Below are 57,671 nucleotides of genomic sequence, written 5' to 3' on the forward strand. Positions count from 1 at the left end.
AGGGGATCCACCCGTTCCCATCCCGAACACGGAAGTTAAGCCCTCCAGCGCCGATGGTACTTGGGGTTCACCCCTGGGAGAGTAGGTCGTTGCCAGGCATAAGAAAAACCCATCTCAATTGAGATGGGTTTTTTGTGTTTTTGAGCGGAAAATGCCAAGATCAGGCGTTGTCCGGGTCAAGCGAGAATCTTATTGCATTGGCACACGGTTCGCAATTGGAGCCAGAATTGAGATATATGGGGAATGTTCATGATCCACTGGAACAAGTTCATTTTACTTGATTCAATGTCTTTTTGATTCCTATGATAAGCGAACACTACCATTAATTTTTAATTTCAATGTTCGCTTTTTTGTTGCGTTGTTCCCGTTTTGTTGTTACACTGGAACTGAACAAAATAATTTGCTTTCTCATATATGCTCAGGAATATGGCTTGAGCGTTTCTACCAGGAAACCGTAAATTTCCCGGCTATGAGAAAAGTTGAACGGTTAGGCGGAAAACAAGCCTAATAAGTAGACTTTCTCTGGCTTTTATTGGGAAAATCTGCTAATTAGGCTTGTTTTTTATTTGTTGATAAAGGAGGAGCATCCATTGAATGATATAAAAGTCGGTGTCATTATGGGAAGCACTTCCGATTGGCCTACGATGCAAAAAGCGTGTGAAGTACTCCGGGAATTGGAAATTCCTTATGAAGCCAAAGTGGTTTCTGCCCACCGGACACCTGATGAGATGTTTCATTATGCTGAAACGGCTGAGAAACGCGGAATTCAGGTAATTATCGCCGGAGCCGGAGGGGCCGCTCACCTTCCCGGAATGGTTGCAGCGAAAACAGTGCTCCCGGTGATTGGCGTTCCGATCAAAACGTCCTCTTTAAACGGGCTCGATTCTTTGCTGTCCATTGTGCAAATGCCTGGCGGGGTGCCCGTCGCGACTGTGGCGATCGGCAATGCCGGCGCAGTCAATGCCGGGATTTTGGCTGCGGAAATGCTGGGAATGGCGGATTTGAAGATACGCTCGCGCCTGAAGGAGCGCCGTGAACAAATTCGCGCACGTGTCATTGAAGAAAGGGATCTGGAATGATCGAAACAAAAGGACAGATGAAAGTGGTCGCTCCAGGACAAACGATCGGGATTTTGGGAGGCGGTCAGCTCGGACGTATGACGATTCTTGAGGGGCAGAAGATGGGCTTGCAGTTTGTCACCATGGACCCCGCAACTGATTGCCCCGGAGGACAAGCGGCCCAGTGGCATATAGCCGCTCCCTATGACGATCTTCATGCGGCGAACCGGCTGGCTGAAAAGGCCGATCTGGTTTTGTACGAATTTGAAAATATTGACCCGGCTGTCGTCAAATTTCTGGAAACGAAAACACATGTGCCGCAAGGAAGCCGGCTATTACAAACGGCGCAGCATCGCATATTGGAGAAAACAACACTGCAAAGAGCCGGGATTCCCGTTACCGACTTTGTTCCTGTAAAGAGCCGGGATGATTTGATCCGGGCACTCAGGCAGATCGGCCTTCCTGCCGTGCTGAAAACGGCCACAGGCGGTTATGATGGCAAAGGTCAATGGATGTTGCGCACAAAACCGGATCTCGATTTGTTGCCGGGGGATTTGTTGGACGGGGGCAGGGAATTGATCTTGGAAGCTTTTATCCCCTTTGTCAAAGAGCTCTCCGTCATTGTCGCCCGCAATCCGCAAGGGGATTTGGCCTCATTTCCGCCGGCGGTCAATCTGCATCGAAACCATATCCTCCATATGACGGTTGTTCCCGCGCCGCTGGCTGAGCCGGTCAAAGCGCAGGCGATCGCAGTGGCTGAACGGGTTGCGGAGACGCTGCAGGTGGTGGGTTTGATTGCGGTTGAGATGTTTATGCTGAAAGACGGACGGCTTGTTGTCAACGAATTGGCACCACGCCCCCACAACTCGGGACACTACACCTATGATGCCTGTGCCACCTCGCAATTTGAGCAGTTTGTGCGCGCCTCCCTCGGGCTGCCACTGGGGCCGACGGATCTTTGCAAGCCGGCGGTGATGGTGAATATTTTGGGTGAACATGCAGATGCTTTCAGACAAGCATTTCCATCTCTTCCCGGTCACGTGAAATTTCATTGGTACGGAAAAAAAGAAGCGAAAAAAGGTAGAAAAATGGGTCATGTCACGGTATTGGCAGAGAGCGTCAATCAGGCGCTGGAGTGGATCGAGTCTTCGTCGATTTGGCCGCCTTTGACGAGCGAAGAGAAAAAGGTTATTTATGATAGAGATTATTTTTAATCAAATATAATCATGCATTGCAGTCCTGAACCCGAGGGGAGCGGGGATCATAAGGAACGCCGAGAAGGAAGGCGCCCCGCGATCTGACCTGCGATGCATCTTCACAGAAAAGGTGGGACCTGATTGTGATTCAACGTTATACGCGCCCCGAGATGGGATCGATTTGGACAGAAGAAAACAAATACCGCGCCTGGCTGGAAGTGGAGATCCTGGCTTGCGAAGCATGGGCGGAACTGGGGATCATCCCGAAGAAGGATGTGGCCCTGATCCGGGAAAATGCCAAGATCAACGTGGAGCGGATCTATGAAATCGAACTGGATACTCGTCACGATGTCGTGGCATTTACCAGGGCGGTGGCGGAGACACTGGGACCGGAATCCAAATGGGTTCATTACGGTTTAACCTCGACGGATGTGGTGGATACCGCGCTTTCCTATCTGTTGAAACAGGCAAACGAAATTTTGTTGCAGGATCTGGACCGTTTGATCGCCGCTCTCAAAGAGAAGGCTAAAGAACACAAATATACGGTGATGATGGGACGCACCCACGGCGTGCATGCCGAACCGACAACATTCGGTTTGAAAATGGCATTGTGGTATGCCGAAATGCAGCGGAACCGCGAGCGGTTTGTCAGGGCAATGGAGACCGTCGCCGTCGGCAAAATCTCCGGAGCAGTGGGGACGTATGCCAACATTGACCCGTTTGTCGAAAAATATGTGTGTGAAAAATTGGGACTGAAAGCGTCGCCCATTTCAACGCAAACCCTGCAACGCGACCGTCATGCGGAGTATATGGCCACCTTGGCCTTGATTGCCACCTCTCTTGACAAATTTGCGACGGAAATCCGCGGATTGCAAAAGAGTGAGACGCGTGAAGTGGAAGAGCCCTTCAAAAAAGGGCAAAAGGGCTCATCAGCCATGCCGCATAAACGCAACCCGATCGGGTGCGAAAATATCAGCGGGCTGGCCCGCGTCATCCGCGGTCACATGGTCTCGGCGTATGAAAATGTTCCGCTCTGGCATGAACGGGATATTTCCCATTCATCCGTGGAACGGGTGATTCTGCCGGATGCCACGATCCTGCTTAACTATCTGCTGAATCGCTTCACCGGCATTATCCGTGACCTGACCGTATTCCCCGAGAACATGAAACGAAATATGGAGCGCACGTTTGGATTGATCTATTCCCAGCGGGTTCTGTTGAGCTTGATCGACAAAGGCTGGACACGGGAAAAAGCGTATGACCGTGTCCAACGTTTGGCCATGCAGGCTTGGGAAGAACAGCGCCCGTTCAGACCGCTGGTGGAAGCGGATGAGCAAATCACCCAAACGCTTTCGCCCCGGGAGATTGAGGATTGTTTTGATTACCACTACCACTTGAAACATGTGGACACCATTTTTGCCCGCCTCGACTTGGATGAATAGAGAGTCAGCGGGAAGAAGGCGGAGCGGAAGGCAGAGTGGATTTCCACTGCCTCCGCTTTCTCCCAAAACTCCGCAGAAAGGGGCTTTTGCAGGATGAAACCGGAAACTCTCCTCTATGAGGGAAAAGCGAAACAATTGTTTTTAACGGAAGACCCGGCGATTGTCCGCGTTCGCTACAAAGATGCGGCAACGGCCTTCAACGGTGAAAAAAAGGCAACGCTCGCCGGAAAAGGAGTCCTTAATAACCGAATTAGTGCATTCTTCTTTCAATTATTAAGGGAACAAGGAATCGCAAATCATTTTATAAAAGAAATTTCGCCAATTGAACAATGGGTGAAAAAAGTTGCCATCATCCCGTTGGAAGTGGTGGTCCGCAATGTGGCTGCCGGTTCGCTTTCCAAACGGCTCGGATTGACGGAAGGAAGCCCCTTGCGCCATCCGGTGATCGAGCTCTACCTCAAAGACGATGCCTTGGGTGATCCATTAATCAATGAGGATCACATTTCCGTATTGGAAATCGCCACGGTTGCACAGCTGACAGAGATGAAAGGGACGGCGCTGAAAGTGAATGAGGTGCTGCGAAACTTCTTGGCGCAAAAAAATATTTTGCTCGTTGATTTCAAGTTGGAATTTGGTGTGGATGATTCGGGAGATGTGATGCTGGCCGATGAAATCTCCCCGGATACGTGCCGTTTTTGGGATATGGCGACGGGGAACCGGATGGATAAGGACCGCTTTCGTCGCGATTTGGGGAATGTCATCGAGGCTTATGAAGAAATCTGGAACCGCCTGGGAGGAAGAGAAGATGTATAAAGCAACCATCTTTGTCACCTTGAAAGAGAGTGTATTGGACCCGCAGGGAGTCGCTGTGAAAGGATCGCTTCATTCCCTGGGTTATGCCGAAGTGAAGGATGTGCGGATCGGCAAGCGGATTGAAGTGTTGATTGAGAGCGATAATCGCCGGAAGGCGGAACAACAGGTGCATGAAATTTGCGAAAAGGTATTGTCCAACCCGGTGATTGAACAATTTCGCTTTGAGCTGGAGGAGGTGGCGTAAGTGAGGTTTGCCGTTCCCGTTTTTCCCGGTTCGAACTGCGATCTGGATTGCGTTCATGCGATCGAAGATGTATTGCAGGAACCGGTTGAACCCGTTTGGCATCAGGAAGAGGATGTGTCCCGGTTTGATGCCATCATCCTTCCCGGCGGTTTTTCGTATGGAGACTATCTTCGCACCGGTGCGCTGGCCCGGTTTTCTCCGGTTATGAAGGGCGTGAAACAGGCGGCCGAATCGGGCAAATTGGTCATCGGCATTTGCAACGGATTCCAGATTCTTTTGGAAATGGGATTGTTGCCGGGGGCGATGCTGACCAATGATCATTTGCAGTTCCGTTGTGAAATGCAAACACTGACCGTCGAAAATGCAGAAACACCGTTTACCTGCAAGTATGCTCCGGGAGAGGCGATTCGCATTCCGATCGCCCACATGTCCGGCAACTATTTTTGCGACCCGTCGACTCTTGCCGAATTGAAGCAAAACGGGCAAATCGTTTTTCGCTATGCCGGTGACAACCCCAACGGCTCGATTGAGAAGATTGCCGGAATTTGCAACCGGAAGCGTAATGTTCTCGGCATGATGCCACATCCAGAACGGGCGATCGCGGATTGGATGGGATCGGAAGATGGGAAAAAACTGTTTCAATCCATGTTCGCTTATTGGAAGGAGAATTGCGGTGCAGCGTGAACAAACAGTGATGAAGAGCAAAAGCGCCATTTCCGAACCGGCGCCGGAAATCATTCGCGAGCAGAAGTTGTTTAAAGAGATGGGTTTGACCGAAGCAGAATATGAACAGATCATCGGGCACCTCGGCCGCTTGCCCAACTGGACGGAAGTGGGGATTTACAGCGTGATGTGGTCGGAGCATTGCAGCTACAAAAACTCCAAACCGCTGCTCAAACGCTTTCCGACAGAAGGACCCCGCGTTTTGCAAGGGCCGGGTGAAGGGGCCGGAGTGATCGACATCGGGGACGGTCAGGCGGTTGTGTTTAAAATCGAGAGCCATAATCATCCTTCCGCGATTGAGCCGTTTCAGGGAGCGGCCACCGGGGTTGGCGGCATCATCCGCGACGTCTTTTCGATGGGGGCCCGCCCGGTTGCGCTGCTCAACTCGCTTCGCTTCGGGAATCTCTCCTCCCCGCGTGTTCGTTATCTGTTTGACCAAGTGGTTGCGGGAATCGCTCATTACGGAAACTGCATCGGCATTCCCACCGTGGGCGGTGAAGTGATGTTTGATGACTGTTATGAGGGAAATCCGCTGGTCAATGCCATGTGCGTCGGTATTTTAAACCACGAGGATTTGCAAAAAGGAATCGCCAGCGGAACCGGCAATCCCGTCATTTATGTTGGTGCAAGCACCGGACGGGACGGCATTCACGGAGCCACCTTTGCCAGTGAAGAACTGAATGAAGGGTCGGAGGAGAAGCGCCCGGCCGTGCAAGTGGGCGATCCGTTTATGGAAAAATTGCTGCTGGAAGCATGTCTGGAAATGGTGAAAAAAGGAATTCTCCTCGGGATTCAGGATATGGGGGCCGCAGGGCTCACTTGCTCCAGCGCGGAAATGGCGGCAAAAGGCGGTCAGGGTCTCGATTTGAACCTCGATTTGGTTCCGCAGCGGGAAGAAGGAATGACCCCGTATGAAATTATGTTGTCTGAATCGCAAGAGCGGATGCTCCTGGTGGTTGAACAGGGACGGGAACAGGAAATCAAGGAGATCTGCGATAAATGGGGTTTGCAATCCGCTGTCGTCGGACGGGTGACGGAAGGCAACCGCTATCGCATTTTCCATGGCGGGAAAATCGTAGCCGACATCCCGGTCAATACGCTGGTGGATGACGCACCCGTTTATGTCCGGGAAGGGCGTGTGCCGGATTATTACCAGGCATACCAAAATATCCGGGCCGAGGAAGCGTTTTTGGATGTCTCGCCGCAGGAGGCGCTGGACAAAGTGATTTCGTCGATTAACACCGGCAGCAAACGCTATGTTTACCGTCAATATGATCATATGGTGCGCACCAGCACGGCGGTTTGCCCCGGATCTGATGCGGCCGTGATCGTGGTTCGCGGAACGGAGAAAGCACTGGCGATGTCCACGGATGGGAACGGGCGCTATGTTTATCTCGATCCGGTGCAAGGAGGAAGAATTGCCGTGGCGGAAGCGGCGAGAAATGTGGTATGTGCCGGGGCGGTCCCGCTTGGCATTACGGATTGCCTCAATTTTGGAAATCCGGAAAAACCCGAAGTGTACTGGCAGCTGTCGCAGTCGATCGACGGAATGGCTGAAGCGTGCCGCATTCTGGAAACCCCCGTCGTCGGCGGCAATGTAAGTCTGTACAACGAAACCAAGGGAGAGCCGATTTACCCGACTCCGGTGGTGGGAATGGTCGGATTGGTCGAAAAACGGGAGCATATAACCACTTCTGCCTTTAAGCGTGCGGGAGATGCGATTTTGCTGTTGGGAGAAACGTTTGCCGAATTGGGAGGAAGCGAATTGCAGCATGCTCTTACCGGCGAGGTGCGCGGACGGGCTCCGGTTTGTGATCTGGAGAAGGAGAAAGCCCTGTACAAAGTAGTGCTGGCTGCAATTCAAAAAGGATGGGTATCCTCTGCGCACGATGTCTCCGAAGGGGGATTGGCCGTAGCCTTGGCGGAATCCTGCATTGACGGGCAAAAAGGAGCAGAGGTAACGATTCAGACCAGCCTGGCTCCGATCGTTCATTTGTTTAGCGAAAGTCAGTCGCGCGTGATTTTGAGCGTACCGGATGAATATGTGGAAGAAGTTCATCAGCTTGCGGAAAAAAACGGGGTTGCCTGCAGCCGGATCGGCCGTGTGACCCAGGAAGCACACCTGTCGATTGCGGTAAATGGAACCCGGGTGATTGGGAGTGACGTTGCGGAACTCACAAAACGTTGGGAGGAAGCCATTCCATGCGCGATGAATCCATCTTCGACCTTGACGAACTGAATGAAGAGTGCGGTGTCTTCGGCATCATCGGTCACCCTGAAGCTGCCCGCCTTACGTATTACGGGCTGCATGCCTTGCAACATCGCGGGCAGGAGAGCGCGGGAATCGTCAGTACGAACCATGACCGCTTTTTTGTGCACCGGGGTACGGGATTGGTGACCGAGGTATTCGACCAGGAGATCATTCGTTCCTTCCAGGGTGAGACAGCGATCGGACATGTTCGTTATTCGACAACCGGGGGAACAGGACTGAGAAATGCCCAGCCGCTCGTATTTAACTATGTAAAAGGCGAACTGGCTTTGGCCACAAACGGCAATCTGGTAAACGCCGGACGCCTGCGTCAGGAACTGGAAGCCGAGGGATCCATTTTTCAGACGACGACGGACACGGAAGTGATCGCCCACCTGATCGCCCGCTCGCGTGCCGGCAGTCTGGAGGAAGCGGTTAAAGAGGCCTTAAACAAAGTGACCGGGGCCTATGCCCTCTTAATCCTGACCAATGACAAGCTGATTGCGGCACAGGACCCTCACGGATTAAGACCGCTGTCACTGGGCAAAATTGGAGACGCATTGGTTTTTGCCTCGGAGACGTGTGCATTTGATGTGATCGGGGCTGAGTTCGTCCGTGAAGTGGAACCGGGTGAAATGCTGGTGTTCGACCGTGAGGGAGTCCGATCGCTTTCGTTTGCCCCTGAGCGGGAACGGGCCGGCTGTGTGTTTGAATATGTCTATTTCGCACGACCGGACAGCATTATTGGCGGGGTGAACGTGCATGCCGCCCGCAAGCGAATGGGCAGCCGTCTGGCAAAAGAAGCTCCCGTTGAAGCTGATGTGGTGACCGGGGTGCCCGATTCCAGTACATCAGCGGCGATCGGTTATGCGGAAGCTGCGGGAATTCCGTACGAGATCGGTCTGATCAAAAGCCGCTATGCCGGCCGTACCTTTATTCAGCCGAATCAGGAGTTGCGGGAACAAGGCGTAAAAATGAAATTGAGTGCAGTGCGCGGCGTGCTGGAAGGAAAGCGGGTCGTGATGGTGGATGATTCCATTGTCAGGGGGACAACCAGCCGCCGGATCGTGCAAATGCTGCGGGACGCGGGAGCGACCGAGGTGCATGTGCGCATCAGTTCACCGCCGGTGAAACATCCCTGTTTTTACGGCATCGATACCCCGGATCGGGACCAATTGATCGCGGCTTACAAGTCGGTGGAAGAGATCCGCAAGGAGATTGGCGCCGACACCCTCGCTTTTCTGAGCACCGACGGGCTGATTGATGCGGTTGAATCAAACGGAGGGGGCCAAAAGCGCGGGCACTGCCTGGCTTGCTTTACGGGCCGGTATCCGACGGAAATCGAAGAACTGGTTTTGGAGGGCAAACGATGAGCAAAGCATACAAAGCGGCCGGTGTGGATATTGATGCCGGAAATGAAACAGTGGATCGCATCAAAAAACATGTAAACCGAACCAGGCGTCCTGAAGTGATCGGCGGAATCGGCGGATTTGGCGGCTTGTTCGCCTTAGATCCATCCTATCGTCAGCCGGTGCTCGTGTCTGCAACCGACGGGGTCGGCACCAAATTGAAAATCGCCTTTGCCCTGAACCGCCATGACACCATCGGGATCGACTGTGTGGCCATGTGCGTGAATGATGTGGTTGTTCAAGGTGCCGAACCGCTGTTTTTCCTCGATTATCTGGCAACCGGAAAATTGTCTCCCGCAGTGGCTGAAGAAATTGTCAAAGGGATTGCCGACGGATGTGAACAGGCGGGCTGCGCGTTGGTCGGCGGTGAAACGGCTGAACTGCCGGGCCTGTATAACGGGGGAGAATACGATATCGCCGGTTTTTGCGTCGGAGTGGCCGAACGGGACCGACTCCTGCCCAGCAAGGATATCGAGGCGGGGGATGTGCTGATCGGATTGGCTTCCAGCGGTCTGCACAGCAATGGTTTTTCGCTGGCGCGCAAAGTTTTGCTACAGGATCGGGCATTCTCCTGGGATGAAAAAGTTCCCGGAAGCGGACAAACACTGGCGGAGGCGTTGCTGATCCCGACGAAAATCTATGTCAAAACCCTATTGACGCTCTTTCAAAAGCACAGAGTGAAAGGAGCCGCTCATATCACCGGAGGCGGATTGGTGGAAAATGTCCCCCGCATGTTGCCGGATGGCCTTGAAGCGCAAATCGATCGCCGTACCTGGGATGTTCCGCCCATCTTCAACTGGATTCAGGAATGTGGCGATCTGGCAGAAGAAGATATGTTTCGCACCTTTAATATGGGCATTGGCATGGTGATCGCCGTTCCGGCCGAAGAAGAGGAGGCAGTTTTGCAAACGGCGGCCGGTTGCGGTGAAAAAGCGATGGTGATCGGGAAAGTGGCGCAGGGGAAAAATGGAGTAACTTGGACGGAGGAGGCTTAACATGGCGATTGCTGTCTTTGCCTCGGGAAATGGCAGCAACTTTCAGGCACTGGTGGAAAGTTCACGGCGGGAGAACTGGCCTTTGCCCATCTCCCTGTTGATTTGTGACCGTCCGGGAGCAAAAGTGTTGGATCGGGCGCGTGCCTGCGAGGTGGAAGCGATTTGTGTGAACCCCAAAGCATTTCCCGATAAAAAAGCATATGAAGAGTCGGTGTTGGCGCACCTTCGCCAAAGGAAGATCGAATGGATTGTGCTGGCGGGCTACATGCGCTTGATCGGCCCTACTTTGCTTCAGGCGTTTCCGAAGCGGATTGTGAATATCCATCCCTCTTTACTGCCTGCGTTTCCGGGATTAAATGCCATCGAAAAAGCTTTTTCCTATCCGGTGAAAGTGTCGGGTGTCACGGTTCACTATGTCGATGAAGGAATCGATACCGGCCCGATTCTTGCCCAGCAACCGGTGGCCATTGAGGAGGGGGATACGCTGGAAAGTTTTGAGAGGAAAATCCACCTCGCCGAACACCAGCTGTATCCCCGGGTGATTCAGGCGTTAATAGACGGTGGCAAGAAATCGTAAGGCAGGTTGCACTCATAGCCTAAGAATCAAACGAAGGAGGAGATCCAGTGGCAACGATACGTCGGGCATTGATCAGTGTTTCAGATAAAACGGGTATTATCGATTTCGCGCGGGAATTAGTGCAATTGGGCGTGGAAATCATTTCGACCGGAGGAACCCACAGAACCCTTGCTGGAGCCGGGCTTCCGGTGACAGGAATCTCAGATGTTACGGGCTTTCCGGAAATCCTCGACGGGCGGGTCAAAACGCTTCATCCCAAAATTCACGGTGGTTTGCTCGCCGTTCGCGGTCTTGCTTCCCATCTCAAACAGATGGAGGAGAACGGAATTTCACCGATCGATCTCGTCGTGGTAAACCTGTACCCGTTTGCACAAACCATTTCCAAACCCGGTGTAAGCGTGGAAGAAGCGATTGAGAATATTGATATCGGGGGTCCGTCGATGGTGCGGTCCGCCGCCAAAAACCATCAGTATGTGACGGTTGTCGTCGATCCGGCGGATTATGGCCTTGTCCTGGAAGAATTGAGGGAAAGTGGCCGGACTACGGCGGAGACCAGACGGAAATTGGCAGCCAAGGCGTTTGGCCATACCGCACACTACGATGCACTGATCGCCGGTTATTTCAATCAATTGACAGGGGTCTCGTTCCCGGAGCAGTTAACCATCCCGTTGACCAAACAACAGGCGCTTCGCTACGGGGAAAACCCTCACCAACAAGCCGCATTTTACCGTGAACCGCTGCCGGGGGCAGGCACGTTGGCCAGCAGCACTCAACTTCACGGAAAGGAACTCTCCTATAACAATATCAACGACGCCAACGCAGCGCTCGCTCTGCTCCGCGAATTTACGGAACCGACCGTCGTGGCGGTGAAGCACATGAACCCTTGCGGCGTCGGGGTAGGAAAAACGCTGTCTGAGGCTTGGCAAAAGGCATATGAAGCCGATCCCGTCTCCATATTTGGCGGAATCATTGCGGTTAACCGGCCTGTCGATCGTGATACGGCTGAAAAGATGAAGGAGATCTTCCTGGAGATCATTTTGGCCCCATCTTTTACCGAAGAGGCACTGACCATCCTGAAAACCAAGAAAAATCTTCGTTTGCTTGCCCTGGGCGAAGAGGTACCGGCAGAAGGGGCGTCACTCAAATTGCAATCGGTCAGCGGAGGAGTTTTGGTTCAGGAAGAGGATATACGGGCGGTCCGCAAAGAGGAATGCCGGGTGGTGACAGAGCGCGCACCGAGTGAAGAGGAGTGGGAGCAGCTCCTGTTTGCCTGGAAAGTGGTGAAACATGTGAAATCCAATGCCATTGTCTTGGCAAAGGATTTTCGCACCACCGGCGTAGGGGCAGGACAGATGAACCGTGTCGGCGCTGCCGTCATCGCCGCCAACCAGGCAAAGGAAGACGCGAAAGGCTCCGTTCTGGCTTCTGACGCCTTTTTTCCGATGAAGGATACTGTTGAAGCGGCAGCCAAGGCAGGAGTAACCGCCATCATTCAGCCAGGTGGATCCATTCGCGACGAAGAGTCGATCGCAGAGGCCAACAAACACGGTATCGCAATGGTCTTTACCAGTGTTCGACACTTTAAACACTAACAAGTATCAGGCCCCTATCCTTTGGCGTATACTAGGGCAAAGGATGGAGGGGGTTCTATGCGAGTTCTCGCTTGGTCACTTCTGTGGTTTTTTGTTTCTCTGACAGTGACGGGCATCGTCTCCTACGAGCTCGGCGGCGCTGATCTGCTGACGTGGAGAAGCGGGCTGCGCACGGCAGGAGGCGTCTTTTTCCTGGCGGCTCTGGTGGTCGGAGGTGTGCTTACGACCAAGTCGGCTTACCGGAGCCGTACAAAATTTTTTTATCGCGAAGATTGGTCGTTTATCTGCATTTTGGTTACGATCGGTCTGTTCGGACTCAGCCTGTTGATCCGATAACATCGTCCGTGTGGGGCGATGTTTTTGCCGGAAAAAGACGAATGGGTTTTAGGAGGGGACAAGCCGTGAAAATTCTGGTGATCGGCAGCGGAGGGAGAGAGCATGCGCTGGTGTGGAAATTGGCACAAAGTGCAAAAGTGAGCAAAATTTATTGTGCGCCCGGAAACGGTGGAATTGCTGCCCAGGCGGAATGTGTGCCGATTGAGGCGACTGATGTGGATCGGCTTGTACAGTTCGCCAAAGAAAAGAACGTCAATCTGACTGTGGTCGGACCGGAGGCGCCGCTTTTGCAGGGGATTGTCGATCGTTTTCAGGCAGAGGGGCTCGCGATTTTCGGCCCGAAGCGGGAAGCGGCCAATTTGGAAGGAAGCAAGCGGTTTGCCAAGGAAATCATGGAAAAATACCGGATTCCGACCGCTTCCTTCCGTTCGTTTACTGATCCGCATGAGGCGAAACGCTACGTTCGGCAGCAAGGAGCCCCGATTGTTGTAAAAGCGGACGGTTTGGCCGCTGGAAAAGGGGTTGTGGTTGCCCGTACCGTGGAAGAAGCAGAGCAGGCGATTGAAGACGCCATGGAGAAAAAAGTGTTTGGCGATGCCGGGAATGAAGTGGTCATCGAAGAATACTTAAGCGGACCTGAATTTTCCCTGATGGCGTTTATGGATGGCACTGTGGTTAAACCGATGGTCGTGGCCCAAGACCACAAACCGGTGTACAACGGCAACCAAGGGCCGAATACCGGGGGAATGGGGGCTTATTCGCCCGTTCCGCAAATTCCGCCCCGTATGGTGGAGCAAGCTGTGGAAACGATTTTGGAGCCGATGGCTCAAGCTCTTCGCAAGGAAGGAATCGAATATAAAGGAGTTTTGTACGCCGGATTAATGCTGACCGACGAAGGCCCGAAAGTGATTGAGTTTAACGCCCGCTTCGGCGACCCTGAGACACAGGCGGTTCTGCCCCGGCTTCAGACCGACCTCGTTGATGTTCTGATGGCGGTCATCGACGGTCACTTGGCGGATATAAGCCTTCAATGGAGTGATCAGGCGTCCGTTTGCGTCATTCTGGCCGCAGGGGGATATCCGGGGACATATGAAAAGGGAAATCCGATTGCCGGAATCAGCGGACAGGAAAGCGGGGAGACGATCGTCTTTCATTCCGGAACCAAACGCGAAAACGGACAGATTGTGACAAACGGAGGGCGCGTTCTCGGTGTGGCGGCTCTGGGTGAGAGCATTGACGAAGCGCGGGAAAAAGTGTATCGGAGAATCGAAGAAGTTTCTTTTAAGGAGATGCATTACCGGACGGATATCGCGGACAAGGCTACCGTCTGAAGAGTGAAAACGGGGAAACTGCCGGCTGAACAGGTCGGCGGTTTTTTGATGCGAAATAAAAAACGAGCCGTGGCAATGGCTCGTCGTTTTTGGTTATCGATTTAACAGGGGGGATCCGGTTCAGCCGATTTTGGTCGTCTCTTTTTCCCCTTGAATGCTGATTCCGTCAACCGGGATTTTAAACCACCAACCACCTTGCGTTTTTTTCACTGGTTGGTATCCTGCTTTTTTCAGGGAACGGGCGACAGTCCAGCTAGCGGTGTAGACGGTGGCGAGATTGGTTGACTCATCAAACTGGATCACAGTTTCTTTTTCCATATCGCTAAGGGACATTGCACTCACTCTCCTAAACGGTTTTAATCTTCAAAAAAACCGATCGTATGTTCGCTTGTCTGTATTCATATTCTACCATGTTGTGCTTTAATTGCCACCCACTAATTGATAAAATGTTTATAACTCTTTTTCGACGCCAGGTTACAAATTGTCCTTCTTTTTTTGATAAAAAATGACGAAATTTGTATGCAACTTTGGTAAAATTCGTTTTTTGTCGAATCAACCTGCTTGGTCAAAGTTGAACAACCTTCATATTTTTTGTGTCAAATTCTGCCGGATCATGTGATTTACGGTTGTGTGCAGCGACGAATGTTCGATTTATCTGATTAAGTAAATTTCTAAGCATGATTCTAAGCGATCATCGGCATTTAATCAACCGTTAATGAGAAACGATTTCAAAAATCGTGCATAACTGATTTGTCAGGAGCATCAAATCGGTCAGGTACGACAGGTTTGAAAGCGCTGCCACAACCAGAGAGGTCACTCGCTTACTATATACCCAATATATTGATCTTGGAAACTATTATACAAAAAAGTCTGAATATAGGCAAGGGATTTGTTTTTGCATTTTTATATTTCTATTTGCAATTCATAGCATGGTTCTCCCCTTCCCCTTTGTGTGTAAAATGAAGGGGGAGGGGTGACGTATCCATCGCCGCTGTCAAGAACTTTGATTGCTGTGCCTGATGTCGTTTTACCGGTTACATATTGCCTTTGTTGCCCAGTGTGTTTTTGCCAAACAGCGCCAGCACCGGGCAATAACGGGTCAACCCTTCGGCGACTTTCATGGCGGAGGCCAGGGCGATCAGGAATGGAAAATTGCGCCGGCCTTTGGAAGTACACCAAGCCAAACCGACAAGGCCGCAAGTGATGCGCAGGAGCGCATCCAATGTTCCGATGTTTTTCTGCATTTTTTTCACTCCTTTCCCTCTGCCGGAACAGGTATGCATTTCACGATGGTGGAAGTTCCGATGAAAACAACATCTCTGCTGTCGGACTTATTATTTGCTGCAATGGGAAAGCGTTATACGGGAGTAATTAATGGTGAAGGAGGAAGTAATATTGGGCGTGCATATGACTAGAGAAGAGCATGATTTGCTGATTGAGGTGGCGATGGGGAGAAAAGCGCCGACGTTGCTAATTCGCGGCGGTGAAGTGTTGAATGTGTATACCGGGCAGCTTTTGCGCCAGGATGTGGCGCTGGCCGGCCGCCGCATCGCCTATGTGGGTGAGCTGAAGCAAAGCGGTTTGCGCCTGGAGGATGATGTTCCGGTGCTCGATGCAAGCGGACAAGTGTTGGTGCCAGGCTATATCGAACCGCATGCCCATCCGTTTCAGCTCCATAATCCAGTCACATTGGCGGAAAAAGTGGGAGCGCTCGGTACGACGACGCTGATCTCGGATAATCTGGACTTTTTTGTCTCATGCACTCCTCAGCAGGTTATCCGTTGGATGGACGACTTGGCGCGGTTAAAAGTGCGTCTCTTTTGGTGGGCGCGGCTGGACGGGCAGACCTATTTGCCGCAGGATGATCTTTTTTCTGTCCCGCGTGTCAGAGAGGTGCTGGAGCATCCGCGGGTGCTGCAAGCGGGCGAACTGACGGATTGGATACCATTGCTCGCCGGGGACCCGTCGATGAAGCAATTGGTCCGCCAGACCAAAAATTTGGGGAAACGGGTGGAAGCACACGCACCGGGGGCATCCTACCGGACTTTGGCGCGGCTGGCGGCGGCGGGAGTGAGCGGTGACCATGAAAGCATCAGTTTTGATGAGGTTTGGCGCAGATTGCAACTCGGGTATTTTGTCACGCTGAGACACAGTTCGATCCGGCCGGATCTCCCTGTATTGCTGGAAGGATTGCTGAAGGAAAAGGATGTGCCGTGGCACCGTTTAACGATGACGACGGATGGAGCGACCCCTCTTTACTTCAAAAACGGCTTTACCGATTATTTGATCCGGACGGCCCTTGATTGCGGATGTTCCCCTGTTCACGCGTACCAGATGGTTACCATCAACCCGGCCGTTTATTACCGGTTGGATGATCACCTGGGTGGAATTGCTCCCGGACGGCTGGCCAATATAAACGTCCTTTCCTCGCTGACCGAGCCGTGCCCCGTACTTGTGCTGGCCGACGGGGAGATTTTGGCGCGCGAGGGAAAATGTTTGCATCCGTTTTCAGGAGAGGAAGATTTTTCCACCATCATTACGCCTCCGTCGGATGTCCGTTATGCGGAGACTGATTTTCGTCTTCCCGTGAAAGACGGAGATTCTTTTCCGGTGATGCATCTGATCAATTCCGTGATCACGAAAAGTTTACAGGAGGAGGTTCAGTTTTCGGACGGCGGGATGCTTTCCCCAGATGATGACCTCCTGTATGCTTTTTTGGCCGACCGCGCGGGGAAATGGATCACACCCGGATTGGTGCGCGGCTTTGGGCGTGGAATAGACGGGTTGGCATCCAGCTATACGGGCTCCGCACAGGGAATCGTGGTGCTGGGGCGTTCTCCGGAGGCGATGGCCCGGGCTGTAAACCGGGTGCTTCAGTCCGGGGGAGGGATTTATTGGATCCAGGCGGATGAGGAAGTTTTCTCCTTGCCTCTGCCTCTCCTGGGCACGATGAATCACGATTCGCTCGATCAGTTAATCGCAAAGCTGGAGCCGTTTGCGCGGCGTCTGAGCTATCATGGCTTTACCCATCTCGATCCGCTCTACTCCCTGTTATTCCTGTCTGCGACCCATCTGCCGCAGCTCCGGTTGACGAATGAAGGGCTGATGTCGGTAAAGGACAAGCATATTCTCGTTCCGGCACAGAAGCGATAGGGTGGAGATCATTGCGATGGAGGTTCGGGAGGATTGCGGTCATGGAACCCTCTGAACCGGTTTGGGGTGGATTTCCCGGCCTTTGGTGTAAGGGATCAGGAGGGGTGTGCCGTAGACCGGATCGGTCGCGATGGTCGCTTTCAGCCTGAACACATCTTCCACCATCTGCTCAGTGATGATTTGTTCCGGCGGGCCCTGGTCATAAATTTGCCCGTCCTTGATGGCGATGATCTGGTGGGCATAACGGCAGGCCAGATTCAGATCATGTAAAATCATCACAATCGTTCGCCCTTGATTCGCATTTAATTCATACAACAGATCGAGAATCTCGATTTGATGCGTCAAATCCAAATAGGTTGTCGGTTCGTCCAGCAGAATGACTTCCGTATCTTGGGCCAGCGTCATTGCGATCCAGGCCCGTTGTCTCTGTCCGCCGGACAATGCATCAACAGGATGGTGTTCCCACTTTTCCATCTTCGTTGTTTGCAAGGCCCAGCGGACTTTTCTTTCGTCTTCCTCGGACCACTGGCTGGTCCACGTTTGGTACGGATAGCGCCCCTGTTTGACTAGCTGAAATACGGTCAATCCTTCGGGAGATTCCGGCCCCTGAGGGAGGATGGCCAACTGCTTGGCAACTTCCCGGGTGGGGAGCTTGTTAATTTTTTTACCATTTAACAAAATTTGGCCGGCCCGGGGCTTTAACAGCCGGGCTAATGACCGCAGCAGGGTCGATTTTCCACAGCCGTTGCTCCCGGCGAGAACAGTGATTTTTCCTTTGGGGATCTGCAACTGCAGTTCTTCGATAATCATCTGGCTGCCGTAGGATAACGTGAGATCCTCGGCTTTCAGCACCGTTGACAAAAGAATCCCTCCATTGGTCTGGAAACAGTTTTCATCTGGTTGATCGTCTATCATTTTATGTGAATATGTGATTATCGTCAATGAGAATGATAGTTATTATCACCTGTTGTTGACCAGAATGGGTCCATTCGGTATATTAGGAGAAGCGAGTCAGGATCTCCACGTTTTTAATTGACGGAGAGACAGAAGCGTTGCCCTGAACGGAGAGCAATCGCATCATTAACGATCTTTTGAACGGCAAACGTTTGAAGATAATATTCTCAGGCATGAAAGCATTTTGTTTACAACTGACGGTAAGGTGGGGAATGGATTGGTTCCATCCAAGCATGCCCTGCCTTTTCTTTTGTGAGCCTTAGTGGTTTTGGTTGGTTAAAAAAAGGAAATAAAGAGTGTGCAAATAGAATGTTAATAGAAATTTTGCTGAATAAAGGGGATTTGCCCTTTTACCGGGAATAAGTAGAGGGTTTTTGTTTACAATAATGGCAAGTTTTTTTCCTGATTTCGGTGAAGTTTATTTCATCTTGAAGAAGGGGTCCTTTTTCCTGGCTCTATTGGCATTTTATGTGAAAAATGGTGCAGGTTTACCTGTATATGGAAACTGCAAAAAAGGAGTTTATTCTTTTGAAGGAACTTAACCGTTTAGCGATAAAGCGGCTCACTCAGCTATTATATTTGTCTATTCTTCTCTCTCCGTTTCTGCCGCCGGTCGCCCTTCTCATGACGGCATTGGCGACGTTATTTACTGTCAGGGAAAAGTGGATGTTCAACCGATGGCCGGAAAAGATTTTTTTAAGCTTTATTATTTTATCTTTAGTCAGCTGGCTGGTCGATCCTTCCTGGATTTACGGGATTCCGATCGGCGTGATTCCCATGGCGATGTTCGCGCTTTATTATTTGCTCAGCATCTGGATCCGGCATAAGGTGAAATGGTCCTGGCAGGAAGTGCAGACCATGTATTTGCAGTTTTGGCTTGGCGGTTTGTTTGTGGCCCTGATTGTGTTCATCCAGCAGCTGGATTGGCCGGTGCTCAATCATTCTCCGCTCGGTCCGATTTTGCATTTTTACAATGAATTTCGCTGGCAATCGGAGTGGTCGGTCCGAAGTGTGGGAACGACGGGAAACTCCAACTTGACCGCAGCTTTATTAATTTGTTTTGCCTTGATGAGCATTTATGCCTCGTCCGTTTTACAGAAAGCCTGGCAAAAAGTCGCCGCTTTTTGCGTGTTTATGCTTTATTGTGTCGCCATTTGGTGTACGGGATCGCGCGGTGCCTGGGTCGGTCTGGTCATCGGCTTGATCGTGCAATTGTGGATGACGGGGCATCGGAAGCGAACTGTCACCATCACACTGGCCATTATTTTGCTGGCATATTGTTTTCCGGAGATCATTCCCCGCCAGGATACATTGGGGAGCACGATCCGCGTACGTTTGGAAGTATGGACGGTAGCCTTGCAGATTTTCAGGGAACACTGGCTGCTGGGGGTTTTGCCGCTCCATTTTGGCCAGATTTTTGCCAAGAAGGCAGGCTTTTATATCTATCATGCTCATAACATTTTTCTCGGGATTGCCAGTGAATACGGTATTATCGGGCTGGCTTTGTTCCTGGCGCTCATCTATATGACCATTCGCCGGGCGCGCCGCTGGAGGAAAGCTGCCAACCGGAAGGAGGAAAAGCGCCTGGCCGGGATGTTGATCTCACAGACGATTGCCCTGTTGGGTCACGGAATGTATGATTACCCCATCATCGCACCTCAGGTCGGACTTATGTTTATGTTAAGTGTGATCATGATCCATGCCCAATATGAGCGGAGATGCACGAGCAAGCCCGAGTGGAGTGAGCAACAAAAAGAAGGGCAAAAAGGATCGAAGCCGGTCATCCTCCATAAAAATTCGATTTCCGCCATTTTGTTTAATGTGAAAAACTATATTCACCAGCGAGTGGAGTTGTACCGGAAAAGGGCCTAGTCGCGCAAATGATCCTTTCCGGGATGCGAATCTATTTTTTTCGACTGGTATAAACTGGCCTTTTTCGGACAAAGCTGTTACCAACTCTAGTAATTTGGAAATAGAGGTGGTAACTTGCATCGCATGCTATGGAAACGATGTTGGATCGGCGTCTTCCTGTTCTGTATGCTCCTTTCCTGCTGTTCCGGCACGGCTTTGGCCGCAGACGGGCAGGCAGATATGATTTATGTTACTGTCAAAAAAGGGGATACCGTTTACGAACTGGCACGCAAGTACGGCACCACGGTTGAAAAAATAAGCGATATAAATCATCTTACCAACCCATCTTTGATTCGGGTTGGACAGATTTTGAAGATTTTACAAAAATCGATTCCGGCGATGGAAGCGGAGGAGAGCAGTCCGTCCGCTGTTCTGGTTTCGTCCTTTCCTGATCTGCCCCGCGGCCAGGCTCTCGGTGAATTTACCTTAACCGCTTATACGGCCGGCCCGGAATCGACGGGCAAAAAGCCGGGAGATCCCGGTTTTGGAATCACTTCGAGCGGCGAGCGGGCCGAGGAAGGTGTGACGATTGCGGTTGATCCCCGTTTCATCCCGATCGGTTCGCGGGTCTACATCGAGGGGATCGGTTACCGGGTTGCCCAGGATACCGGATCAGCGATCAAAGGGAAGCGGATCGATGTTTTTATGAATGATGTGCACGTGGCAAGGCAATTCGGGGTCAAAAAACATGTCAAAGTAGAGATCATTCAATAGGAGCCAAAAAGGATTGGCTCTGACCCTGATAAAATCCAATAGGAGGGGATGGGTGTTTTTCTGCAGCGACCTTTGTGACGAAAGGAACCGGGAGTCAAGAAAAACGCCAAGACCGACGGACTCCTGTTTCGGGTCTCGCACGCTGGGAGCCAAAAAAGTTGGCTCTCTTTTTTCTGTAAACTTTTGTTGCAGGCCGGGGTGCGAAAGCATCTTTTTTCTTCCTGTGCAGCGAACGGCTGAAAGGGCCGGCTCATTCCTCGCTGATTTTGATGAGACTTTCTCCCCGGATTTTGCGCCGGCTGGTCAAGATCGTTTTTCAATAAGGAGAGAAACTGGAGGGAAAGAGGATGAGAATACATCTCCCATTGCGTTATCCTTATTCATTTGCCCATACGACAAAGCGGCTGAAATCTTTTGAGAAGAGCATCTATGTTTATCGTGAAGGCGCTTTTTGGCGAACGATCCGAGGCAGGAAAGGCCCCTTGCTGCTTTCTGTGGCTGAAGATTCGGAACGCCCCGGACTGATTGCCGAGATTTTCGGAGAAGCCGATCCGGAAGAGGAAGAGGAGTTGAAAGGACGAATTGCCCATATGTTTGGTACTGATGTCGATTTAACTCCATTTTATGAGCAGATGAGGCAAGATCCTGTTTTGTGGCCGGTGATTGAGCAAAGAATCGGAATGCATCTGGTTTTGGATGCCAGTTTGTACGAGTGTCTGGTTAAAACGATCATCAGTCAGCAACTGAATCTTTCCTTTGCCGGCACTTTAATTGAGCGATTCATTCAGCTGGCCGGAGATACGGGCCAATTTGCCGGAGAAACATGGAAGGTATTTCCGGCTGCGGAACAGGTGGCGTGCCTCCGTTATGAAGATCTCCGGCATCTCCAGTTCAACCAGCGGAAAGCGGAGTATATCATCGATCTCTCCCGTCTCATCGCCGAAGGGAAGCTGGATCTTGAGACATTGACCGGACTTCCCGACGATGAAGTGATGAAAAAACTGACCGCACTCAGGGGAATCGGGCGCTGGACCGCAGAATGCCTGCTGATGTTTGGTTTGCGCCGTCCCGATTTGCTTCCGGCAGCGGATATTGGCTTGCGCAATGCAGTCGGCCGACTTTACGGATTGCCGGCCAGACCCGATGAGAGCGAAGTGAGAAGAATCGGGGAAAAATGGGCCCCTTATCGCAGCTATGCGACTTTTTATCTCTGGGACACCCTTGGATGAGCAAAAAAGAGCATATATTTGTGTCTTTTCACCGACCCGCAATTCGTATTCTGAGACGGCTTGGGGGGGACAGAAAAAACCCGAAATCGCATGATCTGCGCCAAATGTGGTATGATCATAGGCAGAGCAGCAATTTTTTGCAAACGAAGGAGAGAACGCGCAGTGGCACGGAAAAAAGCGAAGGCAAAAAGAGTAGCCAGCGTCGATGCACAAGGCATTCTCGTTCGCGATCTGAAAGGAACGTTGTTGTGGATTATTGTTGCCGCAGCAGTGACCGCCGTACTGGCAACCGCATGGCAAACGATGATGTAATAAAAAACTGGGCAGCACTGCCCGGCGTGGAGACTGTGGCATGTCCCGCGGACTCCAGACAGACCATTGGAAACGCAGGGGGAACTGCGACCTGACAGCGATGCATCTTCACAGAAAAAAGCAGGAGGGGATCACCCTGCCTGCTTTTTTATCTTTGTGAGCGAGAGAACCAACCCCGGCTTCAGCGATGGGGGTAAGAGTGAGCGTCAGGCGGGGGAGGGGATGTTTTCCCACTCCCGCAAGCCCGAACCCGGGCTGAAAAACTTTGCCGGGATTGTTTGGGAGACTTGCGTTCAAGAACATGGTGAAGGACCATAAGCCGGCAAAATCGATCACGTCATCGTCCCTGCGGACGACCCGGAAATCCCCTGCCTTTGCTCATGGGAGTGGGCAACTATTGCTGCTTTACCATGTCTTTGACCAGATCGGGGAAGTTTTCCGCATGATAGACAATACTGCGCGGATAAGCGATCTGAACGCCGTTTTTATGCAGAAGCAAAACAGCCTCTTTGCGCATTTCCCGCTCCAGTCCCCAATATTCCTCCGGATCGCACAAGGCGGTGATGGTAAATTCCGCACCATTTTGATCAATCCGGGTAATACCCATAATTTTTGGTTCTTCGATTAAATAAGGGGCATATTTTTTTCCAATGCTTTTACATACTTCTTCCAGCGCATGGTTCACCATCGTGAGATCGGATTCGTATGGAACGGTGACCCTTACGATCGCCCGCATCTTTTCGCGATTGTAGTTGGTTACCTGTTTGATATTGCCATTGGCGATATAATGAAGGCGCTGATTGAACTCGCGGATTTTCGTGATTCGCAGTCCGACTTCTTCCACGGTTCCTTCAATTTGCCCGTTGATCTGCACGATGTCGCCGACTTCCAATTGGCTCTCGAAAATCAAAAAAAAGCCGGTGATGATGTCCCGAACGAGATTTTGCGCCCCAAATCCGATGGCCAGGCCTAAAATACCGGCACCGGCTAGCACAGGAAGGGGATCAAAACCCAGATTGACCATGATGGTCAGTACGGCAATGAAATAGATCGTATAGTGGGCAATCGACTTGATCAGTTTGCGCAGAGTATGTGCTTTTTTGGTTCCGATCCGGCTGAATTCAAAAATTTTATCGATAACCCGGTCAAAAAAACGAACCCCGGTGATCGCGATCAGCACGATTAAGGCGATTTGTGCTACCGGGAGGATGATGTAAGAGAAAGGGTCTTCAATGATTCTGGTTATGAGGGTTTTTGTTTCGGTTGCTACTTGTCCGACTTGCTCCCATTTCGTATTCAGCGCATCCGGTTGCGACAAATTCACCGTTCAATCACCTCCACCATGACGAAGCGTTGAAACTTTTCAGGACAAATGCTTTACTTTTTTCTCCAATTGCTCCTCGTTCATCCACCCCACAAAAGAGTAAAAAATATTGTAGTGTTGGTCAAGTAAGGCGACCGCCACAAAGGGAAAATGTTTTTTGTAGTGATAGCGAACGTCCAGCCATCTCACTTCATAGCCGTAAGGGCGCTTCATCACCTGGGGATATCCGTAAGAAGTGAAGGACAGAAACGCCTCAATGGAGTCCGCCTTTTTCGATTGCAGGGCGGCCGGGTGGTTCAGGTCTTCCGTTTTCATTTCTCCTGTCCAGGCAAGGCAGCCATTGCGGATTTCTCCCACCTTGACCTTTTCCTTGGTTTCAACGATCACATTCCACACGTTCCAGCGGACGGTGGGGGTAACGGTATACCGCCCGGGCAGGCTCACTTCCCGTTTGACCCTTTCCGTCAGTCGGAAATGAACAATGCTGCGCCAAGCGATGTAGGCGATGAGGATAAGATAAAGCATTGTATAAATGGGCACCGGCCGGTCAGGCATGATCCGCCAGAGACCGAAACTGATCAGATGGAGGGTGAAAATAAAAGGATCAAAAATGTTCAAGGTATTCCACGACAGCCACTTATGAGAGAACGGTCTCAGCGCCTGCGTTCCATATGTATTAAAGATATCAATAAAAATATGGATAAAAACGGCCAAAAAGGACCACAGCAGACAATGTGCAATGGCTCCGGGGAATAAAAGCGAAATGCCGGCTGTCAGAAGGAGCGGCCATATGATCAACATGGGAAGGGAATGGCTGAAACCACGGTGTTTCCGTATATAGAGCGCGTTTCCCCGAAAGCGGTAAAGCGTATCGATATCGGGGATTTCCGAACCGATTACTGTACTTAACAGCACGGCTTGCGCCGTTTCCGTGTCTGATGCGACGGCCGGGTCAAGATGCGCCAAGCCAAAAAGTCCGATTCCCATAACCAAATGAGTGGCCGTATCCATATGCCATCCCCCTTTTCACCATTTTACCTTAAAAAATCTAACAAAATTATATTACAAAAGCGGTTCCCTTTACCGTGAAAAAACAGATCAAGAAGTGAACATTCCATGGTAACCGTCTTCCTTATGTTCACTCTTACAGGAACTGCATTAGTAAGTTTACCGGATTTAGCTATTTGAGGCGGAATGTTAAAAATCGTACACTTTCATGAACATGAAGGTTGTGTATGATGGTTATAAGGATCTGTATACTGTTGCGCACTTCCTCTCATCACGGTTTTGAAAGAAGGAGGCTTCATCATTGTCAAAAGCGAAAATGGAAGAAGAAATGGATTGCCTGCTCAGCGAGGAAGTGGTGGCGGAAATTCGACGGTCGCTTCTTGACTGGTATCGGCGCAACCGGCGTGATCTGCCGTGGAGAAAAGAGAAAAACCCTTACAAGACTTGGGTTTCGGAAATCATGCTGCAACAGACGCGCGTAGATACCGTCGTTCCTTATTTTGAGCGGTTTATGGAGCAATTTCCCACCCTTGAGGCGTTGGCCGAGGCACCGGAAGAACAGGTGCTGAAAGCGTGGGAAGGGCTCGGTTATTACTCCCGGGCCAGAAATTTGCATGCTGCCGTTAAGGAAGTTGTCGCAAATTACGGGGGAAAGGTTCCGGATGATCTTGAGCGCATCTCCAAACTGAAAGGAATCGGTCCCTATACAGCCGGAGCGATTTTAAGCATCGCATACGACAAGAAAGCCCCGGCGGTCGATGGAAACGTAATGCGGGTTTTTTCACGCCTTTTTGCGCTTACGGACGATATTGCAAAGGTGTCCACACGGAAAAAGATGGAACGATTGGCGGAAACATTGATTCCGGATGAGGCTCCGGGGGATTTCAACCAGGCTCTGATGGAATTGGGAGCATTAATCTGTTCTCCGACTTCGCCACAATGTTTATTCTGCCCTGTTCTCTCGGTATGTGATGCATACCGTCTCGGAATGGAAGAAGAATTGCCGCGGAAAAAGAAGGCCAAACCGCCGACAGAGGAAGAGGTGGCCATTCTCTTGATCACCTGCGGGATGCACTTTCTTGTCGAAAAAAGGCCGGATCAGGGGCTGTTGGCCGGTCTTTGGGGATTGCCAACCATCGGATGGTCAGATCAAAAAGAAATGGAGTCCATTTTGGAATTTTGTGACCAAAAACAAATCCCTGCGACGAAATTTATGATAAAGGGGCAATTTGAACACATCTTCAGCCATCGCCACTGGAAAGTCACCGTGATGACAGTGGAGACGCCCGATACCGGTTGGGAGGTTCCGGAGAACTGGAAATGGGTGACAAAGGAAACGATTGGGGAAATAACGTTAGCCAATGTTTACCATAAAGCCTTGCAATTATGACGCAGATCAGGCAAGAGCTTGAGACGCAAAAAACTTCATCCAACGAAGGAGATCAGGAATGTGGTTGGTTCACATGAACATGCAGACAACATGCCTGAAGACGAATAAATGGTTTTCTGTTTGAATCGAAACATTTTCTTTATGCTGTTGGTCTAAATACGTGAGGAAACGAATCAGTCCGGAGCCCCAGGCCGTTTAGGTTGCCAGAATCCGTTTAATTTTTGTTTGGTCCTTTGATTCAGTTGATTTCCTTAAAAAGAGAATACTTGCAGAGGAGAGAGAGCGGGTGGAAGACAAAAAAAAGCGCGAACCCGAACAGCCTTTGTCCGAGGAAAGGGACGAACGGAAAGAAATAAAGGGGGCGGGGGAGTCACCAGCTTCACCGGAACCGGGCACGGAAGTGAGGCATGAAGAAGAGCGGAGTGAAAAGACATCAACAGAACCGGAACAGGCGCATCCTGATAAACCGGCGGATTTTCCGCTTTCGTCCCGATGGGATTTCGGTTCAAGCGAAAAAGACGGCCCCCTGTCGAAGAATGAAAACGCCAACAGCAGCGATGTCGACGTACCCGCCAGCGCGGATCATCATCCTGAGCCGGTGCAGGTGGAAGTGCAGAAACCGGCAAATCCCCGGCCAGAGTCCGCCAAGGAGGATACGGGAATCTTTTCCGCAATCAAAAGAGAGGTTCACAGCACTCCAAAACCAAAGAAAATCCTCATTGCCACTCTGGTCGCCTCGATGACCGTGGCCGGTTTGTTCGGTTTTGGCGCATATGCGTTTGATTCCAGCAAAGTCAAGGCGGACGTCCCGGCTGCTGTGAAAGAACAGCCGAAACCGGCTAAGTTGCAATTATATTTGGATGATAAAAAATTTGAGCTAGATCTGCTCAGTATCGGTTATGACGGGAAAGATTTATCGACGATCAATCAGGAAAAGCTGGCAAAATGGCTGGACAGTGTCAGGGATCAAGTGAAAATCGAACCGAAAAACGCCAGATTTAAGCACAATAAATGGGGAAATCCGATCATTCGCGGGGAAGAAGGCCGAGTGATGGATGTGAAGACCGTGAAAACGTGGTTGAAAGACCTTCGCCCCTATATCAACAAGCCGACGCAAATTCCCACCATTTCGGTTGCGCCGAAAGTTTCCTCGGCAGACCTGCGTGAAGTGAACAAAAAGATGATCGGCAGTTACACCACCAAGTTTGATCCGGGGAACGTAAACCGTACCACCAACATCAAACTGGCTTCGGCCCGAATCAATAATCTTGTACTTTTGCCAGGAGAGCGTTTTTCCTTCAATAAAGTCGTCGGAGAGCGGACGGCTGCCCGGGGGTATAAACCGGCGCACGTGATCGTCAAAGGGGAGTTTACGGAAGGGATTGGCGGCGGCATCTGCCAGGTTTCCTCCACGCTCTACAACAGTGTCGATGAAGCGGGACTAAAGGTCACGGCGATTCAACACCACAGCGCCGAGGTGACTTATGTGCCGAAAGGACGGGATGCCACCGTCTCCTGGGGAGGACCTGATTTCCGCTTTAAAAACAATTTGAACAAACCGGTTCTGCTGAAAATTAAAATTTCCGGTTCCCATCTTACGGTCAATGTATATACCAGCCCGGGAGCCAAGGTTCAGTCGCGCAAAGTTGAGAAAGCACCTGAATCGTTCAGCACGATCACGGTTGATCCGACAAAACCAAATGCGCAATTGCCCAAAACGACAACCAGTCAGTAAAAGCAAATCCCCCTTGGTTGTCCCGGTGTTCAATGAAACACCCGGATCACCGGAGGGGGATTTTTTGCGCAGGCGATGACCGGAAAACCGCGTTCCTCATGCATTCAGCTTGCCATCCCTTTAAAAATGGTCATAAATATTCGGCGTTTGGCTGTTCCATGTCTGATTGCCCCTGTTTTCGATCTCTTTTATGACCTGACGGTGCAAGCTGGCGCCTTGCTGGTTTAAGTAAGGAGACATTTGCGCCATAATAAAGTGGTGGTACGAAAGTTCATCCAGATTCCAGTCTGTTAAGGGTGTCATGCTCAATTCTTCAAGGTTTCGGCCAGTATACACAATCCATCACCTCAAAAAAAGTATTGGATAAAAAGAAAAAGATCATGCATTTTTGCAAAAGAAGGACGTTGTTGCAATGAAATGGATCATACGTGAAATTCCTTTCAAGGTTCGCCCGGAACACGTCTTTGCCCATCTCTACCGGGATGAACCCTATGCATTTTGGCTCGACGGAAATCGTCTGGCACCGGGACTGAGCCGGTACTCCTTTATGGGGGCCAATCCCTCTTTTTTGGTTCGGGTGCAGTCAGGGAAAATCGAATGGATTCACCAAAACACCGTGCAAGCTGACACAGGGGACCCTTTTCAAGCGATTCAAAAGTTGCTGGATGAGCATCAAACGCCCGCAGGAACCGGCAAGCCTTTTCCGTTCATCGGGGGGTTGGTCGGCTATTTTGGTTATGAAATGAACCGGTTTATTGAGAAACTTCCCGATCTCCCGGAGGATCCCACCCAGGCTCCGGTGTCATGGTGGATGTTTGCCGACCAGGTTCTCATTTACGATCAGCTGGAAGGAAAATCATATTTGAGCAAACGGGTCAACGACAGTGACGGGGAAAAAGATCTGGAGCAGTGGCTGTCCGCCGTAAAACGGGCATCTGATACACCGCTTCCCGAACCCGACATTTCTCCTGCGGAGGGGAGTACGCCGTTTGCCCAAGTGGAATCGTATGATTCCTACTGCCGCAAAATCAGGAGAATCCTCGGGGAAATCGCTGCGGGCAATATCTATCAGGCGTGTTTCACCCACCAGCTTTCCGCTGATTTTTCCGGTCATCCCTTTGATCTGTACCGGATATTGCGCCGGATCAATCCCGCTCCTTTTTCCGCCTATCTGCGGTTTGGCGATCTCTTTGTCCTCTCTACTTCCCCTGAACGGTTTTTGAAGCTGGAAGGGCGGAGGCTGGAGAGCAGACCGATCAAGGGAACGAGGCCGCGGGGAAGGAGTGCGGAAGAAGATGATGCGCTCGTCTTGGACTTGAAATCAAATGAGAAGGACCGTGCGGAAAATGTCATGATTGTTGATTTGGTGCGCAATGATCTGGGAAAGGTATGCGAAACTGGCAGTGTCCGCGTATCGGAACTGTTGAAAGTGGAATCTTATGCTACCGTCCATCAGTTGGTGACGGTCGTTGAGGGGAGGCTGAAGCCGGACGTTCCGGCGCTTGAGGCAATTCGGGCAGCTTTTCCCGGAGGTTCCATGACCGGAGCCCCGAAAATTCGGGCGATGGAGATTTTGCATGATTTGGAGCCGGTGGCCCGCGGCATCTATTCCGGCGGTTTGGGTTATTTGGATGTTCGCGGCGGCTTTGATCTCAGCATGGTCATCCGCACGATCATTGTCCGGGAGGGAAAGGCCTTTTTTCATGTCGGCGGGGGCATAGTGGCCGATTCTGATGAACAGCTGGAATATCAGGAATCGATGGACAAGGCATTGGCGCTGAAGAAGGCGATCCTTCTGGCCGGAGATCGCTGTCCGAGCCCCATCGTGTAAAAGGCGGTTTCCTGCCCCGTTTTCCCTGAGTCCGATTGTTCGTCCTTCCGTGTGGCAGATTTTGTTGGATTCAGGGTTCTCCGGTTCTCTTCACGTTCCGTTTTTGTTCATGCGGGCGGTCATAAATGGGTTAAATTGGTGTGGTTTAGGATAAAATGGGAATAGGGAGAAAATTTTATCTGTAATCTTTAATCTTTGCATCGTTTTGCCAGTGGAATGTCGGGCAGGATCGAAACGGAAGGAGACCGACAGATGAAAACAGCGCCGCCACACGGTGTCAGAAAGCCATGGTTTTCTTGGGTGTTCAAAGGTTCAGCTTGCCTGCATTTCGTGTCCGTTCTGCTGATTTTATTTGTTTTACTGCAGATGGCGAAACAGCCTTGGTTGTCGAGATCCGTTTATTTTCTGGAACATGAAAAATGGGTCATGCTCGCCTGGGTGAGTTCGTTTCTGGCCGTGCTCTCATTTTTGGCCATCTATACGATTTTGTTATTTGCCTTAAATGACCGGTTTCGCATCATTTTGCAATGGGCCTGGTTGATTCAACTGATCGGAGGGGCGGTCTTTCTGCTTTACCATCTGGTGCAGATGCTTCTGTTTCCTCTCATGGTTCATCTTTTTTTGCAGATGCCGACGCTGAATCTGATCCGGCATCTGGAGGAATGGGACTCGTTATTGATCCGGATGGTCGGTGTATTTGGACCCACGTGCTGGGCGATCGGGGGGTTAATTTACACCGCGGTGATGTTCCGCACCAGGGAATTTTCTCCGTTCCTCAGCTGGTGGTCGCTGCTGGTTTGGACGGTGGTGCTGGCCGGAGTTGTCAGTTTTCGATGGATGGGTTTTCATGTTTCCTTTTTACAAGGATTTGCCATTTTTATCTTTATTCCCTGGTTGTGGAATATGGGTGAGCAGGTAAAATCGGGATTTTCTAATTAAGCAGGATGGTTTTCGCAGATTGAAATAAAAATGAAACTTGAGGTAAAATAGAAAAGCCAAGGTATGTGATACTTCCCCAATGGAGGAGAATCAGGTTATGCGCCTACGCTCTTTTCAACTGGCAGATGTACATGACGTTTTAAGAATCTGGCAGATGACAGCTTCCCATCAGAAGGAAAGGGAAACGCTTCGGGTTTTGTATGAACAGTTAGCTTACGACCGGGATCTGGTTATTGTGGCCGAAGCACCGGATCAACGGGTGATCGGAGCCATTGTGGGAACAATTGACAAACACACGGGATTCTTCTATTGTCTCGCTGTTGACCCGAACTTCCAGAAACAAAGGGTCGGTACTGCATTAGTGCGTGAATTGGAGTATCGTTTTTTGCAAAAAGGGGTAAAAAGGATTTGGATCACGGTAGACAAGGGTACGGAAAAATTGCTCCCCTTTTACCAATATCTCGGTTACAGCAATACTTGTTCCACCCGTTTGGAAAAAGAGCTGTTTGTCAGTCAGCGATGTACTGGTTGATCGTTGTTTTTGTTTTTTGCCTATGGTTTTGTCTGTTTTTAATCTGCCTGAAGTACGGCAGATTTTTTTTGTGTCCAAATCCTTTCAGGAGGGGAGAGGAAGATAAATGTCTTCCCACATAAAAGGGTATCTGTTTTATGTTAAGAATACTACACTTTGAATACGCTTTCAAATTAAAATTATTTGAACGGCTTATTTTTTTTGTTGGATTGACTGGTAAGCATAAGGCGGAAAAGCCGGAACAGATTTAGATGGCGAACGGTTCGTGTTAAAAAATAAATCATTATTTTAGATGATGGTTTAAAGGAATCTGCCGAAGTTTTTGTGAATGGCTGCTATATTGGGGAGAATGCGGATGGTTGCGTGCCGGAAGCAAAGGAAAGGATGAAAAATAAGGAATTCCCTTAGAAATCAATCATAAAGCAATTCCGGCCGATTTGATTATTCCCTGTTGACATCAGGGGTTTTTTTTCACATAATTACTACTAACAATTGAGAGCGAAACGTGATGACAAGGACCAGTAGAGCATTCCCCAACTGTACAGAGAGCGAAACCCGCAGGTTGAGAGGTTTTGCCAGTTGGCTGCTCGAACCCATCCTTTGATGCGGCTGATGATAAATCAGATCGGGGCCAACCCGTTATCCTGAGCGATGTTAAATCGCGCTGAGCTGGGCGCTTTCATGGCGTCAACAAAGGTGGTACCGCGGGAGTTAACCTCTTTCGTCCTTTGGGATGAAGGAGGTTTTTGTTTTTTAGTCATCAAAAGGAGGTAGAAATCCATGTTACAAGAGCGAACCATTGGCTTTATCGGGGCAGGTTCCATGGCTGAAGCGATTTTGGCAGGATTGCTCCGGCAAAAGGAGGTAAGCCGGAAACAGATCTCGATTATCAACCGCGAGGATCAGGAACGGTTGAAAGAACTGACCGAAAGATACCGGTTGGACGAAACGAAGCAACGTATCGAAACAGTAGCGAAATCGGACATTGTGATTTTGGCAGTCAAACCGAAAGATGTGCCGGAAGTGTTGCAGACCTGGGGCCATCTCTTTTCGGAAGATCAGATGCTGTTGTCGGTGGCGGCAGGCATTTCAACCTCTCTGCTTGAGCAGCACGTCGCCGGAAAGATGGCGGTGATTCGTGTCATGCCAAATACCTCTTGTGCCGTCGGTCAGTCGGCGACGGCGATTTGTCCGGGGAGCCACGTCAGCCCGGAGCAACTGGAAACAGCTCGACTGATTTTTCGCAGTATCGGATCGGTTATCGTCGTTGATGAGTCTTTGATGGATGCAGTCACCGGATTGTCCGGCAGCGGGCCCGCCTATGTTTATTATCTGGCAGAGTCCCTGGAGGCGGCGGGGATTTCGGCCGGGCTTTCCCCGGAAACGTCACGTGCATTGACCGTGCAAACCTTGCTCGGAGCGTCGCAAATGCTCCTCAAGACCGGCAAGGCGGCGGAAGAATTGCGACGTGAAGTCACCTCACCGGGAGGGACCACGATGGCCGGGCTCGAAGTTTTGGATCAATACCAGCTGAATGAAGCGATAAAAAAAGCTGTGCTCAGGGCCAAAGCCCGTTCGGTTGAAATGGGACAGCAAATTGCGATCACTTTCTGATACCGGGGGCATGGAGAAGACGACTCCATGCCTTTTCCCGCTTACGAAGAAATTTAAACATTTAAATCAACGAAAGTGGGGAAAGGCAGACATCAGGATCGGGCGAGTCTATAATGAAAACGTGTTAATTTCAAATAATAACCAAGTGAATTTTAAGATAATCAGATTGGCTGCCGTTTGTCAATCCTTTTTCCGCGAAGAGGCGCCGGAGTGCTTGCGGGCGCGCACATGTCGGCCACGAGGGACTCAGCCCGTCCCGACCCACCTGTTTTTATTCACTTTGATCCCGGGATTGCGCTTGTCGCGGCCGGAATGCTTTTTGTCTGATCCCGGCCAAGAGCAACGCCTCAGGCTTTAAATGATAAATTCTGAGTTTTAGGTGTTTTATTTTTTTCTCTTTTTGGAAATAAAGAAACTAGAGCGCTTGAGGTGAGGAAAATGATACCAAAAAAGGGTGATACGATTCGCATTGAAAGCTTAAAATACGGGAATTTGATGCACAGGGCTTGGAAAAAATCGGTGATTTTGCAACCGGGAGAACCGCTGGTACTTGCCAACTACAATGCAAAAGTGGTAGAAAAAAATGGTGTTGAATGGGATTTTCCGGGTTTGGCAATTTGTCTTTTTTCCAAGCGCGATTGGTTCCATACGGTTATCTTGTATGACGACCAGTTCCGGCTCAAGGAGTATTACTGCAACATTGCATCACCCTACTGGTGGGACGAAGCGGGAAAAACGCTCTGCTATATCGACTACGATTGGGATTTGATCGTCAAGCCTGATTGGCATTACCAATGGGTGGATGGGGACGAGTTTGAAGCGAATCGCTTGCACTACGGATATCCCCAAACGGTTGTGGACAGTGTGAACAGAGCCAAACAGGAACTGGAAGGACGGGTATTGCGGCAGGAGGAACCATTTTCTCCCGAATTCGCTCCATTTTGGTATCATCAGTACCTAATGCTGAAGACTGAAGCGGGATGATGGAGTGAATGTGCATGTTTCGGGTAAAGGGACTGAATAGATGGACGATGTTGGTCATCTATGCAGCCGTGTTTGCCTGGGCAGTCAATCAGTACGGGATAGCGTTATCAGTTGTAAACGGCACTTCGATGCAACCGACTCTGCAGGATGGTGACCGGCTTCTTGTCAATCGTTTTGCGTTTGTACTGGATCAGCCGAAGGTGGGGGAAGTGATTACTTTTCGCGATCCGTCCGACCATCACCGGTTTCTGGTCAAACGGGTGATCGGTGTGCCGGGGGACACAATCGAGATTCGAAACGGGCAGCTTTATCGCAACGGGAAGAAGGTACATGAGGCTTATACGGATTGCCCGATCGAAGATGGCAATTTCGGCCCGATCCGGGTAAAGCGCGGGACCGTGTTTGTCATGGGTGACAACCGTCACCGCTATGCCAGCAGGGACAGTCGGTATAGCAGCGTTGGACTCGTTCCCGACGATTTACTCGATGGGAAGGTGGAGCTTATTTTATGGCGGCCTTCATTATCAGCTTCGCTTTGATGCTGAATGAAGAAAACAATTTAAAATAGGTATAAAAGTCAAAAATTGTTCACAAAAACCAAATTGCTTAATTGCTTAAATGTCGCATAATAGGTAAGTGTTTACCGCTTTCCCTCAATCCCGTAAAAATAAATCAATCGCCTGGCAAAAGGCGGGTTGATAGACGGCCCATAAACATAAAAGCCAATCAAATCTGATTCTTTGGAGGTAATGACACAATGGATCTGTTAGCAAAAACACGTCGCATTTCCAAGATTTTGCAAAAAAATGTAGGCCACCATTTGGTTGACTTCGATGAAGTTGCACAAGTTCTCTGTGACATCATCGGCGCCAATATCTATGTGGTCAGCGCAGAAGGAAAGCTGCTCGGCATGGCGATCAACCATGACTTGGCCAACGAGCGGATGGAACAATATCTCAAAAACCGCGAGTTCCCGGTTGATTATGCCAAACTTCTCATGGAAGTAGACCAAACCATGACCAACGTTGGTGTGGACAGCCCTTATACCGCTTACCCGACGGAGATGAAGGACATGTTCCGCGAAGGGTTTACCACCCTGGTGCCGATCATTGGCGGTGGGGATCATCTGGGTACGCTGGTGCTGTCCCGCCTGAACACGCGTTTTGAAGAAGAAGACCTGATCTTGGCTGAGTATGGAGCAACCGTTGTCGGGATGGAAATTTTGCGTGAACGTGCCGGTCAGGTAGAAGAAGAAGCACGCAGCCGCGCAGTCGTGCAATTGGCGATCAATTCGCTCTCCTTCAGTGAATTGGAAGCGGCAGAACACATCTTTAATGAGCTGGATGGAATGGAAGGATTGCTCGTTGCAAGTAAAATTGCCGATCGTGTCGGAATCACGCGTTCCGTTATTGTAAATGCGCTGAGAAAACTCGAAAGCGCAGGTGTCGTGGAATCCCGTTCGCTCGGAATGAAAGGGACCTACATCAAAATTCTCAATCCGAAACTGCTCCCAGCCCTTGAAAAAGCCAGACATTAAAAAACAAACAAGAAAAGGTCCGAGTCTCACAAAAGAGTCTCGGCCTTTTTTATTTTGAACGAAAATTCAGTATTATTTATGATATAATAGTTTTGCTCCAAAAAGATGTTTCTCGTGTTTTCCTCCCCTTGCCTGTTTGGGCGAGATTGGTTACAATCTGGCATCTGAGGGCATTTGCTTCCGCAGGTGAACCAGTTTTGCACCGATGACTTACTGCTTAGACTCAAAAACCTGTGTTTTAACATTTTTAAAAAATTGCCATGAATCTTTTTGGGTCTAACTTTCGTTATAAAAAGTGTAAGGCGTTAAACAACTAAACCGAAGAAGATACAGCAGAGGATGAAACGGGGAAGAGCGGGGTTGTATGTGCCGGAGGGACAAATTCTCCTTCGGTCGTCTTGCACCATACTCCGGGCCATGGCAATGTGGATATAAAAGCAAATTGTAGGGGTTGAATAAAGATGGGGAGTATGAGACGTTATCTTCGGTTTGTTAAGCCTTATTGGAAAGAAATCTGCTTGACAATGGCGATCGGGATTTTAAAATTCGGGATTCCGCTGTTGTTGCCGCTGTTATTGAAGTATGTGGTCGATCATCTGTTGCTCAGTTCGATGGCGGCACATGAAAAATTGCAGAAACTCGCCTGGGTGATCGGCGGAGCTTTCCTGCTGTTTACGGTGGTCCGAATCCCGGTCGAGTATTACCGGCAATATTTTGCCCAATGGACAGCGAGCAAAATTTTGTTTGATATTCGCAACCGGTTGTTTGATCACATTCAAAGACTATCGTTGAAGTTTTATCAGAATCAGAAGGTCGGGCAGATTATCTCTCGCGTGATCAATGATGTCGAACAGACAAAAGAATTTGTCGTAACCGGGATGATGAATATCTGGCTGGATCTGTCGACCCTTCTCATCGCCGTATCGATGATGATTTGGATCGATCCGTTCATGACCGCTGTTTCCCTTGCGATTTTTCCGTTATATGCGGTTTCGGTCAAATATTTTTTCCAAAACATGCGTCGCTACACGAAAGAGCGCTCGCAGGCACTGGCCGAATTGCAAGGGCATTTGCACGAACGAATTCAAGGGATTTCCGTTATTCGCGCTTTTCATTTGGAAAGGGAAGAACAAGAGCAATTTGAAAAACGAAATGCTTATTACTTGGATAAAGCGTTGTTGCAAACAAGGTGGATCGCCAAAACATTTGCGGCGATCAACACGATTACTGATTTGGCCCCGATTATCGTGATCGGAACATCAGCCTATCTCGTGATTGAACATAAGTTGACCATTGGTGCGTTAACGGCCTTCTATGGCTATATGGGCCTGATTTATAATCCGATTCGCCGCCTGGTTAACTCTTCCACAACTTTGACCCAGGCCTTTGCTTCAATGGATCGGGTGTTCGAGTTCATGGATGAGACCTATGATATCTTCGATCTTCCGCAGGCTCGTGAGATCCCGGCGGTTAAGGGGAAAATTGAGTTTGAAAATGTTCGGTTTCGTTATCATGACGACCAGGACTGGATCTTGGACGGAGTGAATTTTTCCGTTGCTGCCGGACAGACGGTGGCACTGGTCGGGCCGAGTGGTGGAGGAAAATCCTCGATTATCTCCCTGATCCCCCGTTTTTACGATGTGATCGAGGGACAGGTGAAAATAGACGGAATCGATGTGAAAGATTTTACAATGCGCAGTTTGCGGAGCCATATCGGAATGGTTTTGCAGGAAAACATTTTGTTCAGCGGTTCAGTGGAGGAAAATATCCGGATGGGAAAGGTTACAGCGACCAAAGAAGAAATCATCGAAGCGGCAAAAGCAGCAAACGCCCACGAATTTATCATGGAACTTCCGGACGGGTATGAGACGGAGATCGGGGAGCGGGGTGTCAAACTGTCCGGAGGCCAGAAGCAGCGGATTGCTTTGGCCAGGGTTTTTCTCAAGGACCCGGAAATCCTGATTTTGGACGAAGCAACATCGGCACTTGATCTGCAATCCGAACATCTGGTTCAGGAATCGCTGAACCGCCTGGCGAAAAATCGAACGACAATCGTAGTCGCACACCGGCTTTCCACTATTACACATGCGGATCAAATTCTGGTTATCGAGCACGGCCGTGTAGCGGAACAAGGGACACATGAAGAATTGTTGCGGAAAAACGGATTGTACGCCGATTTATTCAATGTACAGAATTTGGACGGGACCGTAAATGATCCGCAGACGGCAAATCGGGACTCTCACCACTTGATGGAGGGGAAACATGCGTAAAACCTTTGAAATCAACTACGAATGGGATATTGTACATATTCGCAGTGAAGCGCGCGAATTATCCAGGGAAGTGGGATTTGACGAACTGGATCAAGCGCGTATCGTACAATCGATCTCAGAATTGGCACGCAATGTCGTTCAATATGCGGATAAGGGAATCATTACGATCGCGACGGTGGAGGAAGAAGACCGGAAAGGAATTAAGATTCAGGTACAGGATACCGGGCCGGGCATTCCGAATTTGGAAGAATTGGCCAAGGGGAAAAATCAAAATCTGGGTGAAACCTCAGGATTGCAGCAAGTTTACATGCTGATGGATGAACTAAAGCAAATCCCCGTCGAAAACGGAACGTGTGTGGAAGCGGTAAAATGGCTTAAATCGAGCCGTATGCTTCATGAAAAATAATAAATTCATCAAAAAACGGTACGTTTCCCGCGGAAGGAAACCGTGCCGTTTTTTTGTCCCGTTCTCATTTCCAGGAAAATCCCGGCAGTTGATCAAAAATTGTTCACAGATATGTCACCTTCAAACAAATGCCATCGTTTAGACTAAAATAGAAAGGATTTAATGAAAGGAAAGCGGGCAAAAGGGATATAATATCGGTGATTCATTGTTATATCTCTGAATGAGCCATCCATGCCACCCTTGCATGAAGGTTGTTGATCATCTAAAATGGTGATGATATAAACCATGACTTTTGACATTTCTCGATTCCAATATTTGAGAAATGGAATGTAAAATCATAGGGCATTCTACCTACGATTGTTACATTTTTTGCATGTTATAATCAAATATTTCCCGCTTTCTGTATAGCCATAACCTGTTTTCCAAGTGGGGAAAACAGTTTTATTTCACTGCGTTTCTTGGCTTAGAAAGGAGGTCTGTGCGGTGGAACCATTATCTCAGCAAACCGCTGCAGATCGCATCATCAAAACGGAGCCATTTGAATCAGCATCTAAAGCTACCTGGCGTGATTATATCGAAATTACCAAACCAGGGATCAATAAAAGCAATTTGATTGCAACTTTTGCCGGATACTGGGTGGCTGCAGGAATCCACTCATTTCAATTGGTAACCCTTCTGATCACGTTGCTTGGAACGGCTTTGGTGATTGCCGGCAGCTGTACGTTGAATAACTTTATTGACCGCGATATAGACCCTTTGATGGAGCGTACCAAGACAAGGCCGGTGGCCGGGGGAAGGATCAAGCCGGCGGTGGCGCTTTGGTACGGAATCAGTCTGACGGTGCTGGGACTCCTGATCCTTGCGTTCGGAGTCAATCTGCTAGCCGCGATTCTCGGTTTTATCGGTTCATTTGTCTATGTCGTCATCTACAGCATGTGGCTGAAGAGAACCAGCACGTTGAACACGGTGGTCGGCGGTTTTTCCGGGGCAGTTCCGCCGATGATCGGTTGGGTTGCTGTCACTTCGCACATTGATTTAAATGCCTGGGCTCTGTTTTTGATTCTGTTTATGTGGCAGCCTCCTCATTTCTTCGCGTTGGCGATGCGCAAAGCGGAGGATTACCGTGCGGCTGGAATTCCCATGTTGCCGGTTGTCAAGGGAGCCGCGGAGACCAAGAAACAAACGCTGTTCTTTACGGTTATGTTGTTTTTCTCTTCTCTGTTGCTCTTCTTTACGGGAGCGTGTGGCTGGATTTATCTGGTTCTCGCTCTTATTCTGGGCGGAATCTATATTGCTTTGGCATGGAAAGGCTTCAAAACGCAGGATCACGAAAAATGGGCAAAGCAGCTGTTTTTCTACTCCCTGATCTATTTGACGGCGATCCTGTTTGCCATGGTTTTAGATGTTACGATCTATGATCTGATTCAAATGCTGTAAGAATGGATACAGTGCTTAATAAGAGCTTCATATAGATTTGGAGATGCACTGTTGTAAATCATTGATCCGGCCTTGGGCTCTTGAGGCCGGATCAAGCTAACAGAAAGTGAGGTTGGATCGTGGTGAGTCGACAACGTATGTGGCGAGTCTTGCCAGTATTCGCACTACTTGCGCTCGCTCTGTCAGGGTGCAGCAACAGCAAGGTGGAAATGAACGTTCTCGACCCGCACGGATCAGCGGGTGAGAAACAATTGGATCTCATCAATTGGAGCTTCATTCTCATGCTTGCCGTTTTTGCAGTAGTGACGACGATTTACATTTATGTGCTGATTCGCTACCGGAAACGGAAAGGCATTGACCGCATGCCGGAACAGGTTCATGGTAATACCGTACTGGAAATTGTATGGACTGTCATTCCGATTATCTTATTGGCGATTCTGGCGGTTCCGACGGTAAGCACTACCTTTGATCTTTCCGAGAAGCCGAAAACAAAGGATGCGATTCGCGTTGTGGTCACAGGTCACCAATATTGGTGGGAATTCGAGTATCCGGACCTGGGAATTAAAACGGCGCAAGAGTTACATATTCCTGTCGGCAGAAAAGTTGATCTGGAAATCCACGGGAAAGACGTCTTGCACTCTTTCTGGGTACCATCACTCCAAGGGAAAACAGACGTAGTCCCCGGCCGCGTCAACCATATGACTCTGGATGCCGACAAACCTGGTGTCTATCAGGGGAAATGCGCTGAATTGTGCGGTGCCGGCCATGCTTTGATGGATTTCAAGGTGATCGCTTCGAATGATGCCGACTTCAATAAATGGGTCGCAGAAATGAAAGCCCCTCCAGCTCCCGTGACAACGGCAAGCGAGAAAAAAGGGGAACAGCTTTTCCAGCAAAACTGCATGGGCTGCCATGCTGGAATCAATCCAAATGTCCAAGGCCCGGATTTGAACAAGTTCGGGACGCGCACAACAATTGCAGGCGTTTTGCCTCATGATGAACAGCATTTGAAACAATGGCTTCATAATCCGCAAGCAGTTAAGCCGGGAGCCTTGATGCCGAAAATCAATTACTTGCAACCGGATGAAATTCAGGCATTGACCGATTACTTGATGAGTCGAAAGTAACCGTTTTTTTTGGGCGGGAAATTTCGCAATCTCTACTCATCTCACAAAACTATTAATCTATCAAAAGTAGAAAGAAGGAGGGAACACCATGGGGACGCTGATAGTGCTGATCGTATTTGCGCTGTTTCTTACGGCGATCCTTACCGGGGGGTATAACAAAACCTTCTTGGAACGCGTAAAAAATAGCAAAGTATGGGATTGGCTCACCACGGTGGACCATAAGAAGATTGGGATTTTATACTTTCTGTCGGGTTTCTTCTTCTTCCTGGTCGGCGGAATCGAAGCGCTGTTTATGCGGTTGCAATTGGTGGTTCCCCACAACGACCTGTTTGTCGGGGATACGTTTAACGAATTGCTGACCATGCATGGAACGACCATGATCTTCATGGCGGCGATGCCGATGATCTTTGGTCTGATGAATGCGGTCGTTCCCCTGCAGATCGGTGCGCGGGACGTCGCTTTTCCCTTTGTCAACGCGCTCGGGTTCTGGCTTTTCTTCGCCGGTGGGCTTTTAATGAATCTCTCCTGGATTTTCGGCGGTGCGCCGGACGCTGGCTGGACTTCTTATACTTCGCTCGCTTTGAACAATTACAGTCCCGGACCGGGTGTCGATTTCTATGTGCTCGGCTTGCAGATTGCCGGGATCGGAACCTTGATCGGTGGTCTGAACTTCATGGCCACAATCATCAATTTGCGTGCTCCGGGCATGACTTTTCTGCGGATGCCGATGTTCACATGGACCAGCTTTGTTACATCAACCATCATCCTGTTTGCTTTTCCTCCCTTGACAGTCGCTCTTCTGCTGCTCATGTTTGACCGTTTGTTCGGTTCGCATTTCTTTGATTACACCATGGGTGGAAGCGCTGTAATCTGGGAGCACTTGTTCTGGATCTTCGGCCATCCGGAAGTGTACATCGTGATTTTGCCGGCCTTCGGGGTGATGTCCGAAGTAATCAGCACATTTTCGCGTAAGCGCCTGTTCGGTTACACTTCGATGGTGTTTGCGACCGTTTTGATCGCATTCCTTTCCTTCATGGTTTGGGTGCACCACATGTTTACCGTTGGACTTGGACCGGTGTCGAACTCTATCTTTGCGGTGGCGACAATGGCCATTGCAGTGCCTACCGGGATCAAGGTGTTCAACTGGCTCTTTACCATGTGGGGCGGCGAAATTCGCTTCACGACAGCGATGCTGTTTGCCATCGGGTTTATCCCGACCTTTGTGATGGGGGGGATGACCGGGGTGATGCTTGCTGCTCCGCCGGCTGACTTCCAGTACCAGGACAGCTACTTCGTCGTGGCCCACTTCCACTACGTACTTGTTGGCGGTACCGTGATGGGATTGTTTGCCGGAGCTTACTACTGGTGGCCGAAAATGTTCGGCAAGATGCTGAATGAGACCATCGGAAAAATCCATTTCTGGACATTCCTGATCGGGTTTCACCTCACTTTCTTTCCGCAGCACTTCCTGGGACTGTTCGGAATGCCGCGACGCGTCTTCACCTACCAGCCGGGCATGGGGCTGGACAGTCTCAACCTGATCAGTACTATCGGGGTAGTGGGAATGGCCATCGGAACGATCGCTTTCTTGTACAACATCTACTGGTCGTTCAAAAAAGCGGCTCCTGCTCCGGCCGATCCGTGGGACGGGCGTACGCTGGAATGGGCGATTTCGTCACCTCCGCCGGTTTACAACTTTGCCCAATTGCCGTTGGTGCGCGGGTATGATGCCTGGTGGATGGAAAAACAGGCAGGAAACAAAAGTTTGCCTCCTGCTGAACCGCTCGGCTCGATTCATATGCCATCTTCATCCTTCATTCCCATCCTGATGGCGCTCGGATTTTTCATCGCCGGTTTCGGGTTCATCTTCCGCGGCAATTTCGTCGGTGCAATAATCGGGTTGGTGCTGGTAATCGTTTGCCTGTTCTTGCGTTCATTTGATCGTGATCATGGTTACCACATTGAACCGGATGAGATTGAAGAAACGAATAAGGGGGTTCAGGCATAATGGCAACACATACGGAAGCAAGCAGAAGTCCCCATATGCCGAACCATCTGGAGACGGCCACATTTGAGGGCAGAAATAAAGTTCTTGGATTTTGGTTGTTCCTTGGGGCAGAAACCGTTCTTTTCGCCTGTCTGTTTGGTACCTATCTGGCTTTGCGGCATCAAACGATGGGCGGTCCATCCGGACATGAACTGTTCGATTTGAAATTGGTCGGTTTGGCCACGGCTTTCCTTCTCACCAGCAGCCTGACCAGCGTACTGGCCATTCTGGCGATGAACCAACTGAAAAAGAAGGTAATGATGTTCTGGCTGGCAGTAACCGTTTTGTTGGGACTCGCCTTCCTCATTTTGGAGATCAACGAGTTTATTCATTATGTGCATGAAGGGCATACTTTTACGAGCAGTGCCTTTGGCTCTTCCTTCTACGCTCTTGTGGGCACGCACGGAGCGCACGTAACTTTCGGGATTATTTGGATTTCCACACTGATGTTGCAAGCTGCCGGACGGGGCATCACGGAGGAAATGGCTCCCAAACTGTTTGTGGCCAGTCTGTATTGGCACTTTATCGATGTTGTTTGGGTCTTCATTTTCACGCTCGTGTATCTTCTCGGAAAGGTGGGGTAAGCGGTGACAGAAAACCAACATTCCGATAATCACGCCGTATCACCTAAGCCGGAAAGCGCGGTCAAACACTTGATTTCTTTTCTGATCATGATTATACTGACGGCGGCAGCTTTTTATGTGGTGATCAAATCGGGCTCTGTCGTTGCCGAACATCTTATTCTGCCGCTGATTCTCGTGTTTGCCGTCATCCAGGTTTTCCTGCAGCTGTTCACCTTCATGCATCTTGGACAGAAAGGATCGACTTACTATGCGATCTTTATCATGCTGGGAATTGTGATTGCGGTAATTTCTGCGGTAGGAATTATTTTGATGTAAGAAAAAATGCCCTCTGCCAGCGACAGGCCGGAGGGCATTTTTTCTGAGAAAGTGGTCGGTCAGCGGGCACCATGCCGGAGAATTGCATCCCGGGTTGAGCCGAAAAAATGAACGGTTTTTTGTAAGGAGGTTATGCTTTGTGCAAGGAAGTGTGATTGCGCTGGTCAGTACATCGTGTACCACGATCAGCGCCATTCTGATGGCGATCGGATGGGTGATGATCCGACGGGGCAACGTCAAGGTGCATCGCCGTCTGATGATTGCCTCCGTAATCTTCGCGGCGGGCTTTTTCGCCCTTTATATGTACCGGACGATGTTTCTCGGAAACGTGCCATTTGGCGGACCTCATTATCTGTTGCCGTATTACACGGCTTTTCTTACCTTCCACATCACGGTGACTTCAATCGCTCCGATCTTGGCGGTAATTACACTTTATTTCGCCTATAAAAAGCGTTTTGACCGTCACCGTGCGTTCGGCCGCTGGACGGCACGGATCTGGTTTGTTGGGGCGATTACCGCGATCACAACCTATCTGATCCTGTTTGTCATCTACCCGGCAAATACGACAACGGATTTGTTCCGGGCTTATTGGGGTTTTTAAAGGGATGGACATCCAGCCTGTTGTATGAACGGATCGGGGCCTTTTTGACTCCATGCCGGAATGAAGGGGGATTTTGTTTCCAGTGGACAGCAACAACACAGAGCGAAACTTCAACGGTACAGGAAAAATCCTCTCTTTGTTGACAGCGGTAACTGATCAGGGAAAAAAGATATCTGCCACAGAAAAAATGATCAAGAAAATGCCCTTTTCCGATGGAATTTTATTGGGGGGAGTTACCGGCTTGGGCTATTTTGCCGCTTATCTTTCGGATGTGAGTTATAAAGAATATTACGGGCTCCCCTCACTCTATGCGGATGTCAGTTTGAACACCGTCATTTTGGCTGTCGCTTCGATTGTTTTTGTCATTCTGGTACTGGCCATGTTTTTGCAGCGGCCTTATGCGATGCGCTACGGCAAATTTGTTTTGCCGGTGATTCTCCCCTTCTCCATCGGTTTGTTACTCGGGCTGAAGCTGGATTATCAATTCAAGCAATCGCTTTGGGAAATTTTTTTCTTTTTCCTTGTATATGTTCTGCTTACGGCACTCCTGTTGTTCTTTGCCATGAGACAAAATTGGCTGCTGACAGGATTGGCACTGGTGATGATTGTCATTTCCGTCTCCAGGGCGAGCGGTTACATTATCGCCTCCAACCAGACGGAATACCTGGTGACACAGGGCTCCTCACCGTATGTGGTGGTGGATACATACAAGGATGGATTTGTAATGATGCCGGTCGATCTGAAGAGGCATGTGATTTTGCCCGAAGTGCTTTTTGTCGACCAGGCCGAGCAAATCAAAGATTCGTTGCGATTGAGGGAGATCAAAACGGGACCGTTGACGGTGGAGGGAAAGAGAGATTGAGTCCCGGCAAATCATAGAACGACGCACAGCCAATGCGGAGGGGCTGTGCGTCATCGTTAATCGGCCGTATAAAAGTCAATTGTTTTATATTTGCGAGAAATTTGTGTATCAACATATAACTTCCACATCTGTTTGGCACACTCTTTGGAACAGATGGGAGATTCAAAGCTAACCTCTACATAATGCGCTTCCTTGCCGCAGATCGAGCAAGGAGCCGTTTTTTTGGCAGGGAGGAGTAAATCTTCGCTATTCAAGATTTGGTCTCGTTTCAATGAAATCATCCTCTCCAATGCGGACTGGTGGGAACCGTGTTCCCTTCCTCATAGGAGGAATCAGACAAAAAGGGGTTAGTCTTACAATCACTCATTTTTATTTTCTCATAAAATTTATGTTTCGTGAACCCATATTTACCAATCCGCTGACGTGCAGCTGATAAAGGAGGGGAGATCAACCGAAAAAGATTAAAAGCAAAATGCCGGTAATGAAGAAGGCGATGGCGATCCAAAAAAGGCGGAAACCGATCCTTGCATTTTTTTCACGTTCTTCGGGGCTTTTCATATTTTCGACTACTGCATCCATATATCCGCTATCCCATCCCTTCACTTTATTTTTTATAAAATGAAAATTCCCAATGGTATTTTTATTATACTGAAAATGTCCCGGAGACATCCGGAAGAGTGTGAGTTCGAACCAAGTACCGGGTGGGGATGTGGAGCAAGATCCATGTTTATCATTCGCTGCTGGAAAGGGGATTAGAGGTGAAGAAGAGTTGCCGGTAACGCGAATAAATGCAGAAAAAAAGCTCACCCGCAGAAATTTCCTCAAAAAGGGGATTCTTGCGGCAGCAGGGCTTTTCGTATTGGGACTGCCCGGTTATTCATTTTTTGTGGAAAAAAATCAGCTCGAGATCAATCGGATTCGCATTTCATCCCCGAGACTTCCTGTTTCTTTCAAGGGTATGAAGATTGTGCAAATCAGCGACCTTCACTTTGGATTTTTTTATGGTCCGGAGCAGTTGCAAACGCTTGTGGACCAAGTGCGGTCTCTTCATCCCGATCTCTTCTGTTTTACGGGGGACTTAATCGACCGCCGCTTCTCCCGCGGTGAGGCGATAAAGGTATCCGATCTGTTGAAACAAATCGACGCTCCTTATGGAAAGTTCGCCATCCTGGGCAATCATGATTATTGGGGTGATACGGCTTTGGTGAAGGACTGCTTGACCAGTGCCGGTTTTCGCTTGTTGATCAACGAATGGACGCTCGTGAAAAAAGGGAATGATGTTATTTCTGTTTCTGGCCTTGACGATTTGCTGAACGGGAAACCGGATCACTCAAAAGTTTTTAACGATGCCCGATTTGATCCCGATCTTTTTCATTTGATGCTGGTCCATGAACCGGATTTTGCCAAGGTTATCTCCTCTGATCCGGTCGATTTGCAATTATCCGGTCACAGCCATGGCGGTCAGATTAACCTGCCATTTTTCGGCCCGCTGTTTACCCCGCCACTGTCCAGGAAGTTTTCTTCCGGGTTATATCAAATCAATGAGCGGCTTACCCTCTATACAAATCGCAGCATCGGGACAACCATCTTGCCGTTCCGGTTTGCTTGCCGTCCGGAGATCACGGTAATCGAGTTGGGGTAACAAAGCTCGTTCTTGTTGAATCATCCTCTGTGGATTGAAAAGGAGGGATGCAATGGATCGGGAAAACACTTTGGCTTATACCGCTTGGTGAGGCATTCAATCAATGACCCGTTGCAAGGCGGGAGATATTGCAAGAACGGCCAAGGATGGAATCCGGTGATTACTTTTTTGTTGTGCAATAACCTCAGGATGGTGTTGGAGCAGTCGAAACGGTGACTGAAGATATGGGCCGAAACTATTCATGTGTTTGGAGGTTTACGATGATTAGCTTTAATATCTTTATAGGGTTAATATTAGGACTTCTATTTTTCCTGATTCGATTACCTTATTACATAATAAAAAGAAAATTTTTTAATTGGCAAAAAGCCGTTTTTGAAATCATTTTGGGTGTATATATTGTTTGCTTGATAGGTGTTACTCTTCTTCCTATTCCTTTTGATAATTCAGATCCGTTGGTTCGTATGTATCCGGAGAAAGATAATTATATTCCCTTTTTTAGCATTTATACTACCGCTACTCAGGCAGTATCGCCAACCATCGCGATTAAGCAGATTTTAGGCAATTTAGTTATGTTAATGCCTCTTGGGGTGATTCTCCCATTTATTTCGAAGAAAATAAAACAATCTGTTACAAGAGCAGTCTTTATCGGTTTTTTGGTTAGTCTATCCATTGAGTTGTTACAGATTTTTGTCTCTCTGTTAATCAACTATAAGTACAGGAGTTTCGATGTTGATGATATTATTTTAAATACTTTAGGAAGTTTTTTGGGGACTTTGTTATTTAAACTTATTTACCCTTATATCATTGAACATTATCAAGCCATTCACCATACGGGGAGCAACTGAACAGAAAATCCCGATTGCTGCGGATCGTTGTGACTCGTTTTTTATTTTGATGATTCGAATGGGGTGATGGAAGAGATTGGCGGATTGTTGCCTGCACCGTAACCAAACCATCGAGTAAGGGGAGGTTGCCCATATTGCGGTGAGTATTACGATTACAGTTGTTGGATCGACAGGGAAACCGGACGAAAAAAGGCGACATTGCTCTATTGAAGCAAAGCGCCTTTTAAATTGAGAGTGTGGGAGAGAGTTTGCCGCTTCAGAATGGCGGTCTCTTCTTTGATGCGCAAGAGGACGACCAAAAAGGATGAAGGTTCTTCAAAATGAGGGCAATGAGCTGAGTTTTCAAACCAGATAAGGTCTTTTTTGGGTGCTTTCAACTGCTCGCAGAATTTTTCCTGCAGTTCAAACGGAGAGAGGTAATCATACCGGCCGACGCAAAAATAAGCGGGCACCTTGAGCTCGGAAATCTCGTTAAACAGGTTCATTTGCATGATTTTCGGACCGAGATGTTTCATCGTAAAGCGTGTTCCCTGAAAAAAGCGCCACCAGTCGGCCAGGGTGTATTCTCGCGAGAACAGTCCGCGCCTGAGAAAGCTGAACAGGCTTCCTTTGCGTACATCCCCACCGAATTTGGACAGCCATTTGCGCTGCACCAACAGATCCCGAATCCGGCGATACGGTGGATAGCCGATCCGGTTTAGCGCGCGGACGGCAAAGAATTTTTCATTTTGGCGCGCGTAAATCAGGACCATTTGGTAGGAAATCATTTCTCCGTGTTCGACATCAGTCATTTGCCCGATCCCGATATAGGCGTGAATCAGTTCCGGGTATTGCTTGGCGACGAGAGCGGCGACGATGCTTCCCCATGAGTGTCCGGCCAAAAACAGTTTTTTCTGTCCGAATCGCTTTAAGAGATAAATGATGAGTTCGTGTGCATCGGCAACGAGCTGTTCGATGGTCAGTGAAGCCGGATCGAGCCGTTTTGAATAGGATTTGCCGCTTCCGCGCTGATCCCAGTTGACGACGATAAAATGCTTTTCCAGCTCCTCTTGATAATGCCGGGCAAAACCGATTTGCGCGTGGCCCGGACCTCCGTGGATAAAGAGCAGGAGGGGGTGTTTGGTATCGCGGCTGCGAATCAGGACGGACTGACTGATTCCGCCGAGCGGTATTTTTTCAAGCACGGCAATGCTGCTGGCGATCTTTTTTCTTTTTTGATCCCGATAGGGAGGGGTAAAACTTTTAAACATCAGATACCCACCTTTCAGTTCACACCAAATCCTCAGTTGGGTATGAAATATTCTGCATATTCCTTTTCCTTCCTTCAAAAAAATGATATATTTCGCTAATGTTACAAATAACTTTTGTCTATTGATGTGAAAAATGCGGGAAATCCGGCGGGAAAAGCGGATAAATCAAAAATGGTGCTGAAAAAAATCCCCCCCGATCCCGGGGAGGATGAATTGAATGATTGGTTTATTCGGTGGAGATGGATGGGTCCGCCTGTTGTTTTTGCGGGATAATTTGGATGAAATGGCGGTCGAGATCCTTGAGCAAGTATTCGACTTTTTGCGCTTCATCCCACTGTTCGGAAAGGATGAGCTCCGTGTGGTAAAGGCCCAGTAATTCTTGCAGATCTCTCACCCCTTTTTCGCTCAGCGGTTCCATCGCCACTTTGGCCGCTTTGGCGATCCGGCGCATGACGGCGGCTTCATCCAGACCCAGTTCCGGTTGCAGCCGCTGGTAAACGACACCGCCCGTCATGCCCGAACAGATCCACGGTCCCGGGTCCCCGAGAACCACTGCACGTCCATCCGTCATATATTCAAAAGCAAATCCTTTGATATTGGCGCGATTTCCGATCATGCCGAGTTCATCCCGCAACGGCTCCTTGATGTCACCGGCAATGATGATGTCGGCGCCGGAGAGGCGAATGCCTGCACGGGAGTCCGCGTTGCCCTGAACGATAAACAACCCTTTTTGCGCGCCGTAGCAGAAGCTTTTTCCCACAGAGCCGTTTACATAAATGCCGTTCCGGTTGCGTGTTTTGAGAATGGCGACCTTGCCGCCGAAGGCTGTTTTCCCGACACCGTCCTGCGCTCCGCCATGAACGGTTGCCGAAATGCCGTCGGCGTGGAAGGCGGCAAATCCGTTCCCGGGTACTGAGCCGTCCGTAAAGGAGAAACTCCACTTCGGCAGGGAATGATAGCTGCCATCCAGCCGGTTGCGGACCCGGGTTCCGGAAAGATCTGAGAGCAACACCCGGTGAGCGCTGTGAATGCCGGCAAACGTGTGCGAATATTCCTGGGTTGCCGAAACGGCAGATTCGGACATCACCAGTGATGCTCCCGCGGCAACGAGAGCCGGTGTTTCCGTTTTTTCCTTCACTCCAATATTGGTCCATTCTGAACTGAGGCGCAATAGCTCAGTCAGATCGAGTTTATCCTGCTCTCTCACCTGCTCCAGGAGATCGGACCGGCCCACGAGATCCTGGGCACGTTTAAAGCCAAGCTGCGCGGTGAGCCGTTTCACTTCTTCGCCAAATGCTGTGAACAAGGTCATCAGTCCGGCGACGGCCATATCGAAGTCCCGGGGTACAAACCGGCGAAGTCCGTGTTCTTCCGCTTCTTCCGGTGTTTCGATTTGCGTGGCGATCCCGACATGGCAGGTGTCCAAGTGACAGCCGCGACAGGTGGTACACCCGATGGCGAGCATGGCCAGGGTACCGAAACCAATCCGGTTTGCACCGAGGAGCATCAGTTTCACCGCGTCGAGCGCGCTGCGCATTCCGCCGTCGGCCCACAATTCGACCTGATCGCGAATGCCTGCCTCGATCAACGCATTATGTGCGGCTTTAATGCCGATTTCCGCCGGAAGACCCACGTGTTGCAACGCATGAATCCGGGCAGCCCCGGTTCCGCCATCAAATCCGCTCAGGGTGATAATGTCGGCGCCCGCTTTGGCAATGCCCACGGCAATCGTTCCGATATTGGGCACGACCGGCACTTTGACGATCACTTTTGCCTGGCGGTTGGCGGTTTTTAATTCGGTGATGATTTGCGCCAAATCTTCGATTGAGTAAATATCGTGGTTATTGGAGGGCGAAATCAGGTCGCTGCCGGGTGTGGCGTTGCGGGCCGCTGCCACTTTGGCCGAGACCTTTTTGCCGGGCAGGTGGCCGCCTTCCCCGGGTTTTGCCCCCTGGCCGATCTTGATTTCCAAAATGTTGGCCGAGTTCGCCAGTTCGACATTGACGCCAAATCGCCCGGATGCGATCTGATGACCGCGCGTTTTCGGATATTTGCCTAGCATATCTTTGATTTCGCCGCCTTCGCCGTTCAGGCTGATCATGTTTAAGCGGTCTGCCGCTTCGGCATATGCGCGGAAAGCCACCTCGTTCTGGGAACCGAACGACATCGAGCTGATCACAAACGGCAAGTCGTGATCTCCAACGCGGATATCCACTTCTGCGGGATTGATCCCCTGGTCTCCGCTTTGCCGCAAATCGGCCACATGGCGCAGAGAGACAGGGTTCTCTTTTTCCAGGTCATTTAATTTTTGCGCAAATTCGTCATATTGGATCGAACCGCCGGCCAATTGACCGATCGATTTCCAGATGCGCGGCCAGAGGTGGAAGAGGCGGGCTGGTTTGGCTTTGTCGCTATGGAAATCGGTTTGTCTCTCCTCTGCATCCTTCTCCAGATCACGCCAGTGGAGACCAGCCTGGTCAGAGCCGCAATAATTGACGATGCCGAGTGTGTCCGCCACTTCGGGGCTTAAACCGATGGAGGAGAACAGGCGGGCGTAACCGCGCAGTTCATGAATTCCGATGGTGGAGATGATTTTTTCCAAGCCTTTGTTAATTGCCTGAAAGAGTTTCAGGGCTGATTTTTCCTCTTTTTCGGCGATTGTGGCAAACATGAGATATGGCGAGACGGCATCTGCTCCCAATCCGATGGCGACAGCCAAGTCATGCAGGTTGCGCATGGCCGCGGAACGGACGACAATGCTTGCCTGACGGCGGAGGTTTTGCCCGTCCGGCCCCGTTTCCCGTTTTAACGCCTGATCCACTGTCGAGATGCCCAAATGCGGGTCCAGGAACAAGTTGTCACCCTGATGGCAGCCGTTATCATCGAGCAAAAGGAGGTTCGCTCCTTCTTTTACGGCTTGGACCGCATCTTTCCCCAATTGTTCCAATGCTTGTTTTATTCCTGTTTTCCGCTGATAGGAAAGGGAAAGACGGGTGACTGATCCGGTTTGCTCAAATCGTTCGATCAGTTCCTCGAATGAGAGTGTAGCCGAATCGAGGCAAACTTCACCGGCTTGCGCACCTTCCACGAGGATCGGTGAGGGGAGCTCCACTCGGACAGCTTCCGTTTGAGTCGAGGAGAGCGAAGGGCGCGGGCCGATAATGACGCGGGTGGAGAAATGCTCCATTTCCCGTTCGCGGTCAATTGCCGGGTTGGTGACGACAGCGACACTCTCTTTGATATAGTCGGGAATGTTTTGTCTCACCTTGGCAAGAGCCGCCAGCGGGCCGTCATGTCCCAGGGAGCGAATCGGATCAACCCCGGTATCGGCCATCTGCTCCACCAGTTGAATTTGTTCACGTTCCCAGCCAAACGCCGCATATGCTTGGTTTGTGGCCGGAGGGATGATTGTATCGGGCTTGCCTTTTCCCGTCGGTGTGGACAGGTAGGATTGAAAACCGCTGAAATCTGCACGCTTCTTCGCCCGTTGAAGCACAATCTGTTGCAGTTCGTGATGCTGCAGCACCTTCACCTTGGGAGCAAGCCGGACCCCGACCGTTTCTCCGGGTGCGAGCGGCTTCGGTTCACTGACCATTTCGCTGGCGGGGATAATTCCCTGTTCGGAACTGAAGAACAGGACGCGATCGTTTTCCACCAGCCAAAGGGGTCTCAGGCCGAGCGCATCAACGCTGAAGGCACATTCATCCCCGTAGCGGGAAACAATGCCGGCCGGCCCTTGGGCGAAAGGTCCCCACGTTTGCCTGTAGTAAGTGTATAAATCTTTCAACTCGGATGGCAGGTGCTTTAATTCATGCAAAATGGGCGGGAAAACCATTTCAATGGCTTCAAACAGACTAAACCCGTAATGATGGATCAGTGTCTCGAGCAAGCGGTTCAGATCCTGCGAATCACTGCTGTCATCATCAAGGGGAACGCCGATCATTTTGGCCTCGTCCCTGAGCTTGCGAATGGTATTGATTTCTCCGTTATGACCGAGCAGGGAAAAAGGTTGAACACGGAAAAAATTAGATAAAGTGTTGGTTGAATAGCGGTTGTGGCCAATGGTGACGACTGATTTGAATTCAGGGTCGTTGAGGTCGTCAAAGTAGTCGGGCAGAAGGCTGGCGGCGCCCATCAGTTTGTAAACAACCGTCGTATTGCTGAAGGAGGCGACTTGCACCGGAAATTTCTGTTCAATTTCCACGACCAGGTCGAATAAACGGCGGGGCAAGTTCTGATCACTCTCCGCCAACACGGCCAACTGCCAGAAATGAGGCTCATCCAGAAGTCCGTTTTTTCCCAGGACGGTGCTGTTTACCTGGTCAAGTTTTTGCGCCACTACTTGCAATCCGTTCTGCGCGAGGAGACGCAAGATTTCATTTTTATGATGATCGGTTTGTTTTCCGAGTTTGGGTAAAAAGATGTGAGCAACGGCAAAGCGAGGTTCATGTACGATGGATGAGGGGAGTTTGCTCTGGCGGGAAGATTCCCTCGCCCAAAGGTCACGCGGAATATCGGTCAGGATGCCGCAACCGTCCCCTTCTCCATTGATAAATCCGGAACGATGTTCCATCTTGATCAGGGCTGCGATGGTATCCAGCATGTTTTGACGTTTGGGTGTTCCATCTTTTTCGATCACGGCAACAATGCCACAACTGTCATGTTCATTGGCAGTCAGGTTTTGGAAGCGCCCTAAGTCTGCTCTTCTTTTCACAGGAACGGTCATCGCTCCTCCTCACCTCCGATATGATAATGTCTCCCCTTTCCCTGACAGAAAATTTTGGATAGAGGAGTTATGGTTTTTTAAAAAAATTGCTTTGGCAGAAAACATAACATCGTATTGCAATAAAAGAATAACATGAAAATTTATGACATAGCAAGTATGAGATGCCATTTTTATTCATTTTCCAATATCTTTTATACAAAAATGATCTCAGGATGTCGATTGCGTAAACCTTTGATAATAACGGGAAGTGGCAGTTTTGCTGTAAGCGTTTTCTTAAATGATCATGAATTTTTATTCATTTATTTCCTTTTATTGGGATTTTGTTTTTTTAGGGGAGTATTAATTTTTTGATATGATTGTAAACAGGGGGGAGTGTAGCTTTTTACCTTTAGGGTATTAAAGATGATGGTTAGAAATAATCTTATCATATTGAGATGATTTTGTGTATATTTAAAAATTTTTTATTTGGAGAGTTGGTGTAAAGTGGAAAGGAAAATCGGTTTTGTTTTGGCTCTGCTCTTGCTGTTTTTGACAATTCCCGGTTTTCATGCGGTGCAGGCGAAGGAAATCGGCTGTTATTCGTTTGACCGCTGGGAAGATGCCCAACGCTATTATCTCCGGCATTCCCAGAATACGCTGGATGCCGACCGGGATGGATGGGCTTGTGAGGAATTGATCGGTTTTCAAAACCTGGGCGCGGAGAAAGAAAAATGGCGAAAGAAGCCGGGCGAACCCGTTCCGGAAAAAAAGGCGAGCCCGAAGCGTTCGTGGTTTGAACAGATTCTCTACATGATTGAAAGCTTCCTGGACTGAGGCAAAATGGAAACTCCCGGCTTGTGATCGAGGCCGGGAGTTTTTGATATCGTTCAGTCATCCTCTTGATTCACCATATGATGGGCGGCGATGACCAGGCGGCCGAAAAAGAGCTCGCGCTCCTGACCCGTAATCCCCACTTCGTCCATGGCACGGCTCATGCAATCGAGCCAGGCTTCCGCGCGTGCCGGCGTGATCGGAAAAGGCAGATGCCGTGCCCTGAGCATTGGATGGCCGTATTTTTCGGTATAGAGAGGAGGGCCACCCAAAAATTGCGTCAGGAAGAGATACTGTTTTTCCATGACGGGACGGATGTCTTCGGGAAAGATCGGCTTTAACAGCGGATGAGCCTGGACGCGGGGATAAAAGGCCTCAACCAGCGCGCGTACCCGGTCGGCTCCTCCGATTTTTTCGTATAAGGTTGTTGCTTCTTCCATGCGGATCACTCCCGGCAGTTGTTTTCAAGCTGTGCGGTCTGTTACGGCTTCATTTGGCGAAATGCCCGTTCCACTGCTCTTATGGTGAATTGAATATCCTCTTCCGAATGGGCAGTTGTTAAAAACCAGGCTTCATATTTGGATGGGGCCAGATAGACTCCCTCCTCCAGCATGAGACGGAAAAATTGGGCGAATTGCTCGCCGTCGGCAGCTTTTGCCCCTTCATAGTCTTCAACCGTTTTGTCAGTAAAGTATACGGTAAAGGCGCCGCCAACCCGGTTCACCGTAACGGAGTTTCCGTATTTGCCGGCCAGGCGGATGATCTCATCGCTCAAAGTTTTCCCCATTTGCTCCAACCGTTCGTATGTACCGGGTTGTGACAGTTGTTTGATGCAAGCGATACCGGCTGAGATTGACAGAGGATTTCCGGCCATGGTTCCCGCCTGGTACATCGGTCCCGTCGGCGACACTTTCTCCATGATTTTGCGGGAACCTCCGTATGCTCCGATGGGCAGACCGCCGCCGATGATTTTTCCGAGGGCGGTTAAGTCGGGTTCGACATCATATAATGTTTGTACGCCGCCGTAATGAAAGCGGAAACCGGTGATCACCTCGTCAAAAATGACCAGCGCACCCGCCTGATGCGCCCGTTCTTTAACGGTTTGCAAGAAGCCGGGTTTGGGCGGCACGATGCCGAAGTTGCCGACAAGCGGCTCCACCAGGACTGCAGCCAGTTGATCGCCCCAGTGCTCCATTGCTTCTGCGAAAGCATCGAGATCGTTGAAGGGGATGGTGATCACTTCGCTGGCGATACTGTTGGGAATGCCGGCGCTGTCCGGGGTTCCCAGAGTGGAAGGGCCTGATCCCGCGGCAACCAGCACCAGATCGGAATGTCCGTGGTAACATCCGGCGAACTTGAGGATTTTATCGCGGCCGGTGTAGGCGCGTGCCAGCCGGATCGTCGTCATCACCGCTTCGGTTCCGCTGTTGACAAAGCGGATCTGTTCCATTGACGGAATCGCATCGCGCAGCATTTCCGCAAACAGAACCTCTTTTTCTGTCGGCGTTCCGTACAGAACACCATTGGTTGCCTGTTCGATGATGGCGGCGGTGACAACCGGATGGGCATGCCCCAGGATGATCGGGCCGAATGCCGCCAGATAATCAATATATCGGTTGCCGTCTTCATCCCAGAAGTACGGGCCTTGTGCTTTTTTCATAAAAATGGGCGTTCCGTTTCCAACAGCCCGGAAGGAGCGGGAAGGGCTGTTGACGCCGCCCACGATCACGTCTAGCGCTTTTTGGTAAAGCTCTTCTGAACGTTGTATATTCAAGGAACCATCCTCCTCCTAGAAAATGTCTCTTTCATTGTAACGCGCTTTTGGGGAAATGCCTAGGTGAAAGAGGGGAGCGACAGGGGGTGTCCCGGGGCGATTGGCGGTGGCGGGGAGCATTCCGCCGGGCATGGAACAAGCCGGCCGTGATTCACGATTTCAAAGGTTGTTCAGTTGTCTGTTTCTTTCATCCTGTGTTATCCTCAAATTGGGAACATATGTGGTTTTTCCGGGTTTATCTTGTATTTGGGAAGTGAATTGTGGAGGCGAAGAAACTTGTCCGTTTTTCAAGTGGGGGAATGGTATCGAGGATTATATTATGTTGAACACGTCGTTCAATTTTTTGGCGGGGAAATGGCAGTGGCTCGCAAAGATTCCACCCGGTATTACCTGGAGTCGGTTCTCCTGGAAGGGGCCGCACCTCCCCAGGTTGTCGAGCAATACCGCTCTTTGAACCATCCGCTCCTTCTTCCCATTGAGGAAGTGTACGACGAGGAACGTTTTCTCGTGTTGATCCGGCCCTATGAACCGATTCGTCCGCTGAGGGAAGTGATTTCGGAAAGAGAAGTGGATGAAGATCAAGTGGTTGCATGGGGAAAAGAGCTTTTGCAACTGGAACGGGAGCTCAGAGCCAAGCCGTTCAAAATGTACATCTTGCTTGATCCGCGCAATATCGGAATGACGGCAAATGATGAATTAAAAGTTTTGTTCTGCGGGACGGAGAAAATCACTTATTCCCGAACGCTGGACTGGGGCACCTTTTTCTACTGTTTGTTGTCCGGACGGCTTCGGGAAAAGCCGCTGCAAAGGCTGCCCGTCGGTTTTCCCGTTTCCAAACCGATGGCCAAGCTGATCTCGAAATGTTTGCAGAACCATTCACCTGAGTCCGTGCTCGCGCAAATTGAAGCATACGAAAGGCGCAAAGAAGGAAAAGGGTTTCTCTCCTTTCTGTTCCGGGAACGTAAAGAATCATCGCAAGAAAACCATCCGCCTGTGGAAGAACAGCCCAGTGTACAGGAAAATGAAAAAGAGCCCGAGGTTTTCGCTGAACAAATGAATCCGTCTGATGCCGTTGCCGCTGATTCGGTCCCGGCCGAACAGGCCCCCGCTGTCACGGAAGAGACTCCGCAGGATGCAGTTTCCAACAGGCAGGAAGCAGCGCAAAACGAGGAGCTCCCGACGGAAGATACTGACCGCAGAAAGCTCTCTCAGGAAGAGGCGGACCGAAAAGAGCTCCCGGAGGAAGATGCCAATCGCAAAGAAATCCCGCAGGAAGATGCCGAGCGCGAAGAGCGTCTGAAAAGATTGGAACAGGAAACGCTGGAGTGGTTGCGGCGGGAATTTGAAGAACGTCAGGAGCAGCTGCTCAGCAAGCAACGGGAGGAGCTTGAAAAACGGCAGGCCGAACTTCTGGAAAAGCAGCGCCAGGAGTTTGAAAAGAGAGAACAGGAGCTCCTGAAACGCCAAAAAGACGAATTCAAACAGATGATTGAAAAGGAAGAGCAAGAAGAATGGGAGCGCGAACAGCAGGAGAAAGAACGGCTCGAGCAGGAACGGCTGGCGAAACAGCGGGAAGAAGAGGAACGGCGGCGCCGCGAAGAGTTGGAAAAAGAGCGCAAACGGCTTGAAAAAGAGCAGGAAGAACGGCTGCAAAAAGAATTGGAACGGATGGAAAAAGAGAGGCTGGAATGGGAGAGAAAACGGCAGGAGCTGGAAAAGAAAGAAGAAGAGCTGGAAGCGAGACTGCGGCGAGAGTTTGAAAAAATGGCGCAGAGCCTGCTGGAAAAACAGGCTGAAGAATTTGAACGCCGGCAGCAGGAGATGCTGCAAAAACAGCGGGAACT

Annotated in this window: 51 protein-coding genes, 1 rRNA gene and 1 riboswitch (1 of these 53 running past the window's edge); of the genes, 41 read left to right on the top strand and 11 right to left on the bottom strand. The window is 50.0% G+C overall.

Annotated features, from left to right (window positions below; genetic code table 11):
• The 14 genes from rrf to purD form a co-directional block, all read left to right on the top strand.
• Nucleotides 1–98, top strand: a 5S ribosomal RNA gene (gene rrf, locus I8U17_RS10945); the annotation flags it as partial.
• Nucleotides 99–388: 290 nt separating this feature from the next.
• Nucleotides 389–490, top strand: a riboswitch (purine riboswitch).
• Between the two features lie 127 nt (nt 491–617).
• Nucleotides 618–1,079 carry a 5-(carboxyamino)imidazole ribonucleotide mutase gene (purE, locus tag I8U17_RS10950; protein WP_033101387.1) on the top strand — a complete coding sequence of 154 codons (462 nt, stop codon included), beginning with the start codon at nt 618–620 and terminating at the stop codon, nt 1,077–1,079.
• Entirely contained in the window at nt 1,076–2,272 is a 1,197-nt protein-coding gene (gene purK, locus I8U17_RS10955; protein WP_198059390.1) for a 5-(carboxyamino)imidazole ribonucleotide synthase, read from the top strand. Before purE ends, purK begins: the two co-directional genes overlap by 4 nt.
• A 125-nt stretch (nt 2,273–2,397) precedes the next feature.
• A complete protein-coding gene (gene purB / locus I8U17_RS10960; protein ID WP_198059391.1) occupies nt 2,398–3,696 on the top strand; it encodes an adenylosuccinate lyase in 1,299 nt (432 codons plus the stop codon).
• 93 nt (nt 3,697–3,789) lie between these two features.
• Nucleotides 3,790–4,509 carry a phosphoribosylaminoimidazolesuccinocarboxamide synthase gene (gene purC, locus I8U17_RS10965; protein ID WP_033101362.1) on the top strand — a complete coding sequence of 240 codons (720 nt, stop codon included), beginning with the start codon at nt 3,790–3,792 and terminating at the stop codon, nt 4,507–4,509.
• Nucleotides 4,502–4,753 carry a phosphoribosylformylglycinamidine synthase subunit PurS gene (purS, locus tag I8U17_RS10970; RefSeq protein ID WP_198059392.1) on the top strand — a complete coding sequence of 84 codons (252 nt, stop codon included), beginning with the start codon at nt 4,502–4,504 and terminating at the stop codon, nt 4,751–4,753. Before purC ends, purS begins: the two co-directional genes overlap by 8 nt.
• Entirely contained in the window at nt 4,754–5,437 is a 684-nt protein-coding gene (purQ, locus tag I8U17_RS10975) for a phosphoribosylformylglycinamidine synthase subunit PurQ (protein ID WP_198059393.1), read from the top strand.
• 10 nt (nt 5,438–5,447) lie between these two features.
• Nucleotides 5,448–7,715 (top strand): phosphoribosylformylglycinamidine synthase subunit PurL, encoded by a 2,268-nt coding sequence (gene purL / locus I8U17_RS10980; protein WP_198059410.1) that lies wholly within the window; start codon nt 5,448–5,450, stop codon nt 7,713–7,715.
• On the top strand, nt 7,679–9,097 hold the full coding sequence (gene purF, locus I8U17_RS10985) for an amidophosphoribosyltransferase (protein WP_033101359.1): 1,419 nt from the start codon (nt 7,679–7,681) through the stop codon (nt 9,095–9,097). Before purL ends, purF begins: the two co-directional genes overlap by 37 nt.
• A complete protein-coding gene (gene purM / locus I8U17_RS10990; RefSeq protein WP_033101358.1) occupies nt 9,094–10,128 on the top strand; it encodes a phosphoribosylformylglycinamidine cyclo-ligase in 1,035 nt (344 codons plus the stop codon). The genes purF and purM overlap by 4 nt, the downstream gene beginning before the upstream one ends.
• 1 nt (nt 10,129) lies before the next feature.
• The gene (gene purN, locus I8U17_RS10995; protein ID WP_033101357.1) at nt 10,130–10,705 is read left to right on the top strand and encodes a phosphoribosylglycinamide formyltransferase; all 576 of its coding nucleotides are present in this window, start codon (nt 10,130–10,132) and stop codon (nt 10,703–10,705) included.
• 47 nt (nt 10,706–10,752) lie between these two features.
• Nucleotides 10,753–12,297 (top strand): bifunctional phosphoribosylaminoimidazolecarboxamide formyltransferase/IMP cyclohydrolase, encoded by a 1,545-nt coding sequence (gene purH / locus I8U17_RS11000; RefSeq protein WP_198059394.1) that lies wholly within the window; start codon nt 10,753–10,755, stop codon nt 12,295–12,297.
• Between the two features lie 57 nt (nt 12,298–12,354).
• Entirely contained in the window at nt 12,355–12,633 is a 279-nt protein-coding gene (locus I8U17_RS11005; protein WP_033101355.1) for a hypothetical protein, read from the top strand.
• A gap of 65 nt (nt 12,634–12,698) precedes the next feature.
• Complete coding sequence (gene purD / locus I8U17_RS11010) at nt 12,699–13,964, top strand: phosphoribosylamine--glycine ligase (RefSeq protein ID WP_198059395.1); 1,266 nt, start codon at nt 12,699–12,701, stop codon at nt 13,962–13,964.
• A 120-nt stretch (nt 13,965–14,084) separates the two neighbouring features.
• Here the strand turns inward: purD and I8U17_RS11015 are convergent, their stop codons facing one another.
• Together I8U17_RS11015 and I8U17_RS11020 are read right to left on the bottom strand one after the other, a co-directional pair.
• Entirely contained in the window at nt 14,085–14,297 is a 213-nt protein-coding gene (locus I8U17_RS11015) for a hypothetical protein (protein ID WP_033101353.1), read from the bottom strand.
• Nucleotides 14,298–14,998: 701 nt separating this feature from the next.
• Complete coding sequence (locus tag I8U17_RS11020) at nt 14,999–15,208, bottom strand: YgaP family membrane protein (protein WP_033101352.1); 210 nt, start codon at nt 15,206–15,208, stop codon at nt 14,999–15,001.
• Nucleotides 15,209–15,341: 133 nt separating this feature from the next.
• Here I8U17_RS11020 and I8U17_RS11025 point away from each other — a divergent pair, with 133 nt between their 5' ends.
• Nucleotides 15,342–17,117: an adenine deaminase C-terminal domain-containing protein gene (locus I8U17_RS11025; RefSeq protein WP_198056429.1), complete on the top strand. Its 1,776-nt coding sequence runs from the start codon at nt 15,342–15,344 to the stop codon at nt 17,115–17,117.
• Between the two features lie 39 nt (nt 17,118–17,156).
• On the opposite strand, the gene I8U17_RS11030 is transcribed toward I8U17_RS11025, so the two are convergent.
• Nucleotides 17,157–17,927 (bottom strand): ABC transporter ATP-binding protein, encoded by a 771-nt coding sequence (locus tag I8U17_RS11030; RefSeq protein WP_052154278.1) that lies wholly within the window; start codon nt 17,925–17,927, stop codon nt 17,157–17,159.
• A 672-nt stretch (nt 17,928–18,599) separates the two neighbouring features.
• On the opposite strand from I8U17_RS11030, the gene I8U17_RS11035 reads away from it, so the two are divergent.
• The 4 genes from I8U17_RS11035 to I8U17_RS11050 all read left to right on the top strand — a co-directional run bounded on the left by I8U17_RS11035 (nt 18,600) and on the right by I8U17_RS11050 (nt 22,237).
• The gene (locus I8U17_RS11035) at nt 18,600–19,943 is read left to right on the top strand and encodes an O-antigen ligase family protein (protein WP_198059396.1); all 1,344 of its coding nucleotides are present in this window, start codon (nt 18,600–18,602) and stop codon (nt 19,941–19,943) included.
• A gap of 123 nt (nt 19,944–20,066) precedes the next feature.
• Nucleotides 20,067–20,696, top strand: a complete 630-nt coding sequence (locus tag I8U17_RS11040) for a 3D domain-containing protein (protein ID WP_198059397.1) — start codon at nt 20,067–20,069, stop codon at nt 20,694–20,696.
• Between the two features lie 347 nt (nt 20,697–21,043).
• Nucleotides 21,044–21,925, top strand: a complete 882-nt coding sequence (locus I8U17_RS11045) for a DNA-3-methyladenine glycosylase family protein (RefSeq protein WP_033101350.1) — start codon at nt 21,044–21,046, stop codon at nt 21,923–21,925.
• A 162-nt stretch (nt 21,926–22,087) separates the two neighbouring features.
• Complete coding sequence (locus I8U17_RS11050) at nt 22,088–22,237, top strand: hypothetical protein (RefSeq protein ID WP_160173864.1); 150 nt, start codon at nt 22,088–22,090, stop codon at nt 22,235–22,237.
• 394 nt (nt 22,238–22,631) lie between these two features.
• Here the strand turns inward: I8U17_RS11050 and I8U17_RS11055 are convergent, their stop codons facing one another.
• Nucleotides 22,632–23,561: a mechanosensitive ion channel family protein gene (locus I8U17_RS11055; protein ID WP_052154270.1), complete on the bottom strand. Its 930-nt coding sequence runs from the start codon at nt 23,559–23,561 to the stop codon at nt 22,632–22,634.
• Between the two features lie 39 nt (nt 23,562–23,600).
• On the bottom strand, nt 23,601–24,572 hold the full coding sequence (locus I8U17_RS11060) for a metal-dependent hydrolase (protein WP_033101348.1): 972 nt from the start codon (nt 24,570–24,572) through the stop codon (nt 23,601–23,603).
• A gap of 298 nt (nt 24,573–24,870) precedes the next feature.
• Between I8U17_RS11060 and mutY the strand changes: the two genes are divergently transcribed.
• Both mutY and I8U17_RS18790 read left to right on the top strand, forming a co-directional pair.
• Nucleotides 24,871–25,959, top strand: coding sequence for an A/G-specific adenine glycosylase (gene mutY, locus I8U17_RS11065; protein WP_232331040.1), 1,089 nt, complete (start codon nt 24,871–24,873; stop codon nt 25,957–25,959).
• Between the two features lie 286 nt (nt 25,960–26,245).
• Nucleotides 26,246–27,694, top strand: a complete 1,449-nt coding sequence (locus tag I8U17_RS18790) for a VanW family protein (protein WP_198059398.1) — start codon at nt 26,246–26,248, stop codon at nt 27,692–27,694.
• A gap of 120 nt (nt 27,695–27,814) precedes the next feature.
• Here I8U17_RS18790 and I8U17_RS11075 read toward each other — a convergent pair whose 3' ends face one another.
• Nucleotides 27,815–27,997: a hypothetical protein gene (locus tag I8U17_RS11075; RefSeq protein ID WP_220185011.1), complete on the bottom strand. Its 183-nt coding sequence runs from the start codon at nt 27,995–27,997 to the stop codon at nt 27,815–27,817.
• A 109-nt stretch (nt 27,998–28,106) separates the two neighbouring features.
• On the opposite strand from I8U17_RS11075, the gene pabB reads away from it, so the two are divergent.
• From pabB to I8U17_RS11155, 16 genes are all read left to right on the top strand, one after another.
• The gene (pabB, locus tag I8U17_RS11080) at nt 28,107–29,525 is read left to right on the top strand and encodes an aminodeoxychorismate synthase component I (RefSeq protein WP_033101347.1); all 1,419 of its coding nucleotides are present in this window, start codon (nt 28,107–28,109) and stop codon (nt 29,523–29,525) included.
• 252 nt (nt 29,526–29,777) lie between these two features.
• Nucleotides 29,778–30,464, top strand: coding sequence for a hypothetical protein (locus I8U17_RS11085; protein WP_033101346.1), 687 nt, complete (start codon nt 29,778–29,780; stop codon nt 30,462–30,464).
• Between the two features lie 97 nt (nt 30,465–30,561).
• Nucleotides 30,562–30,996 (top strand): GNAT family N-acetyltransferase, encoded by a 435-nt coding sequence (locus I8U17_RS11090; RefSeq protein ID WP_033101345.1) that lies wholly within the window; start codon nt 30,562–30,564, stop codon nt 30,994–30,996.
• Nucleotides 30,997–31,776: 780 nt separating this feature from the next.
• A complete protein-coding gene (gene proC / locus I8U17_RS11095; RefSeq protein WP_198059399.1) occupies nt 31,777–32,610 on the top strand; it encodes a pyrroline-5-carboxylate reductase in 834 nt (277 codons plus the stop codon).
• A gap of 438 nt (nt 32,611–33,048) precedes the next feature.
• A complete protein-coding gene (locus tag I8U17_RS11100; protein ID WP_198056425.1) occupies nt 33,049–33,594 on the top strand; it encodes a DUF402 domain-containing protein in 546 nt (181 codons plus the stop codon).
• 14 nt (nt 33,595–33,608) lie between these two features.
• A complete protein-coding gene (gene lepB / locus I8U17_RS11105; protein ID WP_052154267.1) occupies nt 33,609–34,133 on the top strand; it encodes a signal peptidase I in 525 nt (174 codons plus the stop codon).
• A 218-nt stretch (nt 34,134–34,351) separates the two neighbouring features.
• Entirely contained in the window at nt 34,352–35,131 is a 780-nt protein-coding gene (gene codY / locus I8U17_RS11110; RefSeq protein ID WP_033101342.1) for a GTP-sensing pleiotropic transcriptional regulator CodY, read from the top strand.
• Between the two features lie 461 nt (nt 35,132–35,592).
• Nucleotides 35,593–37,401 carry an ABC transporter ATP-binding protein gene (locus I8U17_RS11115; protein ID WP_198056424.1) on the top strand — a complete coding sequence of 603 codons (1,809 nt, stop codon included), beginning with the start codon at nt 35,593–35,595 and terminating at the stop codon, nt 37,399–37,401.
• Entirely contained in the window at nt 37,394–37,807 is a 414-nt protein-coding gene (locus I8U17_RS11120) for an ATP-binding protein (protein WP_033101341.1), read from the top strand. The genes I8U17_RS11115 and I8U17_RS11120 overlap by 8 nt, the downstream gene beginning before the upstream one ends.
• Nucleotides 37,808–38,290: 483 nt before the next feature.
• The gene (gene cyoE, locus I8U17_RS11125) at nt 38,291–39,244 is read left to right on the top strand and encodes a heme o synthase (protein ID WP_033101340.1); all 954 of its coding nucleotides are present in this window, start codon (nt 38,291–38,293) and stop codon (nt 39,242–39,244) included.
• 122 nt (nt 39,245–39,366) lie between these two features.
• Nucleotides 39,367–40,371 carry a cytochrome c oxidase subunit II gene (coxB, locus tag I8U17_RS11130; protein ID WP_235281675.1) on the top strand — a complete coding sequence of 335 codons (1,005 nt, stop codon included), beginning with the start codon at nt 39,367–39,369 and terminating at the stop codon, nt 40,369–40,371.
• Between the two features lie 88 nt (nt 40,372–40,459).
• Nucleotides 40,460–42,379 (top strand): cytochrome c oxidase subunit I, encoded by a 1,920-nt coding sequence (gene ctaD / locus I8U17_RS11135; protein ID WP_198056423.1) that lies wholly within the window; start codon nt 40,460–40,462, stop codon nt 42,377–42,379.
• Entirely contained in the window at nt 42,379–43,002 is a 624-nt protein-coding gene (locus tag I8U17_RS11140; protein WP_033101338.1) for a cytochrome (ubi)quinol oxidase subunit III, read from the top strand. The genes ctaD and I8U17_RS11140 overlap by 1 nt, the downstream gene beginning before the upstream one ends.
• A 3-nt stretch (nt 43,003–43,005) precedes the next feature.
• Nucleotides 43,006–43,317: a cytochrome C oxidase subunit IV family protein gene (locus tag I8U17_RS11145; RefSeq protein WP_198059400.1), complete on the top strand. Its 312-nt coding sequence runs from the start codon at nt 43,006–43,008 to the stop codon at nt 43,315–43,317.
• Nucleotides 43,318–43,456: 139 nt separating this feature from the next.
• Nucleotides 43,457–43,918 (top strand): DUF420 domain-containing protein, encoded by a 462-nt coding sequence (locus I8U17_RS11150; RefSeq protein ID WP_033101337.1) that lies wholly within the window; start codon nt 43,457–43,459, stop codon nt 43,916–43,918.
• An 82-nt stretch (nt 43,919–44,000) separates the two neighbouring features.
• Entirely contained in the window at nt 44,001–44,780 is a 780-nt protein-coding gene (locus I8U17_RS11155) for a hypothetical protein (protein WP_198056421.1), read from the top strand.
• A 447-nt stretch (nt 44,781–45,227) separates the two neighbouring features.
• Here I8U17_RS11155 and I8U17_RS11160 read toward each other — a convergent pair whose 3' ends face one another.
• Entirely contained in the window at nt 45,228–45,587 is a 360-nt protein-coding gene (locus I8U17_RS11160; RefSeq protein WP_152568571.1) for a hypothetical protein, read from the bottom strand.
• A 160-nt stretch (nt 45,588–45,747) separates the two neighbouring features.
• On the opposite strand from I8U17_RS11160, the gene I8U17_RS11165 reads away from it, so the two are divergent.
• Entirely contained in the window at nt 45,748–46,422 is a 675-nt protein-coding gene (locus I8U17_RS11165) for a metallophosphoesterase (protein WP_198059401.1), read from the top strand.
• Between the two features lie 260 nt (nt 46,423–46,682).
• Nucleotides 46,683–47,267, top strand: a complete 585-nt coding sequence (locus I8U17_RS11170; protein WP_198059402.1) for a VanZ family protein — start codon at nt 46,683–46,685, stop codon at nt 47,265–47,267.
• 203 nt (nt 47,268–47,470) lie between these two features.
• On the opposite strand, the gene I8U17_RS11175 is transcribed toward I8U17_RS11170, so the two are convergent.
• On the bottom strand, nt 47,471–48,517 hold the full coding sequence (locus I8U17_RS11175; protein ID WP_232331042.1) for an alpha/beta fold hydrolase: 1,047 nt from the start codon (nt 48,515–48,517) through the stop codon (nt 47,471–47,473).
• 226 nt (nt 48,518–48,743) lie between these two features.
• Nucleotides 48,744–53,243 (bottom strand): glutamate synthase-related protein, encoded by a 4,500-nt coding sequence (locus I8U17_RS11180; protein WP_198059403.1) that lies wholly within the window; start codon nt 53,241–53,243, stop codon nt 48,744–48,746.
• A 483-nt stretch (nt 53,244–53,726) separates the two neighbouring features.
• On the opposite strand from I8U17_RS11180, the gene I8U17_RS11185 reads away from it, so the two are divergent.
• A complete protein-coding gene (locus I8U17_RS11185) occupies nt 53,727–54,056 on the top strand; it encodes a hypothetical protein (RefSeq protein WP_198059404.1) in 330 nt (109 codons plus the stop codon).
• Between the two features lie 53 nt (nt 54,057–54,109).
• On the opposite strand, the gene I8U17_RS11190 is transcribed toward I8U17_RS11185, so the two are convergent.
• Nucleotides 54,110–54,493, bottom strand: a complete 384-nt coding sequence (locus I8U17_RS11190) for a globin domain-containing protein (RefSeq protein ID WP_033101333.1) — start codon at nt 54,491–54,493, stop codon at nt 54,110–54,112.
• A 41-nt stretch (nt 54,494–54,534) separates the two neighbouring features.
• Nucleotides 54,535–55,827: a glutamate-1-semialdehyde 2,1-aminomutase gene (locus tag I8U17_RS11195; protein WP_033101332.1), complete on the bottom strand. Its 1,293-nt coding sequence runs from the start codon at nt 55,825–55,827 to the stop codon at nt 54,535–54,537.
• A 276-nt stretch (nt 55,828–56,103) separates the two neighbouring features.
• On the opposite strand from I8U17_RS11195, the gene I8U17_RS11200 reads away from it, so the two are divergent.
• Nucleotides 56,104–57,671, top strand: the 5' portion of a protein-coding gene (locus I8U17_RS11200) for a coiled-coil domain-containing protein (protein WP_198059405.1). 310 nt of this gene lie beyond the right edge of the window; only the first 1,568 of its 1,878 coding nucleotides appear in the window; it begins with the start codon at nt 56,104–56,106; its stop codon lies beyond the right edge, outside the window.

This window comes from Thermoactinomyces sp. CICC 10521 (assembly GCF_016055135.1).
GTDB lineage: Bacteria > Bacillota > Bacilli > Thermoactinomycetales > Thermoactinomycetaceae > Thermoactinomyces_A > Thermoactinomyces_A daqus.

Coding starts and splice junctions, on each gene's coding strand:
- purF (WP_033101359.1), top strand. CDS start 7,679: ATGCGCGATGAATCCATCTTCGACCTTGACGAACTGAATGAAGAGTGC.
- I8U17_RS11020 (WP_033101352.1), bottom strand. CDS start 15,208: ATGCAGAAAAACATCGGAACATTGGATGCGCTCCTGCGCATCACTTGC.
- purN (WP_033101357.1), top strand. CDS start 10,130: ATGGCGATTGCTGTCTTTGCCTCGGGAAATGGCAGCAACTTTCAGGCA.
- I8U17_RS11100 (WP_198056425.1), top strand. CDS start 33,049: ATGATACCAAAAAAGGGTGATACGATTCGCATTGAAAGCTTAAAATAC.
- I8U17_RS11085 (WP_033101346.1), top strand. CDS start 29,778: ATGAAAACAGCGCCGCCACACGGTGTCAGAAAGCCATGGTTTTCTTGG.
- I8U17_RS11030 (WP_052154278.1), bottom strand. CDS start 17,927: ATGATTATCGAAGAACTGCAGTTGCAGATCCCCAAAGGAAAAATCACT.
- I8U17_RS11180 (WP_198059403.1), bottom strand. CDS start 53,243: ATGACCGTTCCTGTGAAAAGAAGAGCAGACTTAGGGCGCTTCCAAAAC.
- I8U17_RS11045 (WP_033101350.1), top strand. CDS start 21,044: ATGAGAATACATCTCCCATTGCGTTATCCTTATTCATTTGCCCATACG.
- pabB (WP_033101347.1), top strand. CDS start 28,107: ATGAAATGGATCATACGTGAAATTCCTTTCAAGGTTCGCCCGGAACAC.
- I8U17_RS11175 (WP_232331042.1), bottom strand. CDS start 48,517: ATGTTTAAAAGTTTTACCCCTCCCTATCGGGATCAAAAAAGAAAAAAG.
- ctaD (WP_198056423.1), top strand. CDS start 40,460: ATGGGGACGCTGATAGTGCTGATCGTATTTGCGCTGTTTCTTACGGCG.
- lepB (WP_052154267.1), top strand. CDS start 33,609: ATGTTTCGGGTAAAGGGACTGAATAGATGGACGATGTTGGTCATCTAT.
- purC (WP_033101362.1), top strand. CDS start 3,790: ATGAAACCGGAAACTCTCCTCTATGAGGGAAAAGCGAAACAATTGTTT.
- I8U17_RS11005 (WP_033101355.1), top strand. CDS start 12,355: ATGCGAGTTCTCGCTTGGTCACTTCTGTGGTTTTTTGTTTCTCTGACA.
- I8U17_RS11040 (WP_198059397.1), top strand. CDS start 20,067: ATGCTATGGAAACGATGTTGGATCGGCGTCTTCCTGTTCTGTATGCTC.
- purK (WP_198059390.1), top strand. CDS start 1,076: ATGATCGAAACAAAAGGACAGATGAAAGTGGTCGCTCCAGGACAAACG.
- I8U17_RS11090 (WP_033101345.1), top strand. CDS start 30,562: ATGCGCCTACGCTCTTTTCAACTGGCAGATGTACATGACGTTTTAAGA.
- I8U17_RS11115 (WP_198056424.1), top strand. CDS start 35,593: ATGGGGAGTATGAGACGTTATCTTCGGTTTGTTAAGCCTTATTGGAAA.
- I8U17_RS11170 (WP_198059402.1), top strand. CDS start 46,683: ATGATTAGCTTTAATATCTTTATAGGGTTAATATTAGGACTTCTATTT.
- codY (WP_033101342.1), top strand. CDS start 34,352: ATGGATCTGTTAGCAAAAACACGTCGCATTTCCAAGATTTTGCAAAAA.
- purL (WP_198059410.1), top strand. CDS start 5,448: ATGAAGAGCAAAAGCGCCATTTCCGAACCGGCGCCGGAAATCATTCGC.
- I8U17_RS11060 (WP_033101348.1), bottom strand. CDS start 24,572: ATGGATACGGCCACTCATTTGGTTATGGGAATCGGACTTTTTGGCTTG.
- purE (WP_033101387.1), top strand. CDS start 618: ATGGGAAGCACTTCCGATTGGCCTACGATGCAAAAAGCGTGTGAAGTA.
- purS (WP_198059392.1), top strand. CDS start 4,502: ATGTATAAAGCAACCATCTTTGTCACCTTGAAAGAGAGTGTATTGGAC.
- I8U17_RS11140 (WP_033101338.1), top strand. CDS start 42,379: ATGGCAACACATACGGAAGCAAGCAGAAGTCCCCATATGCCGAACCAT.
- I8U17_RS11075 (WP_220185011.1), bottom strand. CDS start 27,997: ATGACACCCTTAACAGACTGGAATCTGGATGAACTTTCGTACCACCAC.
- I8U17_RS11120 (WP_033101341.1), top strand. CDS start 37,394: ATGCGTAAAACCTTTGAAATCAACTACGAATGGGATATTGTACATATT.
- I8U17_RS11015 (WP_033101353.1), bottom strand. CDS start 14,297: ATGTCCCTTAGCGATATGGAAAAAGAAACTGTGATCCAGTTTGATGAG.
- I8U17_RS11190 (WP_033101333.1), bottom strand. CDS start 54,493: ATGGAAGAAGCAACAACCTTATACGAAAAAATCGGAGGAGCCGACCGG.
- proC (WP_198059399.1), top strand. CDS start 31,777: ATGTTACAAGAGCGAACCATTGGCTTTATCGGGGCAGGTTCCATGGCT.
- purM (WP_033101358.1), top strand. CDS start 9,094: ATGAGCAAAGCATACAAAGCGGCCGGTGTGGATATTGATGCCGGAAAT.